Origin of the sequence: Acinetobacter sp. S4400-12 (assembly GCF_024129495.1) — a bacterium.
Classification (GTDB): Bacteria; Pseudomonadota; Gammaproteobacteria; order Pseudomonadales; family Moraxellaceae; genus Acinetobacter; species Acinetobacter lwoffii_C.
Window position 1 is genome coordinate 1 of the sequence record NZ_JAMXYB010000021.1, and the last position, 45099, is coordinate 45099.

Annotated in this window: 39 protein-coding genes; 22 read left to right on the plus strand and 17 right to left on the minus strand. The window is 44.6% G+C overall.

Annotation, left to right across the window (positions count from 1 at the left end; genetic code table 11):
* Positions 1 to 165: 165 nt before the first annotated feature.
* On the minus strand, positions 166 to 738 hold the full coding sequence (locus NI461_RS09380; RefSeq protein WP_174659050.1) for a peptidylprolyl isomerase: 573 nt from the start codon (positions 736 to 738) through the stop codon (positions 166 to 168).
* Positions 739 to 842: 104 nt separating this feature from the next.
* Here NI461_RS09380 and NI461_RS09385 point away from each other — a divergent pair, with 104 nt between their 5' ends.
* Complete coding sequence (locus NI461_RS09385; RefSeq protein WP_174659049.1) at positions 843 to 1514, plus strand: acetoacetate decarboxylase family protein; 672 nt, start codon at positions 843 to 845, stop codon at positions 1512 to 1514.
* 76 nt (positions 1515 to 1590) lie between these two features.
* Here the strand turns inward: NI461_RS09385 and NI461_RS09390 are convergent, their stop codons facing one another.
* Complete coding sequence (locus NI461_RS09390) at positions 1591 to 2661, minus strand: alpha/beta hydrolase (protein WP_174659048.1); 1071 nt, start codon at positions 2659 to 2661, stop codon at positions 1591 to 1593.
* A 206-nt stretch (positions 2662 to 2867) separates the two neighbouring features.
* Here NI461_RS09390 and NI461_RS09395 point away from each other — a divergent pair, with 206 nt between their 5' ends.
* The 6 genes from NI461_RS09395 to NI461_RS09420 all read left to right on the plus strand — a co-directional run bounded on the left by NI461_RS09395 (position 2868) and on the right by NI461_RS09420 (position 8153).
* Positions 2868 to 3296 (plus strand): hypothetical protein, encoded by a 429-nt coding sequence (locus tag NI461_RS09395; RefSeq protein ID WP_253157131.1) that lies wholly within the window; start codon positions 2868 to 2870, stop codon positions 3294 to 3296.
* Between the two features lie 759 nt (positions 3297 to 4055).
* Complete coding sequence (grpE, locus tag NI461_RS09400; protein ID WP_151208057.1) at positions 4056 to 4604, plus strand: nucleotide exchange factor GrpE; 549 nt, start codon at positions 4056 to 4058, stop codon at positions 4602 to 4604.
* A gap of 119 nt (positions 4605 to 4723) precedes the next feature.
* Positions 4724 to 6667, plus strand: a complete 1944-nt coding sequence (gene dnaK / locus NI461_RS09405) for a molecular chaperone DnaK (RefSeq protein WP_151205219.1) — start codon at positions 4724 to 4726, stop codon at positions 6665 to 6667.
* A gap of 284 nt (positions 6668 to 6951) precedes the next feature.
* Complete coding sequence (locus tag NI461_RS09410; RefSeq protein WP_253157133.1) at positions 6952 to 7146, plus strand: hypothetical protein; 195 nt, start codon at positions 6952 to 6954, stop codon at positions 7144 to 7146.
* Positions 7147 to 7350: 204 nt separating this feature from the next.
* A complete protein-coding gene (locus NI461_RS09415; protein ID WP_228723963.1) occupies positions 7351 to 7611 on the plus strand; it encodes a hypothetical protein in 261 nt (86 codons plus the stop codon).
* Positions 7612 to 7775: 164 nt separating this feature from the next.
* The gene (locus NI461_RS09420; RefSeq protein ID WP_162850573.1) at positions 7776 to 8153 is read left to right on the plus strand and encodes a hypothetical protein; all 378 of its coding nucleotides are present in this window, start codon (positions 7776 to 7778) and stop codon (positions 8151 to 8153) included.
* Between the two features lie 58 nt (positions 8154 to 8211).
* Here NI461_RS09420 and erpA read toward each other — a convergent pair whose 3' ends face one another.
* From erpA to NI461_RS09440, 4 genes are all read right to left on the minus strand, one after another.
* A complete protein-coding gene (gene erpA, locus NI461_RS09425) occupies positions 8212 to 8547 on the minus strand; it encodes an iron-sulfur cluster insertion protein ErpA (protein WP_151205216.1) in 336 nt (111 codons plus the stop codon).
* Positions 8548 to 8666: 119 nt separating this feature from the next.
* Complete coding sequence (locus tag NI461_RS09430; protein ID WP_253157156.1) at positions 8667 to 9650, minus strand: putative solute-binding protein; 984 nt, start codon at positions 9648 to 9650, stop codon at positions 8667 to 8669.
* A gap of 208 nt (positions 9651 to 9858) precedes the next feature.
* Positions 9859 to 10869 carry a putative solute-binding protein gene (locus NI461_RS09435; RefSeq protein ID WP_174659046.1) on the minus strand — a complete coding sequence of 337 codons (1011 nt, stop codon included), beginning with the start codon at positions 10867 to 10869 and terminating at the stop codon, positions 9859 to 9861.
* Positions 10870 to 11119: 250 nt separating this feature from the next.
* Positions 11120 to 12124, minus strand: coding sequence for a putative solute-binding protein (locus tag NI461_RS09440; protein ID WP_253152920.1), 1005 nt, complete (start codon positions 12122 to 12124; stop codon positions 11120 to 11122).
* A gap of 214 nt (positions 12125 to 12338) precedes the next feature.
* On the opposite strand from NI461_RS09440, the gene NI461_RS09445 reads away from it, so the two are divergent.
* Entirely contained in the window at positions 12339 to 14276 is a 1938-nt protein-coding gene (locus tag NI461_RS09445; RefSeq protein ID WP_174659044.1) for an ATP-binding cassette domain-containing protein, read from the plus strand.
* A 580-nt stretch (positions 14277 to 14856) separates the two neighbouring features.
* Positions 14857 to 16020, plus strand: a complete 1164-nt coding sequence (locus NI461_RS09450; RefSeq protein WP_253152924.1) for a zinc-dependent alcohol dehydrogenase — start codon at positions 14857 to 14859, stop codon at positions 16018 to 16020.
* A 71-nt stretch (positions 16021 to 16091) separates the two neighbouring features.
* Here NI461_RS09450 and gyrB read toward each other — a convergent pair whose 3' ends face one another.
* The 4 genes from gyrB to dnaA form a co-directional block, all read right to left on the minus strand.
* Positions 16092 to 18557 carry a DNA topoisomerase (ATP-hydrolyzing) subunit B gene (gyrB, locus tag NI461_RS09455; RefSeq protein ID WP_174659042.1) on the minus strand — a complete coding sequence of 822 codons (2466 nt, stop codon included), beginning with the start codon at positions 18555 to 18557 and terminating at the stop codon, positions 16092 to 16094.
* A 54-nt stretch (positions 18558 to 18611) separates the two neighbouring features.
* Positions 18612 to 19694 carry a DNA replication/repair protein RecF gene (gene recF / locus NI461_RS09460; RefSeq protein ID WP_174659041.1) on the minus strand — a complete coding sequence of 361 codons (1083 nt, stop codon included), beginning with the start codon at positions 19692 to 19694 and terminating at the stop codon, positions 18612 to 18614.
* A 27-nt stretch (positions 19695 to 19721) separates the two neighbouring features.
* Positions 19722 to 20870 carry a DNA polymerase III subunit beta gene (dnaN, locus tag NI461_RS09465; RefSeq protein ID WP_174659040.1) on the minus strand — a complete coding sequence of 383 codons (1149 nt, stop codon included), beginning with the start codon at positions 20868 to 20870 and terminating at the stop codon, positions 19722 to 19724.
* A gap of 107 nt (positions 20871 to 20977) precedes the next feature.
* Positions 20978 to 22354, minus strand: coding sequence for a chromosomal replication initiator protein DnaA (gene dnaA / locus NI461_RS09470; RefSeq protein WP_253157135.1), 1377 nt, complete (start codon positions 22352 to 22354; stop codon positions 20978 to 20980).
* 657 nt (positions 22355 to 23011) lie between these two features.
* Here dnaA and rpmH point away from each other — a divergent pair.
* The 7 genes from rpmH to NI461_RS09505 all read left to right on the plus strand — a co-directional run bounded on the left by rpmH (position 23012) and on the right by NI461_RS09505 (position 29115).
* Positions 23012 to 23146, plus strand: coding sequence for a 50S ribosomal protein L34 (rpmH, locus tag NI461_RS09475; protein WP_000831329.1), 135 nt, complete (start codon positions 23012 to 23014; stop codon positions 23144 to 23146).
* A 29-nt stretch (positions 23147 to 23175) separates the two neighbouring features.
* The gene (gene rnpA / locus NI461_RS09480) at positions 23176 to 23568 is read left to right on the plus strand and encodes a ribonuclease P protein component (protein WP_253157137.1); all 393 of its coding nucleotides are present in this window, start codon (positions 23176 to 23178) and stop codon (positions 23566 to 23568) included.
* Between the two features lie 9 nt (positions 23569 to 23577).
* Entirely contained in the window at positions 23578 to 23898 is a 321-nt protein-coding gene (gene yidD, locus NI461_RS09485) for a membrane protein insertion efficiency factor YidD (protein ID WP_151208037.1), read from the plus strand.
* A 5-nt stretch (positions 23899 to 23903) separates the two neighbouring features.
* Complete coding sequence (gene yidC, locus NI461_RS09490) at positions 23904 to 25667, plus strand: membrane protein insertase YidC (protein WP_174660527.1); 1764 nt, start codon at positions 23904 to 23906, stop codon at positions 25665 to 25667.
* Between the two features lie 92 nt (positions 25668 to 25759).
* Positions 25760 to 27118 (plus strand): tRNA uridine-5-carboxymethylaminomethyl(34) synthesis GTPase MnmE, encoded by a 1359-nt coding sequence (gene mnmE, locus NI461_RS09495; protein ID WP_151208032.1) that lies wholly within the window; start codon positions 25760 to 25762, stop codon positions 27116 to 27118.
* A gap of 594 nt (positions 27119 to 27712) precedes the next feature.
* Entirely contained in the window at positions 27713 to 27994 is a 282-nt protein-coding gene (locus NI461_RS14305; RefSeq protein ID WP_367178872.1) for a cation transporter, read from the plus strand.
* A gap of 419 nt (positions 27995 to 28413) precedes the next feature.
* A complete protein-coding gene (locus NI461_RS09505) occupies positions 28414 to 29115 on the plus strand; it encodes a DsbC family protein (protein WP_174660526.1) in 702 nt (233 codons plus the stop codon).
* Between the two features lie 88 nt (positions 29116 to 29203).
* Here the strand turns inward: NI461_RS09505 and NI461_RS09510 are convergent, their stop codons facing one another.
* The 5 genes from NI461_RS09510 to NI461_RS09530 form a co-directional block, all read right to left on the minus strand.
* A complete protein-coding gene (locus NI461_RS09510; RefSeq protein WP_174660525.1) occupies positions 29204 to 29461 on the minus strand; it encodes a GlsB/YeaQ/YmgE family stress response membrane protein in 258 nt (85 codons plus the stop codon).
* Positions 29462 to 29633: 172 nt separating this feature from the next.
* Entirely contained in the window at positions 29634 to 30161 is a 528-nt protein-coding gene (gene hpt, locus NI461_RS09515; RefSeq protein ID WP_151204850.1) for a hypoxanthine phosphoribosyltransferase, read from the minus strand.
* Positions 30162 to 30390: 229 nt separating this feature from the next.
* Positions 30391 to 31707: a guanine deaminase gene (gene guaD / locus NI461_RS09520; RefSeq protein WP_253157139.1), complete on the minus strand. Its 1317-nt coding sequence runs from the start codon at positions 31705 to 31707 to the stop codon at positions 30391 to 30393.
* A 162-nt stretch (positions 31708 to 31869) separates the two neighbouring features.
* Entirely contained in the window at positions 31870 to 32841 is a 972-nt protein-coding gene (locus NI461_RS09525) for a TerC family protein (protein WP_253157149.1), read from the minus strand.
* 311 nt (positions 32842 to 33152) lie between these two features.
* Entirely contained in the window at positions 33153 to 34349 is a 1197-nt protein-coding gene (locus NI461_RS09530) for a sugar transporter (protein ID WP_253157151.1), read from the minus strand.
* Positions 34350 to 34713: 364 nt separating this feature from the next.
* Here NI461_RS09530 and NI461_RS09535 point away from each other — a divergent pair, with 364 nt between their 5' ends.
* Positions 34714 to 34998, plus strand: coding sequence for a GNAT family N-acetyltransferase (locus NI461_RS09535; protein WP_174660521.1), 285 nt, complete (start codon positions 34714 to 34716; stop codon positions 34996 to 34998).
* Between the two features lie 48 nt (positions 34999 to 35046).
* Here NI461_RS09535 and mpl read toward each other — a convergent pair whose 3' ends face one another.
* On the minus strand, positions 35047 to 36414 hold the full coding sequence (mpl, locus tag NI461_RS09540; RefSeq protein ID WP_253157153.1) for a UDP-N-acetylmuramate:L-alanyl-gamma-D-glutamyl-meso-diaminopimelate ligase: 1368 nt from the start codon (positions 36412 to 36414) through the stop codon (positions 35047 to 35049).
* 243 nt (positions 36415 to 36657) lie between these two features.
* Between mpl and NI461_RS09545 the strand changes: the two genes are divergently transcribed.
* The 4 genes from NI461_RS09545 to NI461_RS09560 all read left to right on the plus strand — a co-directional run bounded on the left by NI461_RS09545 (position 36658) and on the right by NI461_RS09560 (position 41322).
* Positions 36658 to 36999 carry a DMT family protein gene (locus NI461_RS09545; protein WP_151204844.1) on the plus strand — a complete coding sequence of 114 codons (342 nt, stop codon included), beginning with the start codon at positions 36658 to 36660 and terminating at the stop codon, positions 36997 to 36999.
* Positions 37000 to 37645: 646 nt separating this feature from the next.
* On the plus strand, positions 37646 to 38158 hold the full coding sequence (gene purE, locus NI461_RS09550) for a 5-(carboxyamino)imidazole ribonucleotide mutase (protein WP_174660519.1): 513 nt from the start codon (positions 37646 to 37648) through the stop codon (positions 38156 to 38158).
* A 26-nt stretch (positions 38159 to 38184) separates the two neighbouring features.
* The gene (locus NI461_RS09555; protein ID WP_253152926.1) at positions 38185 to 39306 is read left to right on the plus strand and encodes a 5-(carboxyamino)imidazole ribonucleotide synthase; all 1122 of its coding nucleotides are present in this window, start codon (positions 38185 to 38187) and stop codon (positions 39304 to 39306) included.
* Between the two features lie 708 nt (positions 39307 to 40014).
* Positions 40015 to 41322 carry a lytic murein transglycosylase gene (locus NI461_RS09560; protein WP_174660517.1) on the plus strand — a complete coding sequence of 436 codons (1308 nt, stop codon included), beginning with the start codon at positions 40015 to 40017 and terminating at the stop codon, positions 41320 to 41322.
* A gap of 141 nt (positions 41323 to 41463) precedes the next feature.
* Here the strand turns inward: NI461_RS09560 and NI461_RS09565 are convergent, their stop codons facing one another.
* Positions 41464 to 42591, minus strand: a complete 1128-nt coding sequence (locus tag NI461_RS09565) for an anhydro-N-acetylmuramic acid kinase (protein WP_174660516.1) — start codon at positions 42589 to 42591, stop codon at positions 41464 to 41466.
* 63 nt (positions 42592 to 42654) lie between these two features.
* On the opposite strand from NI461_RS09565, the gene tyrS reads away from it, so the two are divergent.
* Positions 42655 to 43887, plus strand: a complete 1233-nt coding sequence (tyrS, locus tag NI461_RS09570; RefSeq protein WP_253157155.1) for a tyrosine--tRNA ligase — start codon at positions 42655 to 42657, stop codon at positions 43885 to 43887.
* The last annotated feature ends 1212 nt before the right edge of the window (positions 43888 to 45099 follow it).

The following is a 45099-nucleotide window of genomic DNA, read 5'->3' on the forward strand; positions in this document are numbered from 1 at the left end:
CTCATTATAGGGCAATTTCTTACACGTGCAAGTGCTTTTAACTCACAAGATTCACGACTGTTTTATTTTTATGCACCAAATTGGTTCATTTTCCTGCCAATATTTACATAAACTTATAATATTAAACAAAAAATATGAACAAAATATTTCTATTTAATTTTATAGTTATTTGTTCACGCTTGGTGTTTTAATCGTCACACTTTTAATTTGTACTGCTGTAACTGGTACATTTTGATGCATTCCATAATTACGGGTCGGGACTTTGGCAATTTTATCTACAATTTCCATACCTTTTGTGACTCGCCCAAACACCGCATAGCCTGCATTCATGGCTGAACGATCCAGAAAGCTATTATCAACCAAGTTTATAAAGAACTGAGCTTTTGCAGAGTCTGGCTGATTGGTACGTGCCATAGCCAAGCTACCGCGTTTATTTTGCAAACCATTATAGGATTCATTTTTAATCGCCGCTTTAGCATTTGGCTTTTCCTGCATCGCTGCATCGAAACCACCACCCTGAATCATAAAGCCAGGAATCACACGGTGAAAGATGGTGCCAGTATAAAAGTTGCTTTTGACATAGTCTTCAAAGTTTTTGCTTGAGATCGGTGCCTTGTCATTAAAGAGTTCAATTTCGATATTGCCAGATGAAGTCTGCATCTCAACCAGGGTATTTGCAGCAAAGCCCGGTAAGCTAATGGCAGCTAGTGCGATGGCAGATAATGATTTTTTTAACATTTTTTAACTCATCCTTTATATAGATCCGCTTTGGAATGACGGTATATTAAGCTTTTATGTCCAATAATAGCAGTTGTCTGCCAATCAAATACAAGAGAATAATAATGAATTATGCATTTGCACAGGAACAAAATATCAATCAGTTCCCACCTTGGCATTTGCAAGGTGAAGGTTTTATTTTAAATTACTGGCTGACGCCCAGTTTTATCCAGCAGGCCAAAGCGTTTCGAGTTGCGCCTTCAGCATTGGGCCGCGTTGTTCAGGTCCTCTTAATACGTTACCAGAGTTCACCGGTGGGTCCTTATGATGAGCTGCTGATTTTAGATCATCCTTTAATTAGTAAGCGGCGCTTAAGCTCCATTCCCAAAATCTATGTATCTACTCATGAATCTGTAGCACATGGTCAGGCTTTATGGGGGATTCCTAAAGAATATGCCAAATTTGAGTGGGAAAAGCATCATCAGGACACGATTTGCCGTATCAGCCACCAAGGTCATCAGATGAGTCTCTCTATTCGCAAAACCCGCTCACCGCGCCAGTTCTATATAAATAGTCATCATATCCCTGCCTCAATGCTGAAAATCCAGCAGGCCTGGGAAGGGCAGCGTTTTGACTTTAGCCCTCAGTTCCGCGGTTATCTCAGCAAAGTTTTACAGGTAGAATGGCATAATACCGGAGATATTTTTCCCGACTTTTCCAAAGCCAAATATTTACAAAGCTTTTATATCCCGAAATTTAATTTAATTTTCCCTGAAGCTCAAATCTCTTCCAAATAAACAGTATTCATAAGCAGAATAATAATCTCAAAATATAAAAGGTGTTTTAGCAAACACCTTTTAAAATTGGCCTAGCCTAATTGCGTTTATCCCAAAATTTTCGAAAATCCCGAGCGATCTCGATCACGTATTTTTTGGCCCGTTTAGAAATCGGGCTTAAATTAATAAACCCATGCGTCTGATCGACATAGTTTTTATGATAGACTCGCACACCATGCTGGCGCAGTTTATGAGCATAAATAGAGACTTCATCATGTAATAGATCATGCTGTGCGGTAATAACATAAGTCGGCGGCAGCTGTTTTAAATTACCATAAGTCGGTGAGACCAGTGGATCATCAAGCGCCATCTGGTGGTTTTCCACATATAGTCGGCTAACCAGATTAACATCCTCTTCAGACAAGACCAGCCCCTCTTTATAGGCATAAAAAGAAGGATGACGGCTCTTGAAATCGAGCACGGGATATAATAGTAATTGCGCCCGTGCTGCATAGCTCTTGCCAACACTGTGCTGTGCTACAACAGTTGCCAGATTACCGCCGGCACTATCCCCCGCAACCGCGATCCGGTTTTTATAGATTTTGAGAGTTTTACTGTTCTGATGTGCCCAGGCCAGTGCATCCTCACAGACCTGCACGATTTGTAGCGGGCTATATTCCGGAGTTAAAGGATAGGCCACACTGAGTACCTGTACTTTGGCATGCACAGCCAGTAAACGGCAGAACTCGTCATGGGTATCCAGACTGCCGACCATAAAGGCGCCACCATGATAAAACATGATCATAGGCAGCTTTTTCTGCGGCGCAGGATGATAGTGCCGAGCCATAATGGTTCCGCTATGTAAGGGCAGACGGATATCTTCAACCATTTTCAGTGGAGTCGGCTTGCCCTGAATCGCTTTCATCTGCTGAATAAAATCGACTCGTGCCTTAGCTACATCCTCATGAATAAAACTGGACTTTCCCTGCTTGAGCTGAATAGCCATTAAACATTTAACAAATGGGTCCAGATCCGGATAGATATAAGGATAGTCCAATGCCTTGGCTAGAGCCTCCTGTGCCATACCAGGCATATGGTTCAGCATCCGTGCGCCGAATCCTTGTCCCTTTTCTTGTACATATTTCATTACCGGGTGAGTTTGACTCATGCTTTTCTGCCCCTTTTCTCTTAATTCTTCATATTTTCTACATGATCAGAAGTTTAGTGACCATTCTGTTATAGAAACCTTAATATCTAGGTACACAGAGGTTCTATGCAATACGCTAACCTGCTTTATAAAAGATGTCATTGACAATTTTCTTAAGATTTTTGATGTTTTTTGCGAGCTTAATTGTATTTTAAAGAAGGAAGCCTATGGCCACTAAAGTAATCACGCTAGCTCTTGCAACTGCATTTTTAGCTGCAGGTTGTGTGGCATTTCCGGAAAATGACTATTATGACGGCCGTTATGATGGGCGTGGCTATGACTATCACTATGATCAGGATCATCGTTATAACCGGCAGCGTTGGCAATATGAACAGCAACGCAAGCGTCTGGAAATGGAGCGGCGCAGACAAGAGGTTCGACACCGTCATTGGGAGCAGGAACAGCAACAGGATCTGAAACAGCAGCGCAAAAGTATATCAGCACAACGTCAGAAACAGACTGAAGCGCAACGCAAACGTCGCCAGGCAGCTGAGCAGCAACGTAAAAAAGCCCAGCAGAACCATTCTGGGCATCGAAGCTGGAATGATCGCCATCGCCCGCAACAGCAGTCTCACCGCGGGCATCGCCGCGATTGAAGATTCAAGCCAAAAAGCTCAATATCAGCTATACAATTTAAAACAGACGAAAAAAAGGCTTATCCAGAGATAGATAAGCCAGAAAAACAAGAAACTACAGCGGTAAAATCTGAGTTAGATCCTATTCATTTAAGGCTGAATTGTGAAATACTTTATTGATTGGTTATTAATCGTTTTTAAGTATAAAAAACCAGCAACCCAAAACCAAGCTTGAATAATTTTTCAATTAAAACAGCCAGCTATAATCTAAGCTAAAAGTGACTTTATTCGGCTCTCTCTTCGGAGCAAAGTCACTATTTACAAGGCAATCATACATTTTCCTTCAGCCTATTGGAAACAGATAAAATTTATCCTCCCCATCTAAAATTGCGATTGAGCAATAGAATTTGTAATGAGGCAATGCATAGAAAATCCGGATTTAAGCCCACACCATTCGACTAAAGTCTATAACTGTTTAAAAAAAACCTCGGGTTTGTTAAAAATAACTTAAACTTAAGGATGAACTACGGTGTTTTTATTCTTGGCGCTGAGCGGTACTCAAGAGCCAATAGACGATAAAAGCTGTACGACTTTTATGAATTTTTCAGACTTTGCTATAAATCCTAAAATTAATCCGTACTTGCGCTTGAATTTTTTGGGCCTGCCCCTATTTCTAAAGTAATTCAGTATTTCAATCATGGCAGTTCAGCATTAACTTGGTTAACACTGATGCCCAAAGGACTGTACATGTTTAAAAACCCATTTAAACGGAGTAAATCAATGGCAACTGAGCAAAACCAGCAGGCTCAAGAACTTGAGCAAGAGCAAGTGGAACAAGACACAGCACAAACTCAAGCAGATACTGAGCAGGCGGAGGTTTCCGTTGAAGCTTTAGAAGAGAAAATTGCCCAGCTTGAAGGCGATCTGAAACTAGAAAAAGCCCGTACGGCCAATGCAGTCTATGAAGCACAAAAAAGTGTGGAACGGATTCAACGCGAATCTGAAAAGCATAAAGATACGGTGCTGGAAAAATTTGCCAAAGAGCTACTGGAAACCGTTGATAACCTTGAACGCGCAATTGCCGCAGTGGGCGAGGAAAAGACTGCTTTTTCTGAAGGAGTTGAGCTTACCCTAAAATCATTACTGACAACTTTGGAAAAATTTGGTGTGGTGGTGGTGGATACCGCTAATGGCTTTAATGCAGACCTGCATCAGGCAGTGGGTATCGATCCAAATGCCAAAACCAATGAAATTGGCAATGTGCTGCAAAAAGGCTATACGCTGAATAGTCGTTTATTACGTCCAGCAATGGTCATGGTTGGCGCCTAAAGCTAAGTATTTCGGGAGTTTGTGAAATTTTTTCTAAAAATTAACTTGAAAAAATTTGAATGGCTCTCATATCGGATAACAAGTGTAAATCACAAAAAAATTATTGAGGAAACCTCCAAATGGCTAAAATCATTGGTATTGACTTAGGTACAACTAACTCTTGCGTAGCTGTACTTGAAGGCGACAAAGTTAAAGTAATTGAAAACGCGGAAGGTGCGCGTACCACTCCATCTATTATTGCGTATAAAGATGGTGAAATTCTGGTAGGTCAGTCTGCAAAACGTCAGGCGGTAACTAACCCGAAAAATACCCTGTTCGCAATCAAGCGTCTGATTGGTCGTCGTTATGAAGATCAGGCCGTACAAAAAGATATCGGTCTTGTACCTTATAAAATCATTAAAGCAGACAATGGCGATGCTTGGGTTGAAGTAAACGATAAGAAACTTGCTCCACAGCAAATCTCTGCAGAAGTTCTGAAAAAAATGAAGAAAACTGCGGAAGATTATTTAGGTGAAACAGTGACTGAAGCTGTGGTAACCGTGCCTGCCTATTTTAACGATGCACAACGTCAAGCAACGAAAGATGCAGGTAAAATTGCTGGTTTAGATGTGAAGCGTATCATCAACGAACCAACGGCAGCTGCCCTGGCATTCGGTATGGACAAGAAAGAAGGCGACCGTAAAGTGGCTGTCTATGACTTGGGTGGTGGTACTTTCGACGTTTCAATTATTGAAATTGCCGACCTGGATGGTGACCAGCAAATCGAAGTATTGTCGACCAATGGTGATACATTCCTGGGTGGTGAAGACTTCGATAATACCCTGATCGACTATCTGGTTGAAGAGTTCAAGAAAGAACAAAATGTGAATCTGAAAAATGATCCACTGGCATTACAACGTCTGAAAGAAGCAGCAGAAAAAGCTAAAATCGAGCTTTCTTCTTCTAACGCAACTGAGATCAACCTGCCATACATCACGGCTGACGCGACTGGCCCTAAGCACTTGGTCATCAATATTACCCGTGCAAAACTGGAAGGTCTGGTAGCTGATCTGGTTGATCGTACGATTGAGCCTTGCCGTATCGCCCTGAAAGATGCCGGTCTGTCAGCTTCTGATATTTCTGATGTGATTTTGGTAGGTGGTCAGTCGCGTATGCCACTTGTACAACAAAAAGTACAGGAATTCTTTGGCCGTGAACCACGTAAAGACGTGAACCCGGATGAAGCAGTTGCAATGGGTGCAGCGATTCAAGGTGCCGTGCTTTCAGGTGACAAGACTGACGTTCTGCTGCTTGACGTCACTCCGTTGACACTGGGTATTGAGACCATGGGCGGTGTGTTAACTCCAATCATCGAGAAAAACACCACCATTCCGGCGAAAAAATCTCAAGTATTCTCTACTGCTGCGGATAACCAGCCTGCTGTAGACATTTCGGTTTACCAAGGTGAACGTAAAATGGCTCAACAAAACAAATTGTTGGGTAACTTCCAGTTAGGCGACATTCCACCAGCGCCACGTGGTGTGCCGCAAATTGAAGTATCGTTTGACATTAACGCTGACGGTATCTTGAAAGTATCTGCAAAAGACAAGAGCACAGGTAAAGAGCAATCAATTCAAATTAAAGCAAACTCAGGTTTGAGTGATGCTGAAATTGAAGCGATGATCAAGGATGCGGAAGCGAATGCGGAAGAAGACCGTAAGTTTGAAGAGCTTGCCAAAGCACGTAACGAAGCAGACGCACTGGTTTCTTCTGCTCAAAAAGCAGTGAAAGATCTGGGCGAACAAGTGACTGCGGATGAGAAAACTGCGGTAGAAACAGCGGTTTCAGAGCTTGAAACGGCTACACGTGAAAATGATGTAGAAGAGATCAAGGCGAAAACTGAAGCGCTGCAAAACATCATCATGCCGATCACGCAACGTGCTTATGAAGCAGCTCAAGGCCAAGGTGGTGCACAAGGTTTCGACCCGAATGCATTCCAAGGTGGTGAGGCTGGTCAATCACAAAAAGCGGACGATGGCGTTGTAGATGCTGAGTTCACTGAAGTAAAAGATGACAAAAAATAATTTGTCAGCTGATACCTAAAAAAACCGCGCGCAAGCGCGGTTTTTTATTCCCTGCATTTTATAAAAAGAAAATGTCCATATTGATCATATTTCTTAGCTCGTCCGTTGAGTTTCTGCGAAGACTTAAAGGCAGATAGGTAAAACCAGACTTGTGGCTGCTATTCCTTTCAAATTGCAGTTCTTTTGGAAAAATTAAAATAGTCAGCTAGATTATGTATAAACAATAGTTTTAAAATCAAAGACCTATTCTGATTTTCTAAGTATTTTAGGTAGGAGACTCAGTATTGCAGGCTATGTACACGGCGCCAATACATCCACCATTACCCTATAATTCGCTTAGTGAGCGGCTGACTCACTTCCTGGATACCCGTTTACATTGCATCCAGCTGATCGCTAATCATTGCTCACCAGAGCAGGATGCTTTCAAGCAAGCAGAACAGCAGGTTCTGGCAGATGAAGCCAGCTATCTGCATCAATAGAACAGTTTGACCGCCTCACAAGGCTATCTTGCAGATCAGCAACGCCATCTGATTAGTCAGAAAAGCCAGATTGAAACGGAATTTCCGGCATTTTCATAACGCAAAAATCAGCCTGATTTATCTGAATATGAACGTGAAAGAATTGCGACAGAGTTTCAAGATCTAGAAGCACAGACAGCACGTTTTCAGTAAGAATACCAGTCTTTGCAGCAGCAACAGCAGACTGACTTTAATCTGCAACTGCCTGCCCATCAAAATGGCTTACAGCAAAATATTCTGCACGCCCAGCAGCGTTCTCCTCCACGCGAATTTGATAAAGGCGTATGTACGGCCAGCCAGATGCAGATTTATCAGTTGGAAGCACAAGATGTTGGACGGCTGACCCTGGCACATGGACTGGGCCATGCTTTGGGACTTCTGCCTCCTCATGGTCTGAAAGCCCTGAGGTATCCGGTTTTGGGTTAGCAAACACGGTAGGATTTTCGACTGCGACCTGCCGATAAAACCCTACTCTATCGCCGTTAATCTGGCTGAGCCAGAGGATATATTTATCGGCAGATGGACAATTAAGCAGCAGATAAAGGCATTTCATGCTATGGTGAAGGGTAGTATAGTGTTTTAAGCCATCTCTGGAGATTCGTGTGAGTTACTACCATATTTTAATTGAAGTAAAGGATCACATTAGTACGATTGATGAAACCCGTGATGTTGAAATCTTCGATATCAAGGAACTTCAACCTTATCTCCATTCGATTTTATTACCTTATTTTAATGAACAGTTAATTGAACTGGATGATGAGAATCTGGAATACAAAGATATTCTGCATCTGGAAATCAAACAGACCATTTTACCGATCAATGATCTCATTGAAGAAGAACAGCGACTATTACCTAGCGATACTGATATTACCATCAGTGCTTATGAAATTTTTAATAACCGTGACCTCAGCCAGGATGTCACTTCGGTTATTTTCGATCTGCTGGAAGCGGTCAAACTAGAAAACTAGGTTTAAGCGGATATAAAAAAAGTCCTCTTGATGAGGACTTTTTTTGTCATTACGAAACTTAGATCGAGAATGAAGAACCACAGCCACAGGTCGTGGTTGCATTCGGGTTTTGTACCACAAAGCGTGATCCTTCCAGACCTTCGATATAATCCACGACCGAACCTACCAGATACTGATAGCTGAGTGCATCCACCAGAACTTTTACATCGCCATTTACAAATTCTGCATCATCTTCATTCTGGCTATCTGCAAAGTTAAAGCCATAAGAAAAGCCTGAACAGCCGCCACCAGTGACATAAACACGGAGCATTAAGTCTTGGTTACCTTCACTGTCACGCAACTGGCGTACTTTATTTGCGGCATTGTCGGTGAGCACAAGCGCTTGAGCATTCATGGCAGATCCTCTATTGAATAGTATGTCTTTAAAAAGAAAAGACCATATTTCAAGTATAACACTCAATATATGGTCAGTCTCTTGAGATTAAAAGTCAAATCTGACTTATTTTATCAGGATTATTTATAGTTCTCATCCTGTAAGGCACATTCGAAATTTTTTGGGTTCTGCTTACAGCGGAACTGCCAGAGCAATTTCATCATGCGTTTGTCATAAATCCCGCGCTTGGTCAGGTCAATTCGGGCATCACGCATCATTTTCTGATAGCCCGGCTTGTCAGCAGCAGGAATATCCATCCAGTATTTTTGCGGAATATCCGCCTTCATTTTACCTAAAATACCAAAAGCACGCGGCAACTGGCCCTTGACCCATTCACGTGATTTTTGTCCATACCCTGCCGGAAATTTGTCCGGGCGAATAATAATATTGCCAGTCACCTGCAAAATTGGGTAATTGACGATTGCACCTTTATTTCCTAGGCCTTTATGCAGCTCAAGTGGCTTAAAAGCAGCAGCTGGTGCTCCAATAATATCGACTTGACTATTATTAAACATGCTGGCAAAGTTGCTGATTTCAGCACTTACGGCTTGCGCACCGACCTGCTGTACCATAATTTTCTGTGCTTCATCATAGCTCAGTACCGCAATTTTTTTACCTGCTGCTTTGGCCACGGTATTGATACTGCGATCATTGACCAGCAGATAAGCGTCCCCGACCGGAATCACCCCGGCAATTTCATATTTCCCCTGTAGCATATGCTTGGCAAAGGTCGGACTGGCCAGCCCCTGCATGACTTTAACGGCCAGCTTCAGGTCGGTGATGGCACCAATTGCATCCAGAGAACCAGTGAAATTATTAAACTGGCGGCCACGCATTCCGGTAACACTGATTGCGTCACATTTACCCGCTTTAAAGTCTTCGGCCACCACGGCCTCATTGGTATTCACGCGCAGCTCAATATCGCCTCCCCAGTTTTTAGCAGCCAGCTGATAGTCTTTCATCAGGCTATATACATCGCCATTTTTACCGACCAGGTCAAATACACATACTACCTGTTTGGCCTGCGTCAGTCCCGAAATCCCGAGCAGGGCCATACCCAGCATGAGCGCCTTCCATCCTTTTTTCATTCTGCTGTTTTCCTTATCAGATTGTTTTTATTTTTTCATATTGCATGTTCTTGTTTTTAGAGGAACATGTGGGGTGTCTCCTCTTCAGTCTAACGATTTTCTAATAATCTGCAATCGTATAACTGACGGCGATGCTACAAAAAAAGCCTAGACGAATCTAAGCTTTTTTTCTTCCAGAAGCAGATTATTCACCCGATAATGAACATTCAAAGTTGGCCTTATCTATAGAGCAGCGTGCACGTTTCAGAACAGACATCATGCCAGCATCATAAATACCCCGCTTGGTCATATCCATACGTCCATCGCGTAACAGTCTTTGATACTTGGTTTTGTCTTCTGCGCTGAGGTTCATTTTGTATTTTGCCGGAATACCCGCTTCCAGACGGTTAATCATTGCAATACTTTTTGGCAGATTTTTCACAAACCAGTCACGGGATTTCTGGCCAAAGCCGGCCGGGAATTTATCTGGACGAATCACTAAATCTGCACTTACCTGCAAGACCGGGAAGTTAAACATAGCACCATTACTGCCCAGGCCCTTATAAATCTCCAGCGGCTTATAGGCATAAGCCGGCGCACCGACCATGTCGACCTGACCATTGTTGAATTTCGCCACAAAGTTGGACACATCTGAAATAACAGCTTGAGCCCCAACACGCTGAACCATGATTTTCTGGGCATCGTCATAGCCCAGCACGGCGAATTTTTTACCGGCCGCTTTTTCAATCGAATTAATATTTTTATCACGCACGAAAATAAACGCTGAACCGAGTGGGGCGATACCGGCTATTTCATATTTTTTGCCCCCCAGATTACTGACCATTTTAGCTGCATTACGTTTGTCGAGCGCAAAAGTAATGGCACGCTGGGCAATGGTATTGCTTGGAGCACCGCCCAAGGCATCAATGGAGCCAGCAAATTTATTATATTGACGGGCACGCATCGCAGTCATAAATACAGCATCACACTTTCCTGCCTTAAAGTCATTATCCGCAACGGCCTCGTCCTGACGTGCAATCAGATTCACCTCAGCGCCCCAGCCTTTTGCAGCCAGTGCCCATTCCTGTGCCATCTGATAAGACTCTCCAGACTTACCCAGTAAGTCAAAGATACACACATCCACTTTTTCCGCAGCAGCCGTACCCGCAAAACCAAATGCAGAAAGTGCAACCAATGATAAAACTGCTTTTTTCATTCTATTCATCCTTTTGAAATCTTGTTGTTAACTGAGTGTCCATACACATCATAAATCTTAGCAAGTTTATTAAAAAAATAGAGTAATTACTCAAATATGGCATGTCATTTCAGGAAATTTATATGTCTTTTCATGCATATATTTTTTTATTACCCATTTAAGTTATTTAATTTCAAACACTTATATTATATAAATTCATCTAGATTTTTATATATCTGAAAAGAAAATTACAAAATAAAACATACTGTTTTTATTCACCGCCAATTGAACACTCAAAATTGGTTCTTTCCACCGTACAGCGCGCCCGCTTGAGCACGGTCATCATCATCGGGTCATAAATCCCCTGCCTGGTCAGATCCATACGGCCGTCACGAAGAATTTTTTGATAATTCAGCTGCTCATCCCGGCTCAGGTTCAGAATATATTTGCTCGGAATCTCCGCTTCCATACGTTTTACCATAGCAAAACTGCGCGGCAGCTGCTTGATAAACCATTCCCGAGATTGAGCCGCAAATTGAGGCGGAAATTTTTCCGGACGGATAATCAGGTCTGCTGTGACATTAACCACGGGAAAGTTAATCATGGCTCCTTTGCTGCCCAAACCTTTGGACATTTCCAAGGGTTTAAAGGCATAAGCCGGCGCAGCCACGATGTCGACTTCACCCTGATTAAATTTACGGATAAAGTTAGAAATGTCCGATTTCACCGGAATGGCTTCAATACGTTTGACCATGCTGGTTTGGGCATGATCATAGTGCAGCACCGCAAACTTTTTATCTTTGATATGTTCCAGCTGATTCATGCTGCGGTCACGGACAAAAATATAGGCCGGTCCAATCTGGCCAATGCCTGCGACTTCAAATTTTTCCTTGCCATTTTGGCTGACAAGCCGTTTGCTATTACGCTTGTCCAGCACATAACTGATGGCCTTCATTGCAATATCATTGCTCGGTACACCACCTAGCGCATCAATCGAACCGGCAAATTTGTTATAGGTTCGGGCGCGCATGGAGGTCATGTAAAACGCATCGCATTTTCCAGATTTAACGTCCTGATCCACTTTGGCTTCATCCTGATAGCCACGTAGCTGAACGCTTGTACCCCACTGTTTACTGGCCAGCGCCCATTCTTCGATCAGCTTGTAAGATTCGCCCGACTTTCCAAGCAGATCAAATACGCAAACTTGCTGCGGCGTGGCAGAAGCAGTTGAGACCAGTATTGTCATGAGCGATAAAATCAAAAATTGTTTTTTCATTTTTATTGAACTCGCTGTAATCTGTTCATTAAAATAAGCAGCAATCTATTATTTTTAAAAAATTAGAGTAATTATTCTAATTATTTCTATCATAACCAAATTTAAAGTTTTTAAAAGACAGGTCATCTGCAAATTGCGATGGAAGTCTTTTTTGTTTTCAGCGAGCTTTCTATTAGAATAGCGCTATTATTTTTTGCCCGTGTTAGTAAGTTCAATGATCCAGTTTGACCAAGTTTCCTTACGCCGTGGTGGGCGAGTATTATTTCAAAAAGCGTCCATGCAGCTGCATCCTGGCTGGAAAATTGGTTTAACCGGAGTCAATGGCGCAGGCAAGTCCACCCTATTTGCCGCGCTACTCGGAGAGCTGGGGGCTGATGAAGGTTCACTGAGCCGTCCATCAATATGGACCGTAGCGCATATGGCACAAGAAATTAAAGCGCTGGACATGCCAGCCATTGATTTTGTGCTGTCAGGAGATGAAGAATACTGGCATATCCAGCAGCAGCTGGCACAGCCTGAACAGCTTTCTGATACGGAGCTGGCACAGCTACATGGCCGTTTTGACGAGATTCATGGCTATTCGGCACCGGCCAAGGCGGCACAACTGATGGCCGGCCTCGGTTTTATGGATCACCAGCTCCGTCTAGCGGTATCCAGTTTTTCTGGTGGCTGGCGGATGCGCCTGAATCTGGCACGGACCCTGATGAGCCGTTCAGATTTACTATTACTCGATGAGCCGACCAACCATTTGGACCTAGATGCGATTCTGTGGCTAGAAGACTGGTTAAAAGCTTATGAAGGGACTTTGGTACTGATTTCGCATGACCGCGATTTTCTGGATGCGGTGATTGATCATATTCTGCATATCGAGAATCAGGAACTGACGCTTTATACCGGTAATTACTCAACCTTTGAAGTGACCCGCAGTGAACGCCTATCCCAGCAGCAACAGGCCTTTGAAAAGCAGCAGGAAACACGCGCTCATCTGCAAAAATTTATTGACCGTTTCAAGGCGAAAGCGACCAAGGCCCGCCAGGCCCAAAGCCGGATCAAAATGCTGGAGCGTATGCAGGAGCTGGCACCTGCCCATATCGATACGCCATTTACCTTCAGTTTCCGTGAGCCGACAAAAATGAGTTCGCCACTGCTGACGCTGGAGCAGGCAGAAATTGGCTATGGTGATAAGTCCATTGCCCAGAACATCAATCTGCAAATCACACCAAATTCCCGGATTGGTCTGCTCGGTATGAATGGTGCGGGTAAATCGACCCTGATCAAGTCTCTTGTCGGTGATTTACCTCTGTTAAATGGTCAGCGTAAGGCCTCTGAACTCCTGAATATCGGATATTTCGCCCAGCACCAGATGGATGCCTTAGATGGCCAAGCCAGTCCAATGCTGCAACTGGCACGTCTTGCTGATCCAAAAATCAGCGAAGCCCGCTTAAGGGCTTTCCTGGGTAGTTTCGGCTTTAGTGGCGAACGGATGGATACATCTTGTGAAAGCTTCTCTGGTGGTGAGCGTGCGCGTCTGGCGCTGGCGCTGATTGTCTGGCAACGTCCAAATGTGCTGATTCTAGATGAGCCCACCAACCATTTAGATCTCGATATGCGTCATGCCCTGACCATGGCCTTACAAGACTTTGAGGGTGCTGTGGTACTGGTATCGCATGAGCGACAACTCATCGCCACGGTCTGTGACGAGTTGCTGCTGGTACATGGCGGGCGCTGTACAGAGTTTGAGGGAGATTTGCAGGACTATGCCAAATGGTTACGCGAAGCACGCCAGCAGCAGATCAATGCGCAAAATACCTTAGTTAAGGCTCAAACAGTTACAGAGACGAAGCCGGCTGCACAGAAAGTCGATAAGGAAGCCCAACGTAAACTGGCAGCCCAGCGCCGCGAGCAGACCCGTCCCATCCGCAAGAATATTGAAAAGTATGAAACCCAGATTGAAAAGCTGCAACGGCGTCTGGCTGAGATTGAAGACTTGCTGGCCAATAGCGCTTTATATGAGGCATCACGTAAAGATGACCTGCTAAAGCTGATGAATGAGCAGACCGAACTCAAACAGAAGCTGGAACAGGCCGAAGAACATATGCTGGAACTTATGATGGAGCTAGAAACGCTGGAGCAGTCATTTCTGGACAGCTGAGTTCTGACCACTTTTTTATCTTAAAGAGCTGAGGCGCGGTGGACAATTCGCCTATGTCTGCAACATGAGAGCTATATTTCGCAAGAGTTTTTATGCTGATATGAGGCAGGAAATTCAGTCCTTCTAAAGGAAGGAGTCATAACGAGCTAGCAGTAAAAAATATGCTCATCCTGAACGTCTGGCGCTAAAATTTTTCCAGATTTTGTTATGAAACTTGGCAATAGTCTCGCTATTGCCAAGTTTCCTGCCTCATCTGCTCAGGTTTAGCTTATCACGCAATCTATTTACACAATGATCAACAGCCCCTCACTGTTTATCTAGTTAACCTCTTTTTTTAACACTCAAATTCATCTATTTGATTCAAAATTTTTTCTTTCCTCCAGTTTAAAAAGTTTCAAGCTGTTTTAGCAGGGAATTACGTAAGGCCTCTATAAGTTTATTTTTTAAACAGTTGGATGTCCTATTTCATACATTAATTTACAGCGCTTCCTCGCTTTCTCGGGCTCTAATAAAAAAGGTTTTTAATTTCTGGCAGTCTTGAGATGAGTCTGTTGAATATTGAACGAGAGAGGAGATCCGCATGCGTGCTCTTAGCTATCATGGTATTCGAGATGTACGAGTTGAATCTGTTCCAGATCCGGTTATTCAGGAACCAGATGATGTCATTTTAAGGGTGACTGCCACCGCGATCTGTGGTTCAGATTTGCATCTTTATCGAGGAAAAATTCCGGCCACAGAACAGGGTGATATTTTCGGGCATGAGTTTATGGGCATCGTGGAAGACATCGGCCCGGAAGTCAGCTCGGTCAAAAAAGGAGACCGGGTTATTATTCCCTTTGTGATCGCATGTGGTCACTGTTTTTTCTGCGAACATGAATTGATGGCTGCCTGTGAAAATACCAACAGCGGTCATGGGGCGATCCTGAATAAAAAACAGATTCCACCCGGTGCAGCCCTGTTTGGTTATAGCCATCTGTATGGCGGCGTTCCTGGGGGGCAGGCTGAATATGTGCGGGTTCCCAAAGGCAATGTCGGGCCTTTTAAAGTCCCCGGCTCATTACCAGATGAAAAAGTCCTGTTCTTGACGGATATTCTACCCACCGCTTGGCAAGCCGTGAGCAATGCGCAGGTCGGTCGCGGTTCCAGTCTTGCGATTTATGGAGCAGGTCCAGTCGGTCTGCTTGCTACCGCCTGTGCCCGCATGCTGGGCGCCGAGAAAATTTTTATGGTCGATCACCATCCTTATCGCCTGCGTTTTGCCCATCAGACCTATGGAGCGATTCCGGTTAATTTTGATGAGGTCGATGCGGCAGAATTTATCATCCAGAATACTGCCGGTCATCGGGGTGTAGATGCCGTGATTGATGCGGTTGGTTTTGAAGCCAAAGGCAGCCTGGTAGAAACCGTGATGACCAATCTGAAAATTGAAGGCTCCAGTGGTTTTGCCCTACGCCAATGTATCGCCGCAGTACGTCGCGGTGGGGTGGTGAGTGTGCCGGGAGTTTACGCCGGGCCAATTCATGGCTTCCTGTTTGGGGACGCTTTTGATAAAGGACTGACCTTTAAAATGGGACAAACCCATGTGCATAAATTCCTGCCCGAATTGCTGGAGCATATTGAAAATGGCAATCTTTCGCCAGACGTGATTATTACCCACCGCATGAAGCTGGAAGAAGCGGCGGAAGCCTATCGTATTTTTGATCAACGTGAACAGGATTGTCGTAAAATTATTCTGACGCCATAAAGACCGCTTCAGCCAGCAAGCAAAAAGCGCCCCGAAAGGCGCTTTTTTAGTCTGAGCTTTATCCTGAGCAATCAGGTATCAATATCGGCATTCAGGGCATTTTCTTCAATAAAGGCACGACGCGGTTCAACATCATCGCCCATCAAACAAGAGAACATACGGTCCGCTTCAATCGCATCCTGTACCGTCACCTGTAACATATGACGGTTTTCAGGGTCCATTGTAGTTTCCCAGAGTTGGTCGGCATTCATCTCGCCCAGACCTTTATAACGCTGGATCATCATACCGCGGCGTGAGTCTTGCAGAATATGCTGCCAGACCTGATGGAAATTACTGACCTGAATTTTGCGCTCACCTTTTTGTAAATAAGCCCCCTCTTCCAGCAGGCTAAACCAGCTTTTCGAGTTTTTCAATAAGCGCGCATACTCACTTGAACCGAGCAAACCAGCATCAATCAGATAATGATGTGGCAAGTTATGCACATAAATAGTGATTCGAGGTAACCAGCTCGCCACTGTTTGATCATTCAGTTCTTTTTCAAAGCGTTCCAGGCTCAGTTCAGGACGTAAGCCAGGCTGAATGCGCTCAATTGCTGCACGCAGCTGTTCACCCCAGCGGGTAACATAGTCCTCGTCTTCAAGCTGATCTAGCTTAAAGGCCTCGATTGAAATCAGGGCATCCAGCAGGCTGGCAGGATAACGCTGGGTCAAACGTGCCAAACTCTTTTGCGAGGTTTGGTAGTCTGCAATGACATTCGCCAGTGCTTCACCGCGAATGGCAGGGGCTTCTGCGCTAACATGCAATTCCAGTTCATCAATGGCATTGGAAATCAGATAAGTTTCCAGGGCATCATTGTCCTTGATGTACTGTTCCTGCTTGCCTTTTTTCAGTTTGTACAGCGGTGGCTGGGCAATATAGATATGGCCACGCTCAACCAGTTCCGGCATTTGACGGAAGAAGAAGGTTAAGAGCAGTGTACGGATGTGCGAACCATCGACATCAGCATCGGTCATGATAATAATTTTGTGATAACGCAGCTTATCCGGATTATATTCTTCACGGCCAATCCCACAGCCAAGTGCAGTAATCAGGGTGCCCACTTCGGCAGATGAAATCATCTTGTCAAAGCGTGCACGTTCCACGTTCAGGATTTTACCTTTAAGCGGCAAAATCGCCTGCATCTTACGGTTACGGCCCTGCTTGGCCGAACCACCGGCAGAATCACCCTCGACCAGGTAGAGTTCAGATAAAGCCGGATCCTTTTCCTGACAATCTGCCAGTTTACCCGGCAGGCCTGCGATATCCAGGGCGCTTTTACGGCGCGTCATTTCCCGGGCTTTACGTGCCGCATCACGGGCACGTGCGGCATCAATAATCTTGCCCGCAATTGATTTAGCCGCTTGCGGATTTTCCAGCAGATATTCCGCAAAAGCCTTATTCATGGCCTGCTCAACCGCAGACTTCACTTCACTGGACACCAGTTTTTCTTTGGTTTGTGAAGAAAATTTCGGATCGGGTACTTTTACCGAAACAATCGCGGTCAGACCTTCACGTGCATCATCACCTGATACGTTCACCTTCTCTTTTTTGAGCAGGTTTTCATTTTCCATATAACTGTTGAGGCCACGGGTCAGCGCAGCACGGAAACCGGCTAAATGTGTACCACCATCTTTTTGCGGAATATTGTTGGTGAAGCAGCGGACATTTTCCTGATAAGAATCATTCCATTGCAGGGCTACTTCGACGCCAATGCCATTTTCAGCCATGGTCGTAAAGTGGAAGATATCATTCAGATGGGTCTTGCCTTCATTAATATATTTAACAAATTCAGACAATCCGCCTTCGAAATCAAACACATGCTCTGCATGAATACGCTCGTCACGCAACACAATGCGTACGCCAGCATTTAAAAAAGACAGTTCACGCAAGCGACGTGCCAGAATGTCCACATTAAAAATGGTCTGGCTAAAGGTTTCTGTACTTGGCCAGAAACGCACATGTGTCCCGCTCTTGTCGGTCTCGCCGACCACCGTTAAGGGGAACTGCGGGTTACCGTGACGGTATTCCTGCTGATGAATTTTACCCGCACGCTGGATGGTCAACTCCAGCTTGCTGGACAAAGCATTCACTACCGACACGCCTACACCATGCAAACCGCCGGAAACTTTATAGCTATTGTCATCAAACTTACCACCAGCATGCAGAATGGTCAGAATTACTTCGGCAGCGGACACCCCTTCTTCTGGATGGATATCCGTTGGAATACCACGGCCATTATCAGAAACCGAGACAGATTCATCTTCGTGAATAGTCACGATAATTTCATCACAATGACCGGCCAGTGCTTCATCAATCGAGTTATCGACTACCTCGAACACCATATGATGCAGGCCGGTACCATCGTCTGTATCACCAATGTACATGCCCGGACGCTTACGGACAGCATCTAAACCACGTAGTACCTTGATGCTAGAGGAATCATAAGCCTTTTCAATGGTTTGTTCTGTTTGAGAAGCAGCTTGATCTTCTGAACTCATGGTTTCTCCCTAGTAAAGTATAGGTTTATACAAAGATGGGTAAAATTAAAAAAATTATCGCACAACAACTTCAACTGTATCGTTTTCAACCCGGAATAACTGATACGAAATAGACAGATCATGGAGGTGCTTTTGTACTGATTCATGGTCTAAGGTGGTAATAAAAACTTGACTACCTAGCTGGCTCAATCGTTCAATTAAACGTTGTTGTGCAGTTAAATCTAATTCTGCTGTCACATCATCTAATAATACCACAGTTTCCTTGTTACTAGCATGCAGCATTGCGATTTGCGACAGTTTTAGCGCCATCATCAACAGTTTCTTTTGGCCGCGTGACAGAATCACATCCGCCTCCCCCAAGGGAGTTTTGAGCCGTAAATCGGCACGATGTGGACCATATTCGGTATAGCGCCGTTCACAGTCTTTTTCATGATAATGGGTCAGGTCATTCAGCAGACCAGTTTCACTATGAAAGCCTGGGCTGTATTCCAGACGAATCTCCAGATCAGGCAGTAACTGCCTTAAATCTTCCTGAAAAAAGCCTTTCCACTGTTCCACGATCGTCACCCGCTGCGCATGTAAGATCTCGCCATATTCACTCAGCATCAGGTTCCACGGCTCCAGCTCAGACAGGCTTAAGAAACGCTTGGACTTGAGCAGGCTATTACGCTGCTTCAGGGCCCGGGCATAATATTGCCAGGTATGATAAAACTCTGGTTCCACGTGGAACATCAACCAGTCCAGTAGCTGGCGACGCGGCTTGGCACCATGGTCAATAATGTCAGTACTTTGCGGATCAATCAGTTGCAGCGGGAGCAGTTTGGCCAGCTGGCCTTGGGTTGCCACCGGATCACCATTAACCTTGATCAGCTGTTCACCACTGGCCATTTTCTGCATGCCGATTTTTTCAGTCTCGGACTGGGCAAACACGATTGCATCCTGAGCACCGTACTGGATGTAGTTTTTAGGAATATGGGTACGAAAAGAGCGGCCGCTAGCCAGTAAATGAATGGCTTCCAGTACTGAGGTCTTGCCAGAGCCATTCTGGCCATAAAAAACGTTAAACGGCTGCAATCCGTAGAGAGCAACCGTCTTCAAGTTTCGTACACGCTCAATATGTAAACGCGTAATATGCATCGTGTGGACTTATTTCTTCCAAAAGGTTTAGACGCGCATTGGCATCACGACATAGGTCTGGTCAGTCTGCGATGGGTCCTGAACCAGGACTGACTGGTTGGCCTCAGTCATGGTCATAGTGACATCTTCGCCATCCAATACCCCCAATACTTCAAGCAGATATTGGACATTGAATGACATTTCCATCGGCGCATCTACATATTGAATCGCCAGATCTTCAATCGCTTCATCCTGCTCCGGGTTATTGGCACGTAATTGCAGGGAATCAGCATTAAAGTTCAGGAAGACGCCACGTAATTTTTCATTACTGAGAATGGCAACACGTTGTAAAGACTGCTTGAACACATCATGAGCAATAATGACACGTTTATCACCACCACGCGGAATAACACGGCGATAATCGGGGAATTTACCATCAATCAGTTTCGTCGTGAAACGTACTGTGATATCGCCCTGCTCTTTATCCCGACTTGCTACTGTAATGGTGACATTTAATAATTCACGGCCAATCAGTAGGGATAACTGGTCATCTTCTACACTGAGCAAACGTTGTAATTCAGCCACCGCTTTACGTGGCACAATGGCCTGGATCGGCTGGGTCGTAGTCGCTTGCGCTACAGTCTCACACAGGGCCAGACGGTGGCCATCGGTAGTCACTGCACGCAATTGATTGGCATCAATTTCCAGCAAGGTACCGGTCAGATAGAAACGCACATCCTGTACTGCCATGGCAAAAGCAGTTTTTTCAAACAGGCGTTTCAGTTCACGTTGGGTGACGGTAACTTGGGTACCTTGCGTATTTTCAGTGCTTAAAAGCGGATAATCATCGGCAGGCAAAGTCCCGAGTACAAAACGGCTATTGCCTGATTTTAAAATACAGCGCTGATCATCAGTAATTTGCAGGTCAATTAATGCCGCAGAAGGTAAAGACTTACAGATATCAATCAGTTTGCGTGCCGGAACCGTGGTTTCCCCTGCCTGCAGGCAAGCGCCTTCGGCCAATGGGGTGCTGGCCACCAGCTCTACTTCCAGATCTGAGCCTGTCACCGTCAAGGCTTCAGCAGTGACCTGGATTTTCAGGTTGGACAGAATATTTAAGGTATGGCGACGTTCAACCGCTCCTACGACATGTGATAGAACATTCAGTAAGCTCTCTTTCGCGATTTTTAAACGCACGGTACATTCCTCTAACAACTGAAGATTAAGATAAATTTTGATTTTTTAGCAGTGTACTATGCGGCAAAATAAGCCGCATAGCAAGAACAGAATTTGAGCGTTTCCGGTTAACTTTGCAACAGGCGTTGCAGGTTTTTATAGTCCTCATTAAAGATCGGATCTTGCTCACGCAGACTTTGTACTTTCTCACAGGCATGCATCACGGTACTGTGATCGCGACCGCCAAAAGCCATGCCAATTTCCGGAAAACTGTCACCAGTCAACTCACGTGCCAGGCCCATGGCCAATTGACGTGGACGGGCATAAATCCGGGTACGTTTGGGACCGACCAGCTCCTTTAAAGGAATACGGAAATATTCACTGACGACACGCTGGATATTTTCGGTGCTGATGGTTCTCGCACGAATCGCCAATACATCTTTCAGGGATTCACGGACAACATCCAGGTCAATCGGTGTTCCTTTAAAACGGGAAATGGCCACGACCTTATTCAGTGCACCTTCCAGCTCACGTACATTGGCCACCACCTGTTGGGCAATGAACAGCGCACAGTTACGCGGCAAGTCCACCCCGGTGTTTTCGGCCTTTTTCAGCAAGATTTCAATTCGGGTTTCAATATCGGGCGGTTCCACCCCCACAGACAGACCCCAGGAAAAGCGGGAGACCAGACGCGGATCCAGTTCGGTCAATTCCTTAGGATAACGGTCCGAGGTCAGGATGATCTGCTTGGACTCATCCAGAAGTGCGTTAAAGGTATAGAAGAATTCCACCAGACTGGCTTCCTTACCGGCCAGCAAGTGAATATCATCGACCAGTAGCAGATCCAGTGAGCGGCAATTTTTCTTAAATTCTTCGACTTTCCCCTGCTGCAAAGAGCTGACAAAGTCCCGTACAAAACTTTCTGCGGTCATATACATGACCCGCGCATTCGGCTTGGCCTGTAAAAGTGCATTACCGACTGCCTGCATCAGGTGGGTTTTACCCAAGCCGGTAGGCCCATATAAAAATAAGGGATTATGTTGTGATGCGCCCAACTGGGTTAATACCTTGCGACAAGTTTCAGCGGCCATCTGGTTAGAGCGGCCTTCCACAAACAAAGAAAAGGTAAATAAAGGGTTCAATTGACGCTTGCGGTTATTTTTCGCGGTGTCTTCTTTTTCTCTTTTGGGTTTGACCACCGGCGCAGGCATCGAAGCCAACGCTGCTGTAGTGGTCGCCGGCTGTTCACTGGCAGACAGGATGACACCCGGACGGGAATCCACCAGAATTTCAACTTTACGTACCCGGCCTTCTGACAACTGTTCGGCCAGAATTGAAATCAGCTCCAGATGATGCTCTTGAATGTAACGTGTCCAATAAGGATTCGGAGCATAGAGACGCAAAGTATCATCTAACTCTTCCGCCACTAATGGGCGAATCCACATTGTAAAGACATTTCCAGAGAGCTCTTGTCGCAAGCGATTTAAGCAGTCTGTCCAAAGCATGTGAATCCCCTATTCATTCCATTGTTTATTTAAAAGATGGCCACGGCCAAAGCGGGCCGCCATTCTAACCAAGTTATCCACATCTGTCATGGCTATTTCCGCAGATTTTGTACAAAAACAGTCCAAAATGGATAAATTTAAATTTAAAAGGCTGGTGTGGATAAGTTTATCCGCAAGCTGTGGATAAAATATATCACAAAGTTATCCACAAAGTATAAAATTAATAGAAACAGTTTTACCCACAACCTAAGTTTATGTTTATTTAGAATAAAACTACCTTTTCCACAGAAAAACCCCTCCCTAATAGTAATAAATTTAAATTTATAAATTTGAATTTATATATAAGATTCGACTTTTCTGTGGATAAACATAATTCGGTTAAATTTAAATTCAAAACCACAATCCAAATTTAAACCTGTTACAGTATTGTGGATAACCGTGTTGATATAAATGTTAATAACTTATATTCAAATGAATAACAACAACTTAATTTGTGTATAACTTTTAAGCAAGGGATTTTTTTAATCTATGAGATTCCTCAAAGCGACTTAGCCTTGAGAACTTATTTGAAAAGAAAACCTGTTTTACATTGACAGCTTAAGCAATGAGCACTAAAATCGCGGACCTTCATAGAAAGATCTTTTTGGGAGTTTCGAGATGAAACGTACATTCCAACCATCTGAATTAAAGCGTAAACGCGTTCATGGTTTCCGTGCTCGTATGGCTACTAAAGCTGGTCGTCAAGTATTAGCTCGCCGTCGTGCAAAAGGCCGTCACAGCTTAACTGTTTAATCAGTTAGGCTTTGCCGACTTTGGGTGTTATGACAGCACTTTATGGTTTTGGCACAGAGTTACGATTACGCTGTGCTGCCGATTATAAAGGTGTCTTTGATGGTGCGCTTTTTAAAGTGCATCAACCCCATTTCTTATTTCTTGCAAAACCGTCCGAACAGCCGAACAGCCGTTTGGGTTTAGTTATTGCTAAGAAAAAAGTGCGCCGTGCGCATGAACGAAATCGAGTAAAACGACTCGCTCGCGAAAGTTTTCGCCTGCATCAGCAGCAACTCAGTGATTTGGATATTGTGGTGATGCCCAAAATGGGGATCGATAGCGTACCGAATGCTGAACTGCATCAGCAATTACAATTTGCTTGGCAAAAACTGAACCGTCTTGCCAAAAAGCATACAAAAACAGCTCCCTCCCCACAAAAGTAGAGCGCGCCAATGGTACGTTTACTGCATTGGTTAATCCGTTTCTATCAGATTGCGATTAGTCCTTTACTGGGACCACGCTGTCGCTATATTCCTACCTGTTCACAATATTCTCTGGAAGCAGTCCATCGACATGGTGCTGGACGTGGTGTGTGGTTGGCGACTAAACGTATTTGTCGTTGTCACCCCTGGGGTGGATCAGGATATGATCCTGTGCCTTTGAAAGCGATTCGTTTTATTTCATTTCAGCAAATAGATTCTCAAACGCTTCACGTTGCTGTACCCTTTCGTGATCGTTTAATGAACCAAAATCACTCTAACCACTTGGGGTAATACATATGCAACAATGGGCCAGGATTGCAATTCTAGGAGCCATGTTTGTTGTCGCATATTTGCTCATTTTGGCTTGGCAAAAAGATTATGGAAATGCAGAAACCCAACCGAAGCAGGAAACTGTGGTGGTTTCGCAGGAAGTATCAGCAGATTTGCCAAATAATCAGGTTGCTAGTGCAACCTCTGATGTGCCACAAGCAAATGTACCAGCGCAGCAAGCTACGGATGCTACAGCACCTGTAAGTCAGCAGCTTATTTCAGTACAAACTGACCTTTATCATCTTTGGATCAATCCAAAAGGTGGTGATATTGTTCGTGTTGAATTACTCAATCATGACAAAAACAAAGACAGTGATGAGCCTTTCGTCATGCTGGAAAGCGATGCGAAACGGACTTATGTTGCTCAGTCAGGTCTGATCGGTCTGAATGGGCCGGATAGCAGCCGCAATGGCCGTCCAATGTATGAGCTGGAAAAAACCACTTATACCTTGGCAGATGCCAAAGCCAGCAAAAATAAAGCCGGCGAAACGGTCAAAGTCTTGTCTGTACCGATGGTCTTTAAAACGGCTGATGGTGTAGAAATTATCAAGACCTTTAACTTTATCGAAGGTGAATACCCAGTCGTGGTGAATCACAAGGTGATTAACCGTAGCGGTCAAGCCTGGCAAGGTCAGATGTTTGGTCAGATCAAGCGTGATAATTCAGAAGATCCAGGCAAGTCGGATCAGGGGATTTTCACTCTAGGGACTTTCTTGGGCGGTGCCTGGGGAACACCAGATGAGCAGTATAACAAGTTGAAATTTGACAACTTTACTGAAGAAAAGCTCAGCACTGAAGCCAAGGGTGGTTGGGTTGCAATGGTACAGCACTATTTTGTAAGTGCATGGGTACCGGGTAACTTGAAACTGACCCAAGCCAATGGCGAAGCCTATAGCGCGAAACTTGAATCACGCAAGTCTACTGATGACATGAACATCATCGGTTTTACTTCACCAACTTTCACGGTGCCGGCGGGTACGGTTGCTGAAATTGATGCGACCTTCTATTCCGGTCCAAAAATCCAGTCAGAACTGAAAGACCTGGCTACGGGTCTGAATCAGACTGTAGATTATGGCTGGTTATGGCCAATTGCCAAACTGCTGTTTGTCGGACTTGAATTCTTCCACGGTCTGGTGGGGAACTGGGGCTGGGCGATCATTTTATTAACCATCTTGGTCAAATTGATCCTGTGGCCTTTATCGTCGAAGAGCTATCGCTCCATGGCGAAAATGCGTGTGATTGCACCAGAAATGCAACGTATGAAAGAAGAGTTCGGTGAAGACCGGATGCGCTTCTCTCAGGAAATGATGGCGCTGTACAAGCGTGAGCAGGTCAACCCACTGGCGGGCTGTTTACCGCTGTTACTGCAGATGCCAATTTTCCTGGCTTTGTACTGGGTCCTGATGGAATCTGTGGAACTGCGCCATGCCCCATGGCTGCTCTGGATTCAGGATTTATCTGCGATGGATCCATGGTTCATCCTGCCATTAATCATGGGAACCACAATGTATATTCAGCAAATGCTGAATCCACAGCCTACTGATCCAATGCAGGCGAAAGTGTTTAAAATTATGCCGATCATTTTCACTGTATTCTTGCTGTTCTTCCCGGCAGGTCTGGTTCTGTACTGGATTGTGAACAACCTGATCACGATCTTGCAGCAGTCCTTGATCAATAAAGCCGTGGCCAAAGAGCGTGCCAAACGCGATGAGGCAACGCCAGTCAACTAAGTTGTACTGACGGGCTGAATAAATCCGCTTAAGATGGTAATCTTAGGCGGATTTTTTTTGGCTGTCCTTTTGAGTCCTTGCAGGTGAATTTTATGCTTAACCCAACCACAACGATTGCTGCAATTGCAACTCCCCCAGGGCGTGGCGGTGTGGGGGTAATTCGCCTGTCAGGTCCAAAATCCTATGCGATTGCGCAGGCCTTAACCCAGAAAGACTTACCCAATGCCCGTTTTGCCGGTTTTCGCCAGTTTTATGATGCTGCCGGTGAGGTGATGGATGAGGGACTGGTGCTTTGCTTTCCTAACCCGAGTTCCTTTACCGGTGAGGATGTGGTCGAGTTACAAGGTCATGGCGGTCCGGTGATCCAGAATGCCCTGCTGGGCCGTTTGCTGGAGCTGGGCGCAACAGCTGCCAAAGCCGGTGAATTTTCCATGCGTGCCTTTGAAAATGGCAAACTGGATTTGGTTCAGGCCGAGGCGATTGCAGACCTGATTGATGCCACCTCACAGGCAGCCGCACGTTCTGCGGTACGTTCCTTACAGGGCGCTTTTTCCACCAAAGTCAATGCAGTACTGGAACAGCTGATCCATTTGCGCTTGCATGTGGAAGCGGCGATTGATTTTCCGGAAGAGGAAATTGATTTTCTGGCAGATGGCAAAATTTTAAACTTGCTGGATGGAGTCTCGACTGCCGTGACGCAGGTACAGCAGTCTGCACGTCAGGGACAGTTGCTGCGTGAAGGTCTACAGGTGGTGATTGCCGGCAAGCCCAATGCTGGTAAATCTTCTTTACTGAATGCCTTGGCTGGAATTGAACGTGCCATTGTGACCGATATTGCCGGCACTACGCGCGATGTTCTGCATGAGAAAATTACTTTAAATGGACTACCGATTACTCTGACTGATACCGCCGGTTTACGGGAAACAGGTGATATTGTGGAAAAAGAAGGGATTCGCCGTGCCATTAAAGAGATTGAACAGGCGGATTTACTGCTGCTGGTCTATGACTTGAGCCAAGGTGAAGATCCGCTTCAACTGGCTCAAGAATATTTTGCAGAGTATATCGAACCGAAACGTTTAATCTTGATTGGTAATAAAGCCGACTTAACCGGTACAGAGGCAAAAATCGGAGATTTAAAAGGCTTCCGCCATATTACTGTGTCTGCCAAGCAGGAAACAGGCGTACAGTCGCTGATAGAGGCGATTACAGAGCATGCAGGCTTCCAGCCTGAAGAGGATACCTTTATTGCCCGTACCCGCCATTTAGACGCAATGAAGCGTACCCAGCACTATCTTGCTGAAGCACGTGAGCAACTGGTGGTTTATAACGCAGGTGAACTGGTCGCGGAGTCACTGCGACTGGCACAAAATGCCTTGGGGGAAATTACCGGTGACTTTAGCGCAGATGATTTGCTGGGGAAAATATTTGGGTCATTCTGTATCGGGAAATAATGTCAGCTTTGCCAGGCAATGAAATATTGCGCAGATCAAAACAGCCGAATCAGGCTGTTTTTTTTGTATTGTCTTAAAGCGTATAAGATTTAGATGAGAAAGATGCTCCTCCTAAGCTGGTGCAGGTTTCCTCCATTCTCTACTTTAGTAGCCAGATATTAAAAATATACACCTTCAATAATTTTCTAAAATTCATCCAGTTCCAGTGGAGGAAGATTGGCCTGTTCACCAAGCCCATGATGGTATCAATGAAATTGATTAATTCATTTATTAAACCATTCACTGTCCCTTGAATGGCTACTCCCTATTGTAAAACATTAATACTGGATGGGTCTGCCGCTAATGCAAAACTTGTTTAATAGTAAGAATATTGAATTTTAAGTTTTTGATAAAATTGATAACTTTATTTTCTTGAAGGGATTCACCACAATCCTCTAAAAAATAAATATCCGGTGGAGGGAATATATTTAAACCCTAGGATGAAGAATGTGCAAAAAGTCCGACTGACCTGAATACAGGCACATCAGTGTGATGAAGATAATTCACTGGTACAAAAAACGTATGTTACTGGCCAACATTTTAATGACAGTCATCATGCTATTAGAAGTTCGGTGGCTGGATTTACAATTCTATGGCTTTACTTGCAGAGGGTTGGTTGATGAGTGGGCATTGGGGCTGGCATATTTTGCTTACCGTTGCGCTCGATATGATGCGCAAGATCACCGTTTTAGTTTTGGCAGCTGGAAAATTGAAATTTCGGCTGCTGATCGGAGTGCCGTCTTCTTGCTGGTTGTGGCACTATTTATGGCTTTTCAATCTGTAAATGACTGTTTAAACCGATTGCTATTCAGGATACCAAGGCCATGCCAATGGTGATTTGAGGTTTAGCGAGAGAACCTGGGAAACTGTATGGGATGCAGAAATCGAGCATCCAAGGATGAAGGAAATACGAGAAATGATTGCAGAATTTTTAGTGGGAAAAATTACCGCTTTTGATATGTCCGGGAAATGGGAAAGGCAAATTTTCCTGTAGTTGACTCTAGCCATCAATAACCGTCTCAATGTCGATCAGGCACGGGAGGAGCTGGTGATTGATGCGGAAATTGTACAGATTTCGGTAGAAATCAATTCTCTTTAATGAAACCGATGTTCCACGTGAAACGTGAAACGTGAAACGTGAAACATGAAGTGGGAAATCTGTAGACTTTAGCTAAGAGCCATTGCAAAGGTCAGAATTTTGGCATGGTTTTTAAGTAGAATGAGTTGGAAAAAATTTTAGAGCAATGAGCAAAAATATGATTAAAACAACCTTGGTATTGACCCTGTTCAGTTTGGCTTCAACTTTCACTATGGCAAATGTAGAGACAGTGAAAAAAAACCTCAGCCAACAACATCCAAAACTGAAAATTGAAAATATCCAGCCAACTGAAATGCAGGGTATTTACAGTGGTTCCATGCAGGGTCAGATTGTCTATTTGAATCAGGATGCCCAGCATCTGATTGCAGGCTCAATGTTGCGTATTCAGGATCAGCATAATCTGAGCCGGGACCTGTTGGTCCAGCAAAACAGTATAGACTGGAAAAAATTGCCCTTACAGGATGCTTTAAAAAGTGTAAGAGGGACGGGTAAACGTCAGATTGCGATCTTTTCTGACCCCTATTGCCCGTATTGTAAACAGCTGGAGGTAGAACTGAAAAAGTTGAAAGATGTTACGATTTATACTTTTATTCTGCCGTTAAAGCCGCAGTCGATCCTGCCATCCAAGCAGCTATATTGTGAAAACCATCCTGTGCAAGCTTGGGAAGACTTGATTTTTAAAGGCATCACGCCTAAAAGTAAAAAAAGTTGCGCCAATCCGGTCGAGCGCAATATCCAACTGGCGCAGACGCTGGGCATTCATGGGACACCCGCCATTATTTTTTCCAATGGTTTTAAGGTGATGGGGGCTTATCCGGCCGAGCAGATTGAACAGATTTTTAAGGAATTTACTTTATAAGTTTCTGTAACAGACTCTAGATACAGACCATAAAAAAGCACCAGATTTGGTGCTTTTTTACCTAGTATTGGGCGATATCCGTGTAGATTTACACCGTTTTACGTTTCGTGACCATATTATAAATAAACAGAATAATCACAGCACCGATAATGGACGCAATCAGACCTGCCGCAGAGTCGGCTGAATACAGCCCCAACATACGTCCACCGAAGGTCGCCAGTAAAGAGCCAGCAATACCCAATAAAGTGGTGACGATAAAACCTGCTTTATCATCTCCGGGATGAATTGCCCGCGCAATCAGGCCCGCAACAAAACCAATCACAATAGCAACGATAAGTGTCCACATGAGGAGGCTCCTTATTATCATGTCTTTGTTTTTACATCATGTATTCATCATACTGAGGTAAACAAAAAACAGAAAAAAGTTGAGTCCTGCAACAGGGTGTAGTGTTTTTGTGCCTGTATGGGCTGAATCCTACCGCACAAAAAGTGGCAATCGCCACTTTTGGCAAGCAATCCTAGAGACCGATTTCACCAATAAACGGTAAATGACGGTATTTCTGGTTATAGTCCAGACCGTAGCCGACAATGAATTTATCTTCCACTTCAAAGCCGAGGAACTGGACGTCTAGGTCAATTTCACGACGTGAAGGTTTGCTGACCAGAGTACAAAGCTGGATTGAATTCGGTTCACGTGTTTGCAGGATGTCGAGTACCTTGCTCAGGGTATTACCCGAGTCAATAATGTCTTCCACCACCAGCACATCTTTAGCACGGATTTCGCCATCCAGATCTTTTAAAATTTTCACATCATGTGTTGAAATTGTACCGCCACCGTAGCTGGATACAGTCATAAAATCCAGTTCATGGGGTTTGGAAATCGCGCGACATAAGTCCGCCATGAAAATTACTGAGCCACGTAATAAACCGATGAGCACAAGTTCTTTGTCACTATTGGCATAGTGTGCATCGATTTGAGCACCAAGCTCTTTGACTTTAGCTTGAATTTCTTCAGCGGAAATCATTACGCTCATTTGAACGGTCATGGGTAGATACCTGAAAATTGAAAAATAAAAAAGGTGTTGACTTGCAACACCTGAATATTCACTAATTTTAATACATCCGAACCTGAGATGCACCTGTTTCATCGGCTGTAAATGTAATCAGGTTTTGGTGGAAGCCGTATCCCTTTTTAAGAGTGTTGCACAGCCTACGCTGATCACTGACCAGAGCAGCAGCCTGCGACGGCGCGATTTTCCAGCAGCGGTATCCGCTCTAGGCTTTGACATAGCGGGCTTGTCCATAAATATAGGTCGCTGCAATATTACGGTCATCCCCCAGCATGGTCAGGGCAAAAAATGTATCTTCAATACTTTGCGCCTTGCTTTGGCGTAGTGCTTGAAGCGCAGTGGCATTCAGTTCCAATACCACAAAATCGGCTTCTTTACCGATATTAAAATTGCCCAATCGATCCTCCAGGCTCAGGGCCTTGGCTCCGCCTAAGGTGGCATGATATAAGGCTTCGAAAGCTGGAAGCTGCTCGCCCTGTAGCTGCTGGACCTTATAAGCTTCGTTCAGGCTTTGCAGCTGGTTAAATGAAGTCCCTGCCCCAATGTCGGTCCCTAGTCCGACTTTCACCTCTTTGTCCCACGTCTTTTTCAAGGGAAACAGGCCGCTGCCAAGGAACAGGTTGGAGCTGGGACAGAAGGCAATTGCTGAATCGGTCTGATGCAGACAATCCCATTCGGATTCTTCAAGATGTACACAATGCGCAAATACCGATTTTGACCCGGTCAGGCCATAATGGTGATAGACATCCAGATACCCTTTACGTTCTGGAAACAGGTCTTTGACCCAGGCAATCTCATTGTGATTTTCACTAAGATGGGTGTGAACATAGACATCCGGATATTCTGCTTTCAACTGCCCTGCTTTTTCCAGCTGTTCGGGAGTCGAGGTTGGGGCAAAGCGCGGGGTAATTGCATACAGGTTCCGCCCCTGCCCATGCCACTTTTCAATCAGTTGTTTTGAGTCCCGATAGGCAGTGTCAGGGCTATCGCAGAGCTCGGGAGGAGCATGACGATCCATCAGTACCTTACCGGCAATCAGGCGCATATTCTGTGCCGTAGCAGCTTCAAAGAGCGCATCTACAGATTGCGGATGTACGGTACAGAAAACCAGTGCCGTGGTGGTTCCATTTTTTAATAATTCCTGAACAAAAAAATCAGCAATTTTCTTTGCATAGGCTGGGTTCTGAAACTGGATTTCGGTAGGAAAAGTATAGGTGTTCAGCCATTCCAGCAGCTGTTCGCCATAAGCACCCATCATTTCGGTTTGCGGAAAGTGAATATGGGTATCGATAAAGCCCGGTACAATCAATTGCTCCGGATAATGGCTGACCTCTAACCCGTCTGGCAGATAATGCTGGCCTTCTTCCCAGTGGCCAAACCACCGGATCTGGCCATTTTCACTGATGAGCAAGCCATCTTCTAGATAACGCACCTGATCGTGAATTTCACGTGCTTGGGCAACGGTATTCTGGATGTCGAGGAAGCGACCGCGAACCGCTGTGGTTGCAATATGAGAAGACATGTTAACACCTGTGTTTTTACTTTTTTCAACAGATTGTAACCTACTTCAGATGATTTATAACGTGACCCTGTGGACTGCGTTTATCAAGCTTAAGCCGCAGCTGTGATCAGGTCATCTGAAAATAAAAAAGCCTGCTGATGCAGGCTTTTTTGAGGATTGTTTTTATAGCGTGGTTTCGTTGTATTTCTTGCTGTGACGAATCGACAGGATCGCAGTGATCGTCAAGACAAGCACAATAAAGCTCAGTGAAATCCAGATTGGCATATGGAACACATCCAGCATCAGCATTTTAAAGCCGATAAAGACCAGAATAATCCCGAGGCCATAAGGCAGATAATGCATCTTGGATGCTGCACCCGATAACAGGAAGAACATCGCACGCAGACCCAAAATCGCCATCAGGTTGGCGGTCAGGACAATGAAGGGGTCGGTCGTGACAGCAAAAATTGCCGGAATAGAATCGACCGCAAAGATCACATCCGAGGCTTCGACCAGAAGCAAGACCAGGAATAACGGCGTTGCCCACAGTAAACTATCCTTACGGATAAAAAACTTGTCGCCCTCAAGCTGCGGGGTGATGCGCATATGTTTACGCAGCCATTTCAGAATCGCCATATCTTCAATATTGCTTTCTTCTTCTTCTTCATCCTGACCACGCAGGAATTTAAAGCCGGTATACACCAGGAAAGCACCGAAGATATATAAAATCCATGAGAATTCCTGCACGAACCAGGCGCCAATAAAAATGAAGATGGTTCTGAGGACAATCGCACCGAGTACGCCGTAAAGCAGCAATTTACGCTGCAGCGCGGGTGGAATGGCGAAAGCCGCAAAAATCATCAGCCAGACAAAGACGTTATCAATTGCCAGAGATTTTTCCAGCAGATAACCGGCGAAGTATTCCATGACCTTGGCATTGGCAATTGCCGTACCTGCAGTCTGTTCCAGATACAGCCATAAACCGCCACCAAATAAGGTCGCGACACTGACCCAGGCAATACTCCAGTAGGCCGCAGTCCGGACTTTTACCTCCTGACCTTGTTTTTGTTTGAAGCCTAAAAAATCAATAAACAGCATTACCAGAACGATGCTGAAAAAAGCCAGATACAGCCAGAGCGTACCAATTGTTTCCATGTGAATCCTCCACATCCGACAATTGGCCATAAAAAAACCTTGACCTGTTGTCAGATGAAAAACATCTATACCAACATGATCAAGGTCTTGCCTACATCTTACCTTTACACTTCCCATTAAAAGTGTGGCAGCAAGATGCTCAGATACCGACTTTTTGCAAAGTGTAATGACGATATTCTGACACGTTTTACAAGTTGAACCGCAATTGTTAAACGTTTGGAGGAGGCTACTCCCCTTGTTCTACTCAATTCTATTTTGGATCAACTCCAAAGAGAGTGAAGAATCTCATATTTATTGAAATTACGCAAATTTTATCTGGAGACTGGGGGATGAATAAAATCCGTTTGTCGCACCAAAATAAGCGCCAATAAGAGAGCCAAAACCGCAAGCAGGCCGCCGGCCAGTCCAATATACTCCAGCCCAATGCTTGCACTAACCCAGCCTCCGACTAAGGCACCGCCGCCAATACCGACATTATATAAACCTGAGTAAATGGCCATGGCTACATCGGTGGCATCTGAGGCCAAGTTAAGGGTTTTTGCTTGCAGGGCTAGACTAAAACCAATGATGCTCATGCCCCATAAGAGTGACAGCAGATTCAGTCCCCAGACTGTAGTGGATAAAGGCAATAATAGCAGCATGGACAGCATGATCCCGAAGCTGAAAAATGGAATGGTCATTTTTGGAAATTTGGGAGCATAGCGGCCAAATAGATAAGAGCCTAAAAAGCCTGCACCGCCATATATCAACAATAAAGTCGTGGTCTGTGCCGAGCTGAACTGGGCAACAGTCAGGGAAAAAGGCTCAATATAACTATAAGCGGTAAATTGTGCCGTGATAACTATCACGGTAAGTGCAAAGACAAGCATCAGGCTCGGGCGTCTGGCCAGAATTTTTAAACTGTTTAAAGAACCAGAATTCACACTGGGCAGTAAAGGCAAGGTTTTGGCCAGAATCAGGCAAATGACAGTGGCAGCGATGCCAATCAGGGCAAAACTGTTGCGCCAGCCATAAGCTTCCCCAATCATGCGTCCAAATGGAATACCGAGTACCATCGCCATCGCTGTGCCGGTGGCCAGCAAACCCAGTGCCTGAAATTCTTTACCTTTGGGCGCCACCCGAACCGCAAGCGAGGCGGTAATGGACCAGAACAAAGCATGGGCCACCGCAATACCTATCCGGCTCATGACCAGTATTTCAAAGCTCCAGGCAAAATAAGACAGCACATGACTGAGAATAAAAACCACGAATAATGTGCTGAGCAGCAAGCGCCGTTCAATCTGTTTGGTCAGCAGCATAATCGGTAAAGATAACAGAGCCACGATCCAGGCATAAATGGTCAGCATCAGTCCCACTTGGGTAGGAGACATTGAAAAACTTTGACCAATATCACTGAGCAAGGCGACAGGAATAAATTCGGTGGTGTTAAAAATGAACGCAGCACAGGCTAAAGCAATGACACATACCCATTGGCGGGTAGGATTTGCCGAAATTTCAGAAGATGACATAGGACGTGACGATGAGTATTGAGCTTAAATTTTAGGGGGAACGGGGCCACTTGTTAAGTTGAAAGCCTGAAAAAAATGTTTCTAAGTTCAATTCAGTAAAATCCAGCTGCGCTACTTGCCTGTTTGAAGCTCTGATGATTGACCATGCTTAACTCTTCCCTACTGCCTATCTGGTGATCTGTGAGGGGATAATTGACATATCATCTATGATTGAAATACAGACAATATAGAGCCAGAAGTAGCAGATGCAGTGTGAAGTTTTTATAAAGTCTGTTTTTGTTTCCTATTCACCTTTAGATAATATTGAAATCAGGGATTTTAAAGTATGCTGATAGCGGTTTAATTAAAAAAACGAAGGTAAGCGATGCAGTTTCAACATAGCGATAATGGCCAGCAAGGTGAATTTTTTCATTTGAATGAGGCGGGTCAACCGATTGCCAAAATCAGTTATATTTGGCGAGGAGAACATCAAATTATTGCCAATCATACCTGGGTCGATGAGTGTTTACGCGGTCAAGGGGTAGCGCGACAACTGCTGGATGTATTGGTGGAGTTTGCCCGTAACCGACAACTGAAAATTGTACCGACCTGTTCTTATGTCGAGGTGATATTTAAACGCGAGAAAAGTTTTGAGGATGTCGCCGCCTAAAAACCCTTAAAAATAAAAAAGCCCGCAAAGCGGGCTTTTCAAATCTGTTTATCCGGTTTTTAAGGCATTAATCAATTTCTGATGTAAGCCGCCAAAACCACCGTTGGACATAATCACTACGGCGTCTCCCTCGCCTGCTTCAGTGAGCACAGTTTGGATAATATCCTCCAGGCTACCTACGACTTTGGCTTTGTTGAGTGCAGCCTCGATTACCGGTTGTAAATCCCAGTCCAGACCTTCAGGTTGATACCAGAGGACTTCATCCGCCAAACGGGCTGAATGTGCCAGTCCCTCTTTATGGCTGCCCATACGCATGGTATTTGAACGCGGTTCAATAATCGCCCACAGCTTGCGTTTCCCCAGACTTTTGCGCGCACCCTCTAAAGTGGTTTCAATGGCCGTCGGATGATGAGCAAAGTCATCATAGACTTCAATTCCTTTTACAGTATCCAGTAATTCCATCCGGCGTTTCACGCCGCCAAAATTCGACAAGGCCTGACAGGCGCTGTCAATAGAAACTCCCACATGTTCTGCCGCAGCAATGGCGGCCAAGGCATTCGCCACACTATGCTGTCCGGTCATGTTCCATTTCACTTCACCTTTTACCACGCCATGTTGTAGCACTTTAAAGTGTGAGCCATCTGCGACCAATTGTTCGGCATAGAGTTCTGCAGTGTCATTGGCAGTTAAAGCGGTGCGCACCACTGGAGTCCAGCAGCCCATTTCCAGCACTTCATCAATATGGGTTTCAGTGATAGGTGCAATGATGCGGCCTTCACTGGGAATGGTACGTACCAAATGATGGAATTGTTTTTGGATGGCAGCCAGATCATCGAAAATATCGGCATGGTCAAATTCAAGATTATTTAAAATCACCGTTTTAGGGTGGTAATGCACAAACTTGGAACGCTTGTCGAAGAAGGCGGAATCATATTCATCTGCTTCGACACAGAAATATTTGCCGCCCCCTAAACGTGCACTTTCGCTAAAACCTAAAGGTACGCCGCCAATCAGGAAACCCGGATTTAAACCGGCTTGATCCAGTATCCAGGCCAACATGGTGGTGGTGGTGGTTTTACCGTGTGTCCCGGCAACGCCTAACACATGTTTGCCTTGTAGCACATGATCTGCCAGAAACTGGGGACCTGAAATATATGGCAAGCCTTCATTCAGCATATATTCTACTGCATCAATGCCGCGCTTCATGGCATTGCCGACTATCACCAGATCCGGATGCGGCTGTAAATGGCTACGGTCATAGCCCTGCATCAAGCTGATCCCTGCATTTTCCAGTTGGGTAGACATGGGTGGATAGACATTCGCATCTGAACCCGTCACTTGATGTCCTAAATCGCGGGCCAATAGTGCTAGTGAACCCATAAAGGTGCCACAAATACCCAAAATATGCAGATGCATCTACTTCACTCCATTCTTGCCTGACACATCACGTTGTAGAGGTGCTGTTGCCATGATTTATTCGATTTGCAAGCAACGATAGCAAGGCTTAGACTGAAAAGATAGTCAAAGTTCAAGCATTCCTGTGGGATTTTTTTAATCCGGTTTTAGCGACAAAGTCAGGAAAAATTTCAAGTTTCCCCGCCTACCTTTGGGCTCAATAAACCGTAAAATAAGCTGGATCGTTTTACAGGGTGCGTGCAGATGCTACCAACTCTCTTTCTACTGGTGATTGCCAACTGTTTTATGACTTTGGCCTGGTATGGTCATCTTAAATTTTTGCCGCATGATGCACCACTCTGGCAAGCGATCCTGTTGAGCTGGATCATTGCCCTGTTTGAATATAGCCTGATGATTCCGGCAACCAGATTGCTGGCGCAACAGGGGCTGGCTGTGGGACAAATGAAAATTACTCAGGAAGTCGTGACTCTGCTGGTTTTTGTGCCTTTTATGATTTTTCTGTTCAAGCAGCCTTTTAAGCTGGACTATCTATGGGCAGCGGTATGTCTGTGTGGCTGTATCTATTTTGTATTTCGTAGTGCTTAACTATTAAAACGGTTTTTATGATCTGAATATCAGTCAGTCCATAGTTTACTCAGATTTTCTTATATAGCCTTCCAATAGGAGCTGATAAAGGCTTCAGCCCGAAGTCCTTCTATATGTTAAAAATATTCAAAACTTACCTTTATTTGGTCCGTCTTCAGAGCCTTCGCCCTGCGGCTTGGCCTGATCCAGTTTGTTGCTTTCCGCTCAGTATTGGCTTGAATGCTAAAATCTAAAATCTAAATTTTCTTTATGGCTCTTATTTAGCGTAAAGAAGAAAGCGCCAGGTGCTCTACCCGACTGATCAGGCTGGCGCCTGTTGTAAATAGGGGCGGCGAAATGATTCAGAGCTTAAACAGTCTATTTTTTGCAAGTACTCCATTTAATCCTCTGTATGAATTCATCAAAACCCTGCTCTACAATGACAAAAAAATCAGGATTTATTTTTACAAGCCCTATTTGGCCGGGACTCCCCTGCCCGGCGATTTTCTGTCAGTTATTTTAAATCTGATAAAAACCATCAAAATCGCGTCTTAGTTTGACCGTTAAATTTTATGAAGTTGAAATTTCGGTCTATAATAGTGAGTTCTTATTAAAGCTTGGCTCTCGTCGAGATTTATCTCTCTTAATTATCTCTGGAAACATTGCAATGAATGCGGCCGCTTCACAAGACACTCCTCTCGTTGGAATCATCATGGGTTCTCAGTCAGACTGGGCTACCCTCGAACACACTGCCAATATGTTAAAACAACTTGGCGTCCCATTTGAAGCGGAAGTGGTGTCTGCGCATCGTACCCCAGACCGTTTATTTGAATATGCGGAAGCAGCACGAGAACGCGGTATCCAGGTGATTATTGCAGGTGCGGGTGGTGCAGCACATTTACCAGGTATGTGTGCGGCGAAAACCGATCTGCCGGTGCTCGGCGTACCGGTAAAATCTTCAATTTTAAACGGTGTAGATTCATTGCTTTCTATCGTGCAGATGCCAGCGGGTATTGCGGTAGGGACACTGGCAATTGGTCCTGCCGGTGCAACCAATGCGGCCATTATGGCAGCGCAGATTTTAGGTTTAACCCGTGCTGACATCGCTAAAAATGTCGCAGATTTCCGTGCGGCACAGACTGAAAAAGTCGCAAGCAACAATATTCCAGGTCAAATGTAAGCCAGGCTGAACACGGGACAACACACATGGATAAAACCATCGGTATTTTTGGTGGCGGCCAGCTAGGCCGGATGATGGCGCAAGCAGCCCTGCCACTCAATATTCAATGTACCTTCTTTGAAGCATCTGCCGACTGCCCATCGAAAGCGTTGGGTCGGGTGATTTCAACTCAAGCCGAAAACGCTTTACAGGACTTCATCAACAGTGCAGATGTTTTCAGTCTGGAGTTTGAAAATACTCCCCTGGCAGATGTCGATATACTGGTTCAAAACAAAGACCTGCATCCGCCACGTCAGGCTCTGGCCATTGCACAGAACCGTCTGTCTGAAAAAGCCCTGTTTGATGAGCTGAGCATTCCGGTCGCGCCGTATAAAGCGGTGAATTCACTGGACAGCCTGAAAGCTGCGGTTGCTGAACTCGGTCTGCCAATTGTATTGAAAACGGCTACAGGCGGTTATGATGGCAAAGGCCAGTTTGTATTGCGTAACGCGGAACAAATTGATCAGGCCTGGGCTGAACTTGGCCCTGCGGGTTCTCTGATTGCAGAAAGTTTTGTGACCTTCTCGCGTGAAGTGTCGATTATCGCGGTGCGCGGTCAAAACGGTGAGGTCAAAACCTGGCCACTGGCAGAAAATCATCATCACAATGGCATTCTGTCACACTCGATTGTTCCTGCACCCCACAGTGCCGACTTGCAACCTGTCGCGCAAGACTACATCACTCGCCTGCTGAATCATTTGAATTATGTTGGCGTGTTGACGCTTGAGCTGTTCGTGACAGAGAAAGGCTTATATGCAAACGAGATGGCGCCACGTGTGCATAACTCAGGCCACTGGTCGATTGAAGGTGCAGTCTGCTCGCAATTTGAAAATCATATCCGTGCAGTAGCTGGCTTGCCTTTGGGTTCTACTGAAGTGATACGTCCAACGGTGATGGTAAATATCATTGGACAGCATCCAAAATCTGCAGAAGTACTGGCTTTGGACGGCGCGCATTTGCATCTGTACAACAAGTCAGAACGTGAAGGCCGCAAGATTGGCCATATCACCTTAATGCCCACTGACAGCAGTCAACTGACCGGGTTATGCCGCCAATTGGCGAAAATTTTGCCGAATCCGTTAGCATTGAGCGAAGATATGACCATCTAAACTTTAACTTGCTGATAAAAAAAGCGATCACATCTGTGGTCGCTTTTTTATTTGTCTGCTTTCAGGCATGATTGCGCCTCTTTTCAATCCCCCTGCTATTGCTTGGATTACTTTTTAACTTAATTGCTTATAAACCGAGCAATTGAATAGACCGGCAATGATTAAATTGAACTCTGCTCGGTGTTCATCTTTTGAGATTGTGCTGTGGATAAGTCTAAGTCTAAGGCTGAGGGGAATTTAAAACCGGTCTTGCGCTTTGAATTTAAATTCAAAACAATAAATTTAAAACTGTGCTTTGAATTCAAACCTGGTTTTAAATTCAAAAAAATATGAATTCAAATTTAAATAGCCGTGAATGAATTTAAAGTTCTGAATTTAAAGCAGCCTGATTGCTGTAAAATGAATTTAAAAATAAAAAGTTAGATATTTAAAGACTTAAGAGATACAGGGCTTTGTTTATTAATGTAATTTATCCGCAATATCTTTTGAATTTAAAAATATTTTTAGAAATTCAGTTTTGAATTCAAAGAGTGTTGGGGTTTGAATTTAAAGTTTGCTTGTGGATAAGTGATTTTAAATTTAAAAACTAAAAAATGAATTTAAAAGTGGAGAAAATATGAATTTAAATTTACCTATTGTTGCTTTAAATTTAAAGATGAGCTGTTAAGGTAGAAGTAATAATTCGAAATTTAAATATTCAGGGGTTTTATGCAACGGCTTGCACTTTCGATAGGTTCTCTGCTTTTGGCTGCCTCCCAGGCCCAGGCCGAACTGGTGATTAATGGACAACGTGTCGCGCCGACTGATTTGTCTTCTGCTTCGACAGTTATTTCAAATAATCCAGTAAATTATGCAGCTCAAAATGATTTTCAACGCTGTTTGGCGAATTTGCGCGGCCGGGCGATTGCACAGGGGGTGAGTGGCGCAAGTTATGACCGTTATACGCAACATTTAAGCCCAGATTATTCGGTAATTGAAAAGCTGAATTATCAGCCTGAATTTTCAACCCCAATTTGGGACTATTTATCTGGCTTGGTGGATGAAGAACGAGTTCAGCTCGGCCGGCAAAAGCTACAACAGCATCGTGATGTGCTAAACCGGGTGAGTGCAGTTTATGGTGTACCAGCGGAAACTATTGTAGCGGTCTGGGGAGTAGAAAGTAATTTTGGTGATATTTCCGGGAAATATCCTTTATTGCAGTCTTTGGGCACATTGAGTTGTGAAGGCCGTCGCCAAGGGTATTTCCAGGGTGAATTTTTTACCACCATGAAGCTGTTACAGCGTGGTGATGTGCGCGAAGAGCAGCTTAAGGGGTCTTGGGCGGGTGCTTTTGGTCATACTCAGTTTATGCCATCGACTTATAATGAGCTTGCAGTTGATTTTGATGGTGATGGTCGTCGTGATCTGGTGTCAAGTATTCCCGATGCCTTGGCCTCAACCGCCAACTTTTTAAGCAAGCGGGGCTGGCAGACCGGTCAGCCATGGGGTTTTGAGGTGAAAATTCCGCAAAATATGTCAGTCTCTGGTGAAGGCCGACGTAATAAAAAATCACTTGGCAGTTGGGTAAACCGTGGTCTTGTACGTGCCGATGGTACAGCTTTAGTGCAGGGCAATCTATCGGAGGCTTCACAGGCTGGCCTGTTAGCACCGGCAGGTCCAAATGGTCCGGTATTTTTAGTATTTAAGAATTTTGATGCGATTTATAGTTATAACGCGGCCGAAAGCTATGCACTGGCTATTGCACATTTATCTGATCGTTTACAGGGCAAAGGTGGTCTGCTGACTGCCTGGCCGACAGATGATCCGGGCACTTCACGTATGGAGCGCCGTGAAATTCAGCAATTCCTGTTAAATCGTGGTCATGATATTGGTACAGTCGATGGGTTAATTGGCGATAAAACCCGACAGGCTATTCGTCAGGAGCAAATCCGTTTGGGGCTCAATCCGACAGGACGAGCTGGCCAGCAGATTTTACGTGCCTTCCGGAATGAAAATGCCAAGCTGATGATGCGTTAAGCCAGATCTTCATTTGTGGTTTGGTTTCCCTCTCCTTGCAGGAGACTTGCGAAGCATGCTTCTCTGGGAGAGGGGTTTATAAAACTTTCCCTCATCCTCACCTTCTCCTAAAGGGAGAAGGGGCTTTTAATCCTTATAAATTTAGGTGGATGTAATCGTGCCTAGTACACGATACCCCGTGGCTCCGGTAACAGCAGGTAAATTTCCACTCAGCTGTTTTATAAAACGCATAGCCAGCCAGGCAAACGCTGTGGCTTCTACCCAGGTCGGACTGAGGCCTAAATCAGCCGTGGTTTGTACACTCCATTCATGTTTGCGCAAGCGCCAGCGTAACTGTTCCAGCAGGTGTGAGTTATAGGCACCGCCACCACAGACATAGACTTCACCAGTCTCCAGTCCCGAGCGGTAAATGGCTTTTTTAATTGCACGTGTGGTCAATTTCATTAGCGTGGCCTGAATATTTTCCGGTGTATCTTCCAGCTCATCGTAGTCCAGGTCACTGCGCCAGTCCAGAATCTGCTCATCCAGCCATTCCAGATTAAAGTCTTCACGTCCGGTGCTTTTGGGCGGTTCTTTAGAAAAATAGTTATGTGACTGTAAACGGTCAAGCAGGCTACGGATCGGGGTGCCATAAGCAGCCCAATTGCCATTTTCATCATAAGGCTGGCCGGTATAACGCTGGCACCAGGCATCCATCAGGATATTGGCGGGGCCGGTATCAAAGCCATATACTTTCTCGGGTTGTCCGGCAGGCAGCATACTGACATTGGCAATCCCGCCCAGATTTAAAATCACCCGGTGAATGGTGTCATGCTGAAAAAGATCCTGATGAAAGGCTGGTACCAGGGGAGCACCCTGACCGCCTGCGGCCAGATCGCGACGACGAAAATCAGAAATCACCGGAATCTGGGTAATTTCAGTAATAATATTTGGATCGCCAATTTGCAGGGTAAAACCATGCTCGGGACGATGGCGAATGGTCTGACCATGCGAACCAATTGCCTTAATCCAGGCTTTGTCCAAATTATTTTTTTCAATCAGGGTGTTAATGCCATGACCAATCATCTGGGCTAACGCCACATCTGCTTTGCCCATCCGGTCAATTTCGTTGTCATCCGGTAAGGTCAGGGCCATCAGCTCATCCCGAAGGTCGGGATCAAATGCTAAAGTAAGGGTGGCATGAAGCTGAAGAGGATCAAAAGAAGCAGCAACAATATCGACACCATCCATGCTTGTGCCGGTCATTACCCCAATATAGATCGCTGTCATGGTTATTCTTAAGCCTGCAATATGCTGAAAAAGTGATAGTATATCGTACAAATTGAATAACTGATGTATTTGGATTTTGTGATGTCAAATTTCCTACCGGCTGAAGAACAACTTGCTCTCATTCAGCGAGGCACCCATGAAATTATTTCTGAAGAAGATCTGCTTAAAAAATTAAAGCAGAATCGTCCTTTAAAAATTAAAGCGGGTTTTGACCCGACTGCGCCCGACCTGCATTTGGGGCATACAGTTCTGATCAATAAGTTAAAAGTGTTTCAGGACCTGGGACATGAGGTGTTTTTCCTGATTGGTGACTATACCGCAATGATTGGCGACCCAAGTGGAAAAAGTGCAACACGTCCGCCACTGTCACGTGAGCAAGTATTAGAAAACGCAAAAACCTATCAGGAACAAGTGTTTAAGATCCTTGATCCAAACAAAACCAAGGTGGTGTTTAACTCTGAGTGGTTTGAGCAAAGAACTGCGGCAGACCTGATTCAACTGGCTTCACAGCAAACTGTGGCACGTATGCTGGAACGTGATGACTTTACCAAGCGTTATAATAGCCACCAGCCAATCGCTATTCATGAGTTTCTGTATCCGCTGGTACAAGGTTATGACTCGATTGCGCTTGAAGCTGATGTAGAAATGGGCGGGACGGATCAAACCTTTAACCTGTTGATGGGGCGTACTTTACAAGGTCGTTATAATCAAGAGCCACAGGTGTGTATTACAGTGCCTATCCTTGAAGGTTTGGACGGTGTCAATAAAATGTCTAAATCTCTGGGCAACTATATTGGTGTATTTGATGCACCAGGTGCCATGTATCAAAAAGTGCTGTCCATGCCGGATGCGCTGATCGAACGTTATTTCGATCTACTGAGCTTTAAAACGATTGAAGAGATTCAGCAGCTGTTAAAAGAAGTGGCTGAAGGCCGTAATCCGCAAGAAGTGAAGAAAATTCTGGCACTTGAGCTGGTAGAGCGTTTCCACGGGGCGGAAGCGGCTGCCAATGCTCATAAAGGTGCGGGCAATTTGATTACGGAAGGTGAGCTGCCTGAAGGTACGCCTGAAATTACTGTTTCTCGTTCTGAATTTGGGGGTGAAATCTTTATTGCTTCCATACTGCGTGCAGCGGGTCTGGTAAAAAATGCGGCTCAAGCCAAAGATGCGGTGGCACGTGGTGCAGTTAAAGTCGACTGGAAAGAGGTAGATGCTTCGTATTCAGTAAAAGAAAATTTGACTTTAATTGTTCAGGCCAGCAAAAAAGCGATTGCCAAAGTGAGTTTTACGGACTGATGCAATTTATAAGTGATTGAAAATAAAAGCAGGCTCCGGTCTGCTTTTTTGTTGTCCGCTATATCTAAAATTCAAATAAGCAAATTCAAAAAAACCTTATAAAAACAAGAATTAAATTTTTCCAAACCGCTTGCGTTTGAATATTTTTGTGTATAAGATTTATTCGTCTAGAGAATTGGTTTACAGCGCATCTAGAGGGTAATGGGACATAAATAACCCCATAACTTGGAAAGCCTCTTGTACAGGGTTCTTTTTAAGCAATTAGCGAATAACAATAACAATGACATACTGGATCGGGTAAAGATTCAATTCAAGGAAGAGGTTTTGGGAGAGATCTCTTCCTTTTTTATTTTCTTAAATCTCATTTCTGAGCTTATATAGAGTGAGCGTGTCTTGAAATCGCCAGCCGTTAATTGACTGGCTGATTGAATGGGTCAAAATACCAAAAATAGCTTTCAACTGGAAAACTCAGAAAAGCAGCATGTTTTTAAGCCTCCCAAAAAACCAAGAGTGCATATCCTGCTGAAGATGTTTTTTTGATGAAAAATATGTTCCGGGGCTAAAATTTTTCTTTACGTAAATTTGTATTAAAGAATAGTTATTCTACTTTTAAAGTGATATTGACTCTATTTTAAGGAATACAGCTGTTTTTTTTATCGCTTCTTTATAACAGTTTTAACTGGGAGAGCATAAAGCGTATCAAGGCAGGATTTATGGACATGGGACATAGGTAGAGAAAGTTTCACTCATTTAACTGAATGAAAAGAGTCATAAAAATTAGATTATAAAAATAAAATCCACACGAGGAAGAATATTTAAGAGTTAGGCAGATTTCTTCTAGAGCACTACAGAAAAAAGCTCTGAATATAAAGCCTCATCAGGAAATTCAAGAGGCAGACTATTTTTAAAGTGAATAGAGAGCTTATTTTTCAAATAAATTAATTTATTTTTGAAGTGATGCTGGAAAACTGCTCACTCAAGGGGGAGATTCCGGATAAAAAGCTGAAGGGCGAGGATTTTTGATCGTAATTAGCTCTAAGTAAATAGGGTGAAAATAAAAACAAAGCTTGTATTAGTGGGTTTATAGGCAAAAAAATGCTTAAAATTTAGATAAAAAACCAATTTTTACACCGTTTTCGTAGAAAAAAGAAACATACGTGAAAAATATATTGAATAGGGGCTTGCAAAGCTTTAGAAATCCTCTAGAATGCA

What these genes read in the sequence shown, in the direction of transcription:
- NI461_RS09380 (WP_174659050.1), bottom strand. Translation starts at nt 738, where the DNA reads ATGTTAAAAAAATCATTATCTGCCATCGCACTAGCTGCCATTAGCTTA.
- NI461_RS09385 (WP_174659049.1), top strand. Translation starts at nt 843, where the DNA reads ATGAATTATGCATTTGCACAGGAACAAAATATCAATCAGTTCCCACCT.
- NI461_RS09390 (WP_174659048.1), bottom strand. Translation starts at nt 2,661, where the DNA reads ATGAGTCAAACTCACCCGGTAATGAAATATGTACAAGAAAAGGGACAA.
- NI461_RS09395 (WP_253157131.1), top strand. Translation starts at nt 2,868, where the DNA reads ATGGCCACTAAAGTAATCACGCTAGCTCTTGCAACTGCATTTTTAGCT.
- grpE (WP_151208057.1), top strand. Translation starts at nt 4,056, where the DNA reads ATGGCAACTGAGCAAAACCAGCAGGCTCAAGAACTTGAGCAAGAGCAA.
- dnaK (WP_151205219.1), top strand. Translation starts at nt 4,724, where the DNA reads ATGGCTAAAATCATTGGTATTGACTTAGGTACAACTAACTCTTGCGTA.
- erpA (WP_151205216.1), bottom strand. Translation starts at nt 8,547, where the DNA reads ATGAATGCTCAAGCGCTTGTGCTCACCGACAATGCCGCAAATAAAGTA.
- NI461_RS09430 (WP_253157156.1), bottom strand. Translation starts at nt 9,650, where the DNA reads ATGCTGGGTATGGCCCTGCTCGGGATTTCGGGACTGACGCAGGCCAAA.
- NI461_RS09435 (WP_174659046.1), bottom strand. Translation starts at nt 10,869, where the DNA reads ATGAAAAAAGCAGTTTTATCATTGGTTGCACTTTCTGCATTTGGTTTT.
- NI461_RS09440 (WP_253152920.1), bottom strand. Translation starts at nt 12,124, where the DNA reads ATGAAAAAACAATTTTTGATTTTATCGCTCATGACAATACTGGTCTCA.
- NI461_RS09445 (WP_174659044.1), top strand. Translation starts at nt 12,339, where the DNA reads ATGATCCAGTTTGACCAAGTTTCCTTACGCCGTGGTGGGCGAGTATTA.
- NI461_RS09450 (WP_253152924.1), top strand. Translation starts at nt 14,857, where the DNA reads ATGCGTGCTCTTAGCTATCATGGTATTCGAGATGTACGAGTTGAATCT.
- gyrB (WP_174659042.1), bottom strand. Translation starts at nt 18,557, where the DNA reads ATGAGTTCAGAAGATCAAGCTGCTTCTCAAACAGAACAAACCATTGAA.
- recF (WP_174659041.1), bottom strand. Translation starts at nt 19,694, where the DNA reads ATGCATATTACGCGTTTACATATTGAGCGTGTACGAAACTTGAAGACG.
- dnaA (WP_253157135.1), bottom strand. Translation starts at nt 22,354, where the DNA reads ATGCTTTGGACAGACTGCTTAAATCGCTTGCGACAAGAGCTCTCTGGA.
- rpmH (WP_000831329.1), top strand. Translation starts at nt 23,012, where the DNA reads ATGAAACGTACATTCCAACCATCTGAATTAAAGCGTAAACGCGTTCAT.
- rnpA (WP_253157137.1), top strand. Translation starts at nt 23,176, where the DNA reads ATGACAGCACTTTATGGTTTTGGCACAGAGTTACGATTACGCTGTGCT.
- yidD (WP_151208037.1), top strand. Translation starts at nt 23,578, where the DNA reads ATGGTACGTTTACTGCATTGGTTAATCCGTTTCTATCAGATTGCGATT.
- yidC (WP_174660527.1), top strand. Translation starts at nt 23,904, where the DNA reads ATGCAACAATGGGCCAGGATTGCAATTCTAGGAGCCATGTTTGTTGTC.
- mnmE (WP_151208032.1), top strand. Translation starts at nt 25,760, where the DNA reads ATGCTTAACCCAACCACAACGATTGCTGCAATTGCAACTCCCCCAGGG.
- NI461_RS14305 (WP_367178872.1), top strand. Translation starts at nt 27,713, where the DNA reads ATGCTATTAGAAGTTCGGTGGCTGGATTTACAATTCTATGGCTTTACT.
- NI461_RS09505 (WP_174660526.1), top strand. Translation starts at nt 28,414, where the DNA reads ATGATTAAAACAACCTTGGTATTGACCCTGTTCAGTTTGGCTTCAACT.
- NI461_RS09510 (WP_174660525.1), bottom strand. Translation starts at nt 29,461, where the DNA reads ATGTGGACACTTATCGTTGCTATTGTGATTGGTTTTGTTGCGGGCCTG.
- hpt (WP_151204850.1), bottom strand. Translation starts at nt 30,161, where the DNA reads ATGACCGTTCAAATGAGCGTAATGATTTCCGCTGAAGAAATTCAAGCT.
- guaD (WP_253157139.1), bottom strand. Translation starts at nt 31,707, where the DNA reads ATGTCTTCTCATATTGCAACCACAGCGGTTCGCGGTCGCTTCCTCGAC.
- NI461_RS09525 (WP_253157149.1), bottom strand. Translation starts at nt 32,841, where the DNA reads ATGGAAACAATTGGTACGCTCTGGCTGTATCTGGCTTTTTTCAGCATC.
- NI461_RS09530 (WP_253157151.1), bottom strand. Translation starts at nt 34,349, where the DNA reads ATGTCATCTTCTGAAATTTCGGCAAATCCTACCCGCCAATGGGTATGT.
- NI461_RS09535 (WP_174660521.1), top strand. Translation starts at nt 34,714, where the DNA reads ATGCAGTTTCAACATAGCGATAATGGCCAGCAAGGTGAATTTTTTCAT.
- mpl (WP_253157153.1), bottom strand. Translation starts at nt 36,414, where the DNA reads ATGCATCTGCATATTTTGGGTATTTGTGGCACCTTTATGGGTTCACTA.
- NI461_RS09545 (WP_151204844.1), top strand. Translation starts at nt 36,658, where the DNA reads ATGCTACCAACTCTCTTTCTACTGGTGATTGCCAACTGTTTTATGACT.
- purE (WP_174660519.1), top strand. Translation starts at nt 37,646, where the DNA reads ATGAATGCGGCCGCTTCACAAGACACTCCTCTCGTTGGAATCATCATG.
- NI461_RS09555 (WP_253152926.1), top strand. Translation starts at nt 38,185, where the DNA reads ATGGATAAAACCATCGGTATTTTTGGTGGCGGCCAGCTAGGCCGGATG.
- NI461_RS09560 (WP_174660517.1), top strand. Translation starts at nt 40,015, where the DNA reads ATGCAACGGCTTGCACTTTCGATAGGTTCTCTGCTTTTGGCTGCCTCC.
- NI461_RS09565 (WP_174660516.1), bottom strand. Translation starts at nt 42,591, where the DNA reads ATGACAGCGATCTATATTGGGGTAATGACCGGCACAAGCATGGATGGT.
- tyrS (WP_253157155.1), top strand. Translation starts at nt 42,655, where the DNA reads ATGTATTTGGATTTTGTGATGTCAAATTTCCTACCGGCTGAAGAACAA.